Genomic DNA, 44924 nt, shown 5'->3' with positions numbered 1-44924 from the left:
GTGGGCCGGGCGGGAGAGCTGCCCGCACGCCGACACCAGGACGTCCGCCTCGTGCACGTCACCGGTGGCCGTGGTCAGCCGCCAGCGCGCCGTGTCGGCGTCGAAGCGGGCCTCGGTGACCTCGGTGCCGAGCCGCAGGTGCGGCTCCAGGCCGCGCTCGGCCGTGACCCGGCGCAGGTAGCGCAGGATGTCGGGCTGCGGGGCGAACCGGCGGGACCATTCGTGGCCGGGTGCGAAGGAGAAGGAATAGAGGTGCGACGGCACGTCGCAGGCCGCGCCGGGATAGGTGTTGTCCCGCCACACGCCGCCGACGCCGTCGGCCCGGTCGAAGATCGTGAGGTCGCCGGCGTCGTCGAAGCCGGCCTCGCGCACCGCCACCCCCATCCCGATCCCGCCGAACCCGGCGCCGACCACGGCGACCCGGGGCCTGCGGGCGGCGCAGTCCCGGCGCACCGCGGTACCGAGCTCGGCCACCGCCGCGTCGGCCTCGGCGAGCATCCCGGCGAAGATCGGGAAGTCGTGCCACATCCCCGGGGCTCGGCGGTAGGTCACGGCGACCCCGGTCGCCCGGGCCCGGTCGACGAGGGTGTCGGCGTCGCCGACCAGCACCTCGTCCGCGCCCGCCACGACGTGCATCGGCGGCAGTCCGGACAGGTCTGCGTGCAGCGGGGTCAGTTCGGGGCTGTCGGCCGGGGCGCCCGCCCGGTAGGCGCGGGCCGCGACGGCGAGCCAGCGGGGATCGAGCATCGCGTCGCGACCGGCGTTCGCGCGGACGGCCGGGTGGGACAGGTCGAGATCGAGCCACGGGGAGATCAGCCCGAGTGTCGCGGGGAGCGCCTCGCCGGCGGACCGCAGCCGCAGGGCCAGCGCGAGAACAAGTCCGCCGCCGGCGGAATCACCGACGACCGCGATGCGTTGTGCTGTGTGGCCGGCTGCACGCAGGGCCCGGTATGCGGCGTACGCGTCGTCGACCGCGGCGGGGTACGGGTGTTCCGGAGCCCGCCGGTAGTGCAGCAGGTGGACGGGCGCGCCGGACGCCCGGCTCAGGTGACCCGCGAGGGTGCCGTGCGAGCCGGAGGAGCCGGTGACGTACCCGCCACCGTGCAGGAACAGCACGACGTGGGGCCCGGTGGCGCCGGGGGCCACGTACCGGACCGAGGGGACGCCGCCGAGCGTCGACACGGTGCGGCGGACGCCGGAAGGGGCCGGGACTGTTCGACCCGCGAGGTCGAGCAGCCGGCGCTGGACCGGGGCGGGAACGCGCGGAGACAGGATCGGCGCGACAACGGCGCGCACGATCCCACGTACGACAGGTCGGGGCACCCGAATGCTCATTACCGGACGGTAACCACTCGTCCATTCGGGGGGTAGGCCCGGAACGGGGCAGGTCGCCCGGTGTCTGTGGTGCGGCTCACGCCCGGCGCCGACACGGCGCCGGGCGCGACGAGTGGACATCGATGAGCGGCGAGCGGGTGAGTCGGCTTGCGGTGCGGGCGTCCTTAGGGCACCCTCCCGACAACGACTGCGGACCCGTTTTGACCCTTGAACAGCGGGCCGGGTACTCTGTGGTCTTGCGCTCGACCATGGTCGGGCCGATCCGCGTGCCCGATGGTCACCGGCTTCGCGCAGTAGCGTTGAGCGGGTCCGGCAGGCCGCGGGCCATCCGGACTCTCTGAGGGTTCCCCGCCCTGCCAAGAGGGGGTCCGGGTGCGACACGCCCGACCTCGGGGTGCGGGCGGCCGGTGCAGCCGTCCGTCCAGACATCCCGCACCGCACGATCAGAGTTACAGCCGAGCAAGCCGACGGGAAGAAGTAAACGGTCCATGCCCACGATCCAGCAGCTGGTCCGCAAGGGCCGTCAGGACAAGGTCGCCAAGACCAAGACCGCCGCGCTGAAGGGCAGCCCCCAGCGCCGCGGGGTCTGCACGCGCGTGTACACCACGACGCCCAAGAAGCCGAACTCCGCGCTGCGCAAGGTCGCCCGCGTTCGACTGACCAGCCTGATCGAGGTGACCGCCTACATCCCGGGTGAGGGTCACAACCTCCAGGAGCACTCGATCGTGCTCGTCCGCGGTGGCCGGGTGAAGGACCTGCCGGGCGTCCGTTACAAGATCGTCCGGGGTTCGCTGGACACCCAGGGCGTCAAGAACCGCAAGCAGGCGCGCAGCCGCTACGGCGCGAAGAAGGAGAAGAGCTGATGCCCCGCAAGGGTCCCGCCCCGAAGCGGCCGTTGGTCTCCGACCCGGTGTACAGCTCGCCGCTGGTCACCCAGCTGGTGAACAAGGTGCTGCAGGACGGCAAGCGGTCGCTGGCCGAGCGCATCGTCTACGCCGCCCTCGAGGGCACCCGGGAGAAGACAGGTACCGACCCGGTGGTCACGCTCAAGCGTGCCCTGGACAACGTGAAGCCGGCCCTCGAGGTCCGCAGCCGCCGTGTCGGTGGCGCGACCTACCAGGTCCCCGTCGAGGTCCGGGCCAGCCGCCAGACCACCCTGGGCCTGCGCTGGCTGGTGTCCTACGCCGGCCAGCGTCGTGAGAAGACCATGGTCGAGCGGCTGATGAACGAGCTGCTCGACGCGAGCAACGGGCTGGGCGCCAGCGTCAAGCGGCGCGAAGACATGCACAAGATGGCGGAGTCCAACAAGGCCTTCGCCCACTACCGCTGGTGACGGGCCGACCGTCCGCGCCAATCTGCTGAGGGAGCGAGCTACAAGTGGCACGGGACGTGCTGACGGACCTGGGGAAGGTCCGCAACATCGGCATCATGGCGCACATCGACGCCGGCAAGACCACCACCACCGAGCGGATCCTGTACTACACCGGGATCAACTACAAGATCGGTGAGGTCCACGACGGCGCCGCCACCATGGACTGGATGGAGGAGGAGCAGAAGCGCGGCATCACGATCACGTCCGCCGCGACCACCTGCTTCTGGAAAGACCACCAGATCAACATCATCGACACCCCCGGGCACGTCGACTTCACCGTCGAGGTGGAGCGGTCCCTGCGGGTGCTCGACGGCGCCGTCGCGGTCTTCGACGGCAAGGAGGGGGTCGAGCCGCAGTCCGAGCAGGTCTGGCGGCAGGCCACCAAGTACGACGTCCCGCGCATCTGCTTCGTCAACAAGATGGACAAGCTCGGTGCGGACTTCTACTTCACCGTGCGCACCATCGAGGAGCGCCTCGGCGCCCGGCCGCTGCCGCTGCAGCTGCCGATCGGCTCCGAGAGCGACTTCATCGGTGTCGTCGACCTTGTCGAGATGCGCGCGCTGACCTGGCGTGGCGAGGTCGAGAAGGGCGAGGACTACACGGTCGAGGAGATCCCCGCCGACCTGGCCGACCGCGTCGCGGAATACCGCGAGAAGCTGGTCGAGGCCGTCGCGGAGACCGACGACGCCCTGATGGAGGCCTACCTCGGCGGTGAGGAGATCACCACCGCGCAGATCAAGGCCGCCATCCGCCAGATCGTGAAGGACCGGGCGGCCTACCCGGTGCTGTGCGGCTCGGCGTTCAAGAACAAGGGCGTCCAGCCCATGCTCGACGCGGTGATCGACTACCTGCCGTCGCCGCTGGACGTGCCGCCGGTCGAGGGCACGCTGCCGGACGGGGAGACCCCGGCCAGCCGCAAGCCGAGCGTCGACGAGCCGTTCTCGGCGCTGGCGTTCAAGATCGCTGCACACCCGTTCTTCGGCAAGCTCACCTACGTCCGGGTCTACTCGGGCCGGGTCGCCGCGGGCTCCCAGGTCATCAACTCGACCAAGGACCGCAAGGAGCGCATCGGGAAGCTCTTCCAGATGCACGCCAACAAGGAGAACCCGGTCGACGAGGCCCTGGCCGGCCACATCTACGCGGTCATCGGGCTGAAGGACACGACCACGGGCGAGACGCTCTGCGACCCGCAGGCGCCGATCGTGCTGGAGTCGATGACCTTTCCGGACCCGGTCATCCAGGTCGCGGTCGAGCCGAAGACCAAGGCCGACCAGGAGAAGCTCTCGACGGCGATCCAGAAGCTGGCCGAGGAGGACCCCACGTTCCAGGTGTCCCTGGACGAGGAGACCGGCCAGACCATCATCGCCGGCATGGGTGAGCTGCACCTCGAGGTGCTGGTCAACCGCATGAAGAGCGATTTCAAGGTCGAGGCCAACATCGGTAAGCCGCAGGTGGCCTACCGCGAGACGATCCGCCGGACCGTCGACAAGTTCGAGTACACGCACAAGAAGCAGACGGGTGGGTCGGGGCAGTTCGCCCGGGTCATCATCAAGCTCGAGCCGCTCGACACGGCCGACGGTGCGCTGTACGAGTTCGACAACAAGGTCTCCGGTGGCCGCATCCCGCGGGAGTACATCCCGTCGGTCGACGCCGGCGCCCAGGACGCCATGCAGTACGGCGTGCTGGCGGGCTACCCGCTGGTCGGCATCAAGATGACCCTGCTGGACGGGCAGTACCACGAGGTCGACTCGTCCGAGATGGCCTTCAAGGTCGCCGGCTCGATGGCTCTCAAGGAGGCTGCGCGCAAGGCCGACCCGGCCCTGCTCGAGCCGATGATGTCCGTCGAGGTCACCACGCCCGAGGACTACATGGGCGACGTGATCGGCGACCTGAACTCCCGCCGTGGCCAGATCCAGGCCATGGAGGAGCGGGCCGGTGCCCGCGTCGTCAAGGCGCTGGTGCCGCTCTCGGAGATGTTCGGCTACGTCGGTGACCTGCGGTCGCGGACCCAGGGCCGGGCCAACTACACGATGGTCTTCGACTCGTACGCGGAGGTTCCGACCAACGTGGCCAAGGAGATCATCGCCAAGGCGACGGGCGAGTAAGAGGTGCGTGCCGCGGACCGGTAGGGTCCGCGGCTCGCTCCGCTTTTCCCGGAGCACTTTCCAGACCTGCCGTCAGCACGGCGGAACAGAAGAACACAGTCCAGGAGGACCCTGCAGTGGCGAAGGCGAAGTTCGAGCGGACCAAGCCGCACGTCAACATCGGCACGATTGGTCACATCGACCACGGCAAGACCACGCTGACGGCGGCCATCACCAAGGTTCTGCACGACAAGTACCCGAACCTCAACGAGGCGTCGGCGTTCGACCAGATCGACAAGGCGCCGGAAGAGCGCCAGCGCGGTATCACCATCTCGATCGCGCACGTCGAGTACCAGACCGAGAAGCGGCACTACGCGCACGTCGACTGCCCCGGTCACGCCGACTACATCAAGAACATGATCACCGGTGCGGCGCAGATGGACGGCGCGATCCTGGTGGTCGCGGCGACCGACGGCCCGATGCCGCAGACCCGTGAGCACGTGCTGCTCGCGCGTCAGGTCGGTGTGCCCTACATCGTCGTCGCGCTCAACAAGGCCGACATGGTCGACGACGAGGAGATCCTGGAGCTCGTCGAGCTCGAGGTCCGCGAGCTGCTGTCGTCGCAGGACTACCCGGGCGACGACCTGCCGATCGTCCGCGTCTCGGCGCTCAAGGCCCTCGAGGGCGACGCCGAGTGGGGCGAGAAGCTGCTCGAGCTCATGAACGCCGTGGACGAGAGCATCCCGGAGCCCGAGCGCGACATCGAGAAGCCGTTCCTCATGCCCGTCGAGGACGTCTTCACGATCACCGGCCGCGGCACCGTGGTCACCGGTCGTATCGAGCGCGGCATCGTCAAGGTGAACGAGGAGGTCGAGATCGTCGGCATCCGCGAGAAGTCGACCAAGACCACCGTCACCGGTGTCGAGATGTTCCGCAAGATCCTCGACGAGGGCCGCGCGGGTGAGAACGTCGGTCTGCTGCTCCGCGGCATCAAGCGCGAGGATGTCGAGCGCGGCCAGGTCGTCGTGAAGCCGGGCTCGATCACCCCGCACACCGACTTCGAGGGCCAGGTCTACATCCTGTCCAAGGACGAGGGTGGCCGGCACACGCCGTTCTTCAACAACTACCGGCCGCAGTTCTACTTCCGTACCACGGACGTGACCGGTGTGGTGACCCTGCCCAGCGGGACCGAGATGGTCATGCCGGGCGACAACACCTCGATGAGCGTCGCGCTGATCCAGCCGATCGCCATGGAGGAGGGCCTGCAGTTCGCCATCCGCGAGGGTGGTCGGACCGTCGGCGCCGGCCAGGTCACCAAGATCATCAAGTAAGACCCCCCGGTTGAGGGCGCCGCATTCCGATGTGGCATCCTTGACGGGTTGCGCGTAGGGCTGCGGCACGCGGGACAGGAATGTTCCGCGTGCCGCGCCCAGCGCCAGCCCCCGAACACAGCACCCCCCGTGGGTGCACGTGACCCGGGGACCGGTCTGAGGTTCGAGCGCGACACGCCCGACCTCGTGGACCGGAGCCCACGGAGTGAGACCTGAACAGAGCGCGGACCGCGGCTGGAGTCGCCAGCGAGCGGTGCGAGCCCTGCGGGGCTCCTTGCGGGCACGACCCGGAGCACGCGTACGCAGCGGCAGGAAGAAGAGGACGACCGACGACCATGGCGGGACAAAAGATCCGCATCAGGCTGAAGGCCTACGACCACGAGGCAATCGACGCGTCTGCTCGCAAGATCGTGGAGACGGTGACGCGTACCGGTGCCAGGGTCGTCGGGCCGGTGCCGCTGCCGACCGAGAAGAACGTCTACTGCGTCATCCGCTCGCCGCACAAGTACAAGGACTCGCGGGAGCACTTCGAGATGCGCACCCACAAGCGGCTGATCGACATCCTCGACCCGACGCCGAAGACGGTCGACGCGCTCATGCGCATCGACCTGCCGGCCAGCGTCGACGTCAACATTCAGTAGGACTGACGAACCGATGACTGACAGGCAGATCACCGGGATCCTGGGCACCAAGCTCGGGATGACCCAGGTATTCGACGAGAACAACCGGGTGGTCCCGGTCACCGTGGTCCAGGCCGGGCCGAACGTCGTGACCCAGGTCCGCACCCCCGAGAAGGACGGCTATGTCGCCGTCCAGTTCGCGTACGGCGCCGTCGACCCGCGCAAGGTGAACAAGCCGGAGACCGGCCACTTCGCCAAGGCGGGCGTCACTCCGCGCCGCTACACGTTCGAGCTGCGGACGGCCGACGCCGGCGAGTACTCGGTCGGCCAGGAGATCACCGCCGAGGTGTTCGCCGCCGGCGCCGTGGTCGACGTGGTCGGCACCACCAAGGGCAAGGGCTTCGCGGGTGTCATGAAGCGCCACGGCTTCAAGGGCCTCGGCGCCAGCCACGGCACCCAGCGCAAGCACCGGTCGCCGGGCTCCATCGGCGGCTGCGCCACCCCGGGCCGGGTCTTCAAGGGCCTGCGGATGGCCGGGCGCATGGGCAGCGTGCGGGTGACCACACAGAACCTGACCGTGCACCGGGTCGACCCGGAGGCCGGGCTGCTGCTCATCAAGGGTGCGGTCCCCGGTCCGCGCGGCGGCCTGATTCTGGTCAAGACGGCCGCGAAGGGTGGTGCGACGGCATGACGAGCGTCGAGATCAAGACCCCCAGCGGGGGCACCGAGGGCAGCGTCGAGCTCCCCGCCCACGTCTTCGACGTGACGGCCAACATCCCGCTGATGCACCAGGTCGTGGTGGCCCAGCAGGCCGCTGCCCGCCAGGGCACGCACGACACCAAGACCCGCGGCGAGGCCCGCGGCGGTGGCCGTAAGCCGTACCGGCAGAAGGGCACCGGCCGCGCCCGTCAGGGCTCGGTGCGTGCGCCGCAGTTCGCCGGCGGCGGCATCGCGCACGGCCCGACGCCGCGTGACTACACGCAGAAGACGCCCAAGAAGATGAAGGCCGCCGCCCTGCGTGGCGCTCTCTCCGACCGGGCCCGCGCCGGGCTGGTGCACGTGGTCTCCGCGGTCGTCACCGGGGACACCCCGTCGACCAAGGGCGCCCGTACCGCGCTGGCGAGCGTGCTGGACTCCGCGGACACCCGGGTGCTCGCCGTCATCGGCCGCGAGGACGAGGTCAGCTGGCTGAGCCTGCGCAACCTGCAGGCCGTGCATGTGATCGCGCCCGACCAGCTGAACACCTACGACGTGCTCGTCAACGACGTCGTCGTGTTCACCTCGGAGGCGCTGGACGCGTTCCTGGCCGGCGCGGTGGCTCAGCCCCGCTCGCGCAAGGCCGCTGAGGGTGCTGAGGAGGCAGACAAGTGATCCCCGACCCGCGGGACATCCTGCTTGCGCCGGTCGTGTCGGAGAAGAGCTACGGGCTGCTCGAGGAGCGCCAGTACACCTTCATCGTCGCGCCCGACGCGAACAAGACAGAGATCAAGATCGCCGTGGAGAAGGTGTTCGGGGTCAAGGTGCTCAGCGTCAACACGCTGAACCGCCCGGGCAAGCGCAAGCGGTCCCGCACCGGCTACGGCAAGCGCAAGGACACCCGACGCGCGATCGTCACGCTCTCCGAGGAGAGCAAGGCGATCGACGTGTTCGGTGGCCGGGCGAGCTGAGGGAGCGAGCAGACCCATGGGTATCCGCAAGTACAAGCCGACCACCCCCGGCCGCCGCGGCGCCAGCGTCTCCGACTTCGCCGAGATCACCCGGTCCGAGCCGGAGAAGTCGCTGATCCGTCCGCTGCACAGCAAGGGCGGCCGGAACGTGCACGGCAAGGTGACCGCGCGCCACCAGGGCGGCGGGCACAAGCGCGCCTACCGGCTGATCGACTTCCGGCGGGCGGACAAGGACGGCGTGCCGGCCAAGGTCGCGCACATCGAGTACGACCCGAACCGGACGTCGCGGATCGCGCTGCTGCACTACGCCGACGGCGAGAAGCGCTACATCATCGCGCCGGCGAAGATCAAGCAGGGCGACCGGATCGAGAGCGGCCCGAAGGCCGACATCAAGGTCGGCAACAACCTGCCGCTGCGCAACATCCCGACCGGCACCGTGGTGCACGCGATCGAGCTCCGTCCCGGTGGCGGCGCCAAGATCGCCCGCGCGGCCGGCTCCGGCGTGCAGCTGGTCGCCAAGGACGGGCCGTACGCGCAGCTGCGCATGCCGTCCGGCGAGATCCGCAACGTCGACGTGCGCTGCCGCGCCACCGTCGGCGAGGTGGGCAACGCCGAGCAGTCGAACATCAACTGGGGCAAGGCCGGCCGCATGCGGTGGAAGGGCAAGCGCCCGACCGTCCGTGGTGTGGCCATGAACCCGGTCGACCACCCGCACGGTGGTGGTGAGGGCAAGACCTCCGGTGGCCGGCACCCGGTGAACCCGAACGGCAAGCCGGAGGGTCGTACCCGCCGCCGCAAGCCGAGTGACTCGTTGATCGTCCGCCGGCGTCGTACCGGCAAGAAGCGCTGAGCAGGGAGGTAAAAGATGCCGCGCAGCCTGAAGAAGGGCCCGTTCGTGGACGACCACCTGCTCAAGAAGGTGGACGCCCTCAACGAATCCGGCAAGAAGACCGTCATCCGGACCTGGTCCCGTCGGTCCACGATCATCCCGGACATGATCGGCCACACGATTGCGGTGCACGACGGCCGCAAGCACGTGCCGGTCTTCGTCTCGGACTCGATGGTCGGCCACAAGCTGGGGGAGTTCGCCCCCACCCGGACCTTCCGGGGCCACATCAAGGACGACCGCAAAGCGCGTCGGCGCTGAGCGGCCCGAGTAGCGACTAGGAGAGGTGGAAGAACATGGCTGACAGCCAGGACACCGCCGGCGCCGCGCTCGAGCCCGCTCGTGCGCACGCCAAGGCGCGTTTCGTCCACATGTCGCCGACGAAGGTGCGGCGCGTGGTCGAGCTGATCAAGGGCCGGCCGGTGGCCGAGGCCCTGAGCGTCCTGCGGTTCTCGCCGCAGGCCGCGGCCGAGCCGGTGGCCAAGGTCGTGGCGAGCGCCGCGGCCAATGCCGAGAACAACTTCGACATGGATCCGGACACCCTCGTGGTGGCCGTGGCCTATGTCGACGAGGGCCCGACGCTCAAGCGCATCCGGCCACGTGCGCAGGGCCGTGCCTACCGGATCCGCAAGCGGACGAGCCACATCACCATCGAGGTCGAGTCGCGGCCGGCCAAGGCCGGTGCGCGGGGCGCCCGGGGTGCGAAGGGGAGGGCCCGCTGATGGGTCAGAAGATCAACCCGCACGGGTTCCGGCTCGGCATCACCACCGACTGGAAGTCCCGGTGGTACGCCGACAAGCAGTACGCCGAGTACGTCAAGGAGGACGTCGAGATCCGCCGCATGCTCTCCAAGGGCATGGAGCGGGCCGGCATCTCCAAGGTCGAGATCGAGCGGACCCGGGACCGGGTGCGGGTGGACATCCACACCGCCCGTCCGGGCATCGTCATCGGCCGCCGTGGCGCCGAGGCGGACCGCATCCGTGGTCAGCTGGAGAAGCTGACCCGCAAGCAGGTCCAGCTCAACATCCTCGAGGTCAAGAACTCCGAGTCGGACGCCCAGCTCGTCGCGCAGGGCGTGGCCGAGCAGCTGTCCAACCGCGTGGCGTTCCGTCGCGCGATGCGCAAGGCCATCCAGTCGGCCATGCGTTCGCCGCAGGTCAAGGGCATCCGGGTGCAGTGCTCGGGTCGCCTGGGCGGCGCGGAGATGTCGCGGTCGGAGTTCTACCGCGAGGGTCGGGTCCCGCTGCACACGCTGCGCGCGGACATCGACTACGGCCTGTTCGAGGCCCGCACGACCTTCGGCCGGATCGGCGTGAAGGTCTGGATCTACAAGGGCGACGTGGTCGGGGGCCGCCGTGAGGGCGCGCCCGCCGCCGAGCCGAGCCGTGGCCCGCGCCGCGAGCGTCCCGCCCGCCGCCGTTCCGGTTCCTCCGGCACGACCGCGACCAGCACCGACGCCGGCCGGGCTGCCGCCGAGCAGGCTGGTGGCGGGGTCGCCACCGCCGAGAGCCCGGCCGAGAACACCGGTGGGGAGGCCTGAGTCATGCTGATCCCGCGCAGGGTCAAGCACCGCAAGCAGCACCGTCCGCACCGGACCGGTACCGCGTCGGGCGGCACCCGGGTCACCTTCGGTGACCTCGGGATCCAGGCCCTCGAGCCGGCGTACGTGACCAACCGGCAGATCGAGTCCGCCCGTATCGCCATCAACCGGCACATCCGCCGTGGTGGCAAGGTGTGGATCAACGTGTTCCCGGACCGGCCGCTGACCAAGAAGCCGGCGGAGACCCGAATGGGTTCCGGTAAGGGTTCTCCGGAGAAGTGGGTGACCAACGTCAAGCCCGGCCGGGTGCTCTTCGAGATGAGCTACCCGAACGAGCAGACCGCTCGCGAGGCGCTGCGTCGCGCCATCCACAAGCTGCCGATGAAGTGCCGGATCGTGACCCGTGAGGGTGGTGACATCTGATGGCACGCACTGCGACGGGTACCACCGCCGCTGAGCTGCGCGAGCTCACCGATGAGGAGCTCGTGCTGCGGGTGCGGGAGCTGAAGGAGGAGCTGTTCAACCTCCGCTTCCAGATGGCGACCGGGCAGCTGGACAACAACAGGCGGCTGCGGACCGTCCGCCACGAGATCGCGCGGATCTACACCGTGATGCGCGAGCGTGAGCTGGGTCTGTCCACGGCGCCGACCGACGACGAGGGCGCGGCATGAGCGAGAAGCAGGCCGAGCAGCGCGGTGAGCGGAAGGTCCGCGAGGGACTGGTCGTGTCCGACAAGATGGACAAGACGATCGTGGTCTCCCTCGAGGACCGGGTGAAGCACCCGCTGTACGGCAAGGTCATTCGGCGGACCAGCAAGGTCAAGGCGCACGACGAGGCCAACACGGCCGGCGTCGGCGACCGGGTCCGGCTGATGGAGACCCGGCCGCTGTCGGCGACGAAGCGCTGGCGGCTGGTCGAGATCCTGGAGAAGGCGAAGTGATCCAGCAGGAGTCGCGACTGCGCGTCGCCGACAACACCGGTGCCAAGGAGATCCTGTGCATCCGGGTGCTGGGCGGTTCGGCGCGGCGCTATGCGGGGATCGGCGACATCATCGTTGCGACGGTGAAGGACGCCATCCCGGGTGCCGGGGTGAAGCGCGGTGACGTGGTCAAGGCCGTCGTCGTGCGCACCGTGAAGGAGAAGCGTCGGCCGGACGGCTCGTACATCCGGTTCGACGAGAACGCCGCCGTCCTGATCAAGCCGGACGGCGAGCCGCGAGGGACCCGCATCTTCGGCCCCGTCGGTCGCGAGCTGCGCGACAAGCGGTTCATGAAGATCATCTCCCTCGCGCCGGAGGTGTTGTGAGCATGAAGGTCAAGAAGGGCGACACCGTGCTGGTGATCGCCGGCAAGGACAAGGGCGCGAAGGGCAAGGTCATCCAGGCCTACCCGCAGCGCGAGCGGGTCCTGGTCGAGGGCGTGAACCGGATCAAGAAGCACACCCGGGTCAGCCAGAACCAGCGGGGCGCGCAGTCCGGCGGGATCGTCACCCAGGAGGCGCCGATCCACGTCTCCGACGTGATGGTGATCGACGCGGACGGCAAGCCGACCCGCGTGGGCTACAAGATCACCGAGGACGGCAAGAAGGTCCGGATCTCCAAGCGTTCCGGGAAGGAGATCTGATGAGCACCCCGACGCTGGAGACCGCCGTGCCGCGGCTCAAGCAGCGCTACCGCGACGAGATCCGCGACGGGCTCCGCAAGGAGTTCGGCTACGGCAACGTCATGCAGATCCCCGGCGTGGTCAAGGTCGCGGTGAACATGGGCGTGGGCGAGGCGGCTCGGGACGCGAAGCTGATCGACGGCGCCGTCCGCGACCTGGCCACGATCACCGGCCAGCGGCCGCAGGTCCGCCGGGCGACCAAGTCCATCGCGCAGTTCAAGCTGCGTGAGGGCATGCCCATCGGTGTGCGGGTCACGCTGCGCAACGATCGGATGTGGGAGTTCCTGGACCGGCTGCTGACGATCGCGCTGCCGCGTATCCGTGACTTCCGCGGTCTGTCTCCGAACCAGTTCGACGGCCGGGGTAACTACACCTTCGGCCTGAACGAGCAGTCGATGTTCCACGAGATCGACCCGGACAGCATCGACCGGCCGCGTGGCATGGACATCACGATCGTGACCACCGCGACCACCGACGATGAAGGCCGGGCGCTGCTGCGCCAGCTCGGCTTCCCCTTCAGAGAGAGCTGATCCGCAATGGCCAAGAAGGCGTTGATCATCAAGGCCGCCAGCAAGCCGAAGTTCGCCGTCCGCGGCTACACCCGTTGCCAGAAGTGCGGGCGTCCCCGCGCCGTGCTGCGCAAGTTCGGGCTGTGCCGCATCTGCGTGCGCGAGATGGCGCACGCCGGCGAGCTGCCCGGTGTGAGCAAGTCCAGCTGGTAGAGCGCGAGCTCTGTCCAGTTCTCTGATCGCCATAGGCCCCTACGGGGGAACCAGGGTGGGAAAGTGATGACGTCACCATGACGATGACCGATCCGATCGCAGACATGCTCACCCGTCTGCGCAACGCGAACTCGGCCTATCACGACCGTGTCGTGATGCCGCACTCCAAGCTGAAGGTCTCGATCGCCGAGATCCTTCAGAAGGAGGGCTACATCGCGTCGCACCACACCGAGGACGCCGAGGTCGGCAAGTCCCTGGTGATCGAGCTGAAGTACGGCCGCAACCGGGAGCGCAGCATCGCGGGCCTGCGCCGGGTCTCCAAGCCCGGCCTGCGGGTGTACGCGAAGTCCACCAACCTGCCGCGCGTGCTCGGTGGCCTCGGCGTCGCGATCATCTCGACGTCCACCGGGCTGCTGACCGACAGGCAGGCCAACCGGAACGGCGTGGGCGGGGAAGTCCTCGCCTACGTCTGGTGAGAGGGGAGTAGACGATGTCCCGCATCGGGAAACTGCCGATCCCCGTTCCCCCGGGTGTCGACGTCACCATCGAGGGCCGCACGGTCACGGTGAAGGGGCCCAAGGGCGCCCTGTCGCACACCGTCATCGACCCGATCACCGTCGAGCGTGAGGACGGCGTCATCGTCGTCCGGCGCCCGGACGACGAGCGCAAGACCAAGGCCTTCCACGGCCTGTCCCGCACGCTCGTCAACAACCTGGTCGTCGGTGTGACCGCCGGTTATGAGAAGAAGCTCGAGATCCACGGCGTCGGTTACCGCGTCGCGCTGAAGGGCTCCTCGCTCGAGTTCGCCCTCGGCTACAGCCACCCGGTGGTGGTCGAGGCCCCCGCGGGGATCACCTTCACGGTGGAGACCCCGACCCGCTTCTCCATCTCCGGTATCGACAAGCAGTTGGTCGGCGAGGTCGCTGCCAACATCCGCAAGCTGCGCAAGCCCGACCCGTACAAGGGCAAGGGTGTGCGCTACGCCGGCGAGGTCATCCGGCGCAAGGTCGGGAAGACGGGTAAGTGATGGCCGAGACGACAACCTCCGCGAACGCCAAGAAGCGCATGGGCTCGCAGGTGTCGGCCCAGCGCCGCACCTCGCGGGCGCGCCGGCACTTCCGGCTGCGCAAGAAGCTCAGCGGCAGCCCGCAGCGGCCGCGGCTGGCCGTGAACCGCAGCTCGCGGCACCTGTTCGTCCAGGTGATCGACGACCTGGCCGGCCACACGCTGGTCTCGGCGTCGACGATGGAGGCGGACGTCCGCGCGCTGGACGGCGACAAGAAGGCCAAGGCGGCGAAGGTCGGCGAGCTCCTCGCCGCCCGGGCCCGCGAGGCCGGCGTCACGACCGTCGTCTTCGACCGGGGTGGCTACGACTACCACGGCCGGGTGGCGGCACTGGCCGACGCCGCCCGCGAGGGTGGTCTGGAGTTCTGATGATGATTGAGAAGATGGAAGGGAACGTCTGATGCCGGGACGTACACGGCGTGACGGCGGAGGGCCCGGTGGCGAGCGCAGCGGCGACCGCCGGGACCGCCGGGACGGAGGCCGTGGCGGGGCGGCCCAGGACAAGACCCCGTACATCGAGCGACTGGTCACCATCAACCGGGTGGCGAAGGTCGTCAAGGGTGGTCGGCGCTTCAGCTTCACCGCGCTGATGATCGTGGGTGACGGCGACGGTCTCGTCGGCGTCGGCTACGGCAAGGCCAAGGAGGTGCCCGCCGCGATCGCCAAGGGTGTGGAGGAGGCGAAGAAGAACTTCTTCCGCGTCCCCCGCATCGGCGGCACGATCGTGCACCGGGTGCAGGGCGAGGCGGCCGCCGGTGTGGTGCTGCTGCGTCCGGCCAGCCCGGGTACCGGTGTCATCGCCGGCGGCCCGGTGCGTGCGGTGCTGGAGTGCGCCGGCATCCACGACGTGCTCTCGAAGTCGCTGGGTAGCGACAACGCGATCAACGTCGTGCACGCGACGATCGCGGCGCTGAAGGAGATTCAGCGCCCCGAGGAGGTGGCCGCTCGGCGCGGCCTGCCGCTCGAGGACGTCGCGTCGGCGCAGATGATGCGGGCCCGTGCGGCCGCCGCCCAGGGCGCGAGGGCGTGAGTGCAGTGGCGGAGAAGCTGAAGATCACCCAGGTGCGCAGCACCATCGGTCGTAAGCAGAACCAGCGGGCGACTCTGCAGTCGCTCGGGCTGCGCAAGATCCGTCAGTCCGTGGAGCGGGAGGACACTCCCCAGGTCCGCGGCATGATCAACACCGTTCGGCACCTCGTGACGGTGGAGGAGGTCGGCTCCTGATGAGCGCTATCAAGATCCACCACCTGCGTCCGGCACCCGGCGCCAAGACTGCGAAGACCCGGGTCGGCCGCGGTGAGGGCAGCAAGGGCAAGACCGCCGGTCGCGGTACCAAGGGCACGAAGGCCCGGAAGAACGTCTCGCCGGCGTTCGAGGGCGGGCAGATGCCGCTGCACATGCGGCTGCCCAAGCTCAAGGGCTTCAAGAACCGGTTCCGGGTGGAGTTCCAGGTCGTGAACGTCGGCGACCTGGCCCAGCTCTTCCCCCAGGGCGGCACGGTCGGCGTGGACGAGCTGGTCGCGGCCGGCGCCGTCCGGCGCAACCAGCCCGTCAAGGTGCTCGGCAACGGCGACATCGACGGGGTCAGCCTGACGGTGAGCGCGCACGCGTTCTCCGCCAGCGCCCGCGAGAAGATCACCGCCGCCGGCGGTTCCGTCTCCGAGCTCTGAGTCCGACACGCCGCTCGTACCTCGCCCCCGTGGTAGCACTGCCGGGGCGGGCGTACGGGCGGCGTCGTCGCTGTTAGAGTCTTTTCCGCGCTCGGTTCCTCCCGGAACCCTGCGCGTGGCGCCGGGCGGGCGCCGGCGGTTCGGACACCGCTGCACCCGTCCCGCGGGGGCCGGGCAGTGCCGGTCCCCGTCGGTTCTCCAACCGGACGACGCCTCTCAGTACAGGAGGATCACCGAGTGCTCAGCGCTTTACGGTCGGCACTGACCACGCCCGACCTCCGGAAGAAGATCCTCTTCACGCTCGGCATCGTCGCGATCTACCGCCTCGGCGCCAACATCCCGGCGCCCGGTGTCTCCTATCCGAACGTCCAGGAGTGCATCCGGCAGGTCGAGGGCGGCAACAACTCCAGCGTCTACGCGCTGATCAACCTGTTCTCCGGCGGCGCGCTGCTCCAGCTGTCGATCCTGGCGCTGGGCATCATGCCCTACATCACGGCCAGCATCATCATCCAGTTGCTCACCGTCGTCATCCCGCGGTTCGAGCTGCTGAAGAAGGAAGGGCAGTCGGGTCAGAACAAGCTGACCCAGTACACCCGATACCTGACCATCGCGCTGGCCATCCTGCAGTCCACGGGCATCGTTGCGCTGGCCGATCGTGGTCAGCTGTTCGGCAACTGCTCGCTGCCGGTCATCCCGGACTCCAGCGTCTACGCGCTGTCGATCATCGTCATCACGATGACCGCGGGGACCGCCGTCGTCATGTGGCTCGGCGAGCAGGTCACCGAGCGCGGCGTCGGCAACGGCATGTCGCTGCTGATCTTCGCCTCGATCGCGCACCGGATCCCGGCCGAGGGCACGAACATCCTCAACAACGGCGGCGGGCTGGTGTTCGCCGGTGTCTGCTTCTTCGGCCTGGCCATCATCGCGAGCGTGGTGTTCGTCGAGCAGGGGCAGCGCCGGATCCCGGTGCAGTACGCCAAGCGCATGGTGGGCCGGCGGATGTACGGGGGCACCTCGACCTACCTGCCGCTCAAGGTGAACCAGGCCGGCGTCATCCCGGTGATCTTCGGTAGTTCGCTGCTCTACCTGCCCGACCTCATCGCACGGCTGGCCGGGACCCAGAGCGGCTGGTTCTACCAGTTCGTGCAGACCTATCTGGTCGATCAGTCGAACTGGCTGCACATCCTGCTGTACATCGCGCTGATCATCTTCTTCACGTACTTCTACGTCGGCATCACGTTCAACCCGGACGAGCGTGCCGACGAGATGAAGAAGTTCGGCGGGTTCATCCCGGGCATCCGGCCCGGCCGGCCCACCGCCGAGTACCTGAACTACGTGCTCTCGCGCATCACGCTGCCCGGTTCCCTGTATCTGGGCATCATCGCCGTGCTGCCGAACTTCTTCCTCGGCGTGACCGGGTCCGGCCAGAACCAGAACTTCCCGTTCGGCGGTACCGCCGTGCTGATCATGGTCGGTGTGGGTCTGGACACCGTGAAGCAGATCAACAGCCAGCTCATGCAGCGCAACTACGAAGGCTTCCTGCGTTAGTCTGGAAGCCGGATCTCCGTCACGGCGTCGCCACCCCCGGTTCGCGCGAGCCGACGACAGGATCTCGACTCCCGCCCAGGCCCTCCACTGACGGAGGCCGTGGGCAGCGTTGCTGGCAACAGCAGGGCAAGCACCAACAGCAGAGAGGGTGGGTCCGCGTGCGACTCGTTCTGGTCGGCCCGCCGGGCGCGGGCAAGGGCACCCAGGCGGAGCGTTTGGCCGAGCGCCTGGACGTTCCGCACATCTCCACCGGCGACCTGTTCCGCGCCAACCTGCGCGACGAGACGCCGCTGGGCGTCGAGGCGAAGCGCTACATGGACGCGGGCAACCTGGTCCCCGACGAGGTGACGGTCGGCATGGTTCGTGACCGGCTCGCGGAGCCGGATGCCGCCAAGGGCTTCATCCTCGACGGCTTCCCCCGGACCGTGCCGCAGGCCGAGGCGCTCGCCGGCCTGCTCAGCGAGCAGGGGACCGCGCTCGATGCGGTGGTCGAGTTCGCGGTCTCCGACGAGGTCGTCGTCGCGCGGCTGCTGGGCCGCGGCCGATCGGACGACACCGAGGACGTCATCCGGAACCGGCAGCGGGTCTACCGCGAGGAGACCGCACCGCTGCTGGACTTCTACAGCGACCGGCTGGTCAGCGTCGACGCGGTCGGCTCCATCGAGGAGATCACCGACCGGGTGGCGGACGCGCTGCGCGACAAACGATGACGGGAGCGCTGCGGTGAACCGTGGTCGGCGGGGTGTGCGCGGGGCGCTGGCCCGGCTGCGCGGCCGCGACATCGAGATCAAGTCCCGCGGTGAGCTGGAGGCGATGCGGGCCGCCGGTGCGCTGGTGGCCACCACGCTGGCGGCGGTGCAGCAGCTGGCCCGCCCCGGCGTCAGTACCGCCGAGCTCGACGCGCTGGCGGAACAGACCATCCGCGAGGGCGGCGGGGTGCCCTCCTTCCTGGGCTACCACGGATACCCGGCGAGCATCTGCGCGTCGGTGAACGAGCAGATCGTGCACGGCATCCCGTCGGCGTCGCAGGTGCTGACCGAGGGCGACCTGATCTCGGTCGACTGCGGCGCGATCGTGGACGGCTGGCACGGCGACGCCGCCGTCACCATCCCGATCGGGGCGGTCTCGGAGGCGGATCTGGCGCTGTCGGCCGCCTGCGAAGCCGCGATGCACGCCGGCATCGCCGCCGTGCGGGCGGGCGGGCGGCTCTCCGACATCTCGCACGCGGTGCAGGTGGCCACCGAGCAGGCCGCGCTGCGCGACCGCGCCGACTACGGGATCGTCGCCGAGTACGGCGGGCACGGCATCGGCACCTCCATGCACATGGACCCGTTCCTGCCCAACTTCGGCGACCCGGGCCAGGGCCCGCGGCTGCGGCCCGGAATGGCGCTGGCCGTGGAGCCGATGCTGACCGCCGGTGAGCCGGAGACCCGCGAGCTCGCCGACGGCTGGACGGTGGTCACCGCCGACGGCAGCCGGGCCGTGCACTGGGAGCACAGTGTGGCGGTCACCGAGGACGGTCCCTGGCTGCTGACCGCGCCGGCTGACTGAGGCCGACGGGCCTGCTACACTGTCACAGACAGTACGCACGTACTGTCTAATAGTGACGAAGCCCTGGGGAAAAGAACGGTCCCCCAGGGCGTTCGCTGGTCTAAGTTCTGCGCATGAGTGCAGAAGTCGCAGCGCCGCGCCCCACCACGGTGGGTGTGCCCCGCGAGACCGGTGAGGGTGAACGCCGGGTCGCGCTGGTTCCGAAGGTCGTCGAAAAGCTGGTCGGACGCGGCGTCCGCGTCGTCGTCGAGTCCGGGGCCGGTCTGGGCGCATTGATGCCCGACGAGCTGTACACCGCAGCGGGCGCGAGTATCGGAGACCCGTGGGACGCCGACGTCGTGGTGAAGGTGGCGCCGCCGTCGAGCGAGGAGATCTCCCGGCTGCGCCGCGACGCCACGCTGATCGGGTTCCTGGCGCCGCTGACGTCCCCGGAGACGATCGAGGCGTTGCGCTCGGCCGGGGTGCAGGCGTTCGCGATGGAGTCGATCCCGCGGATCTCCCGGGCGCAGTCGATGGACGCGTTGTCCTCGCAGGCCAACGTGGCGGGCTACAAGTCGGTACTGCTCGCAGCGGAGCGCTCGACGCGATTCTTCCCGATGCTGACCACGGCGGCGGGCACGGTGAAGCCGGCGACGGCGCTGGTCCTGGGCGTGGGGGTGGCCGGCCTGCAGGCGCTGGCCACCGCGAAGCGGCTCGGCGCCCGGACCACCGGATATGACGTGCGGCCCGAGGTGGCCGACCAGGTGCGCTCGCTGGGTGCGCAGTGGCTGGACCTGGGGATCGATGCCGCCGGCGAGGGCGGCTACGCGCGTGAGCTGACCGAGGCCGAGCGCGCCGAGCAGCAGAAGCGGCTCGAGGAGGCGATCACCGGGTTCGATGTGGTCATCACCACCGCACTGGTGCCCGGTCGCACGGCCCCCACCCTCGTGACGGCCGAGGCCGTGAAGGGCATGCGCCCCGGCAGCGTGGTCGTCGACCTGGCCGGGGAATCGGGTGGCAACTGCGAGTTGACCGAGCCCGGTGAGGTCGTCGTCAAACACGACGTGACGATCGCGTCGCCGCTGAACCTGCCGGCGACCATGCCCGAGCACGCGAGCGAGCTGTACGCACGCAACATCTCGGCGCTGCTGGAACTCATGCTCGACGAGCACGGGGCGCTGACCCCGAACTTCGACGACGAGGTGCTGGCGAAGTCCTGTGTGACCCGTTCGGCCCCGCAGGCGAGCGCGAGCGAGCCGACTCAGACGACGCAGGAGGGCAACTGATGGAGACCGGGCTGCTGGCGAACATCGCGATCCTGGTGCTGGCCGGGTTCGTGGGATTCGCGGTCATTTCGAAGGTGCCGAACACGCTGCACACACCGCTGATGTCGGGCACGAACGCGATTCACGGCATCGTGCTGCTGGGTGGGTTGATCGTGCTCGGGCACGCGGAGAACCCGTCGATCGTGGACCAGATCATCCTGGTCATCGCGATCACGTTCGGCATGATCAACGTGGTCGGCGGGTTCCTGGTCACCGACCGGATGCTGGGAATGTTCAAGTCGAAGCCCGAGGCGCCCGCGGCGGACAAGGTCTCGGCCAACGGGAAGGTCCAGGGCTGATGACCACGCTGATCCCGCTGCTCTACATCGTCGCGTTCTCGCTGTTCATCTACGGCCTGATGGGCCTGACCGGCCCGAAGACCGCGGTTCGGGGCAACCACATCGCCGCGGTCGGCATGGTCATCGCAGTAGTGGCGACGCTGCTGATGCCGGGCATGCACAACTGGCTGCTGATCATCCTCGGGCTGATCCTGGGCACGCTGCTGGGCGTGCCGTCGGCGCGGCAGGTCAAGATGACCGCGATGCCGCAGATGGTGGCGCTGTTCAACGGCGTCGGCGGCGGTGCCGTCGCGCTCATCGCGTGGTCGGAGTTCCGCACCAGCGCCGGGTTCGCCGACGAGCCCGGCTACGTGGTCGTCGCGTCGCTGTTCGCGGCGATCATCGGCTCGGTCTCGTTCTGGGGTTCGCTGATCGCGTTCGGCAAGCTGCAGGAGATCCTGCCCGGCCGCCCGATGGGGCTGGGGAGGGCGCAGCAGGTGGTGAACGGCGCGCTGCTGATCGGCGCCGTCGCGTGCGCGGTGATGGCCGGGATGGGCGGCGCGTCGCAGCTGTGGATCATCGGGCTGCTGGTGCTGGCCGCGATCCTGGGCGTCATGGTGGTGCTGCCCATCGGCGGCGCGGACATGCCCGTGGTCATCTCACTGCTCAACGCGCTCACCGGGCTGTCGGCGGCCGCCGCCGGTCTCGCGCTGAACAACACGGCGATGATCGTCGCCGGCATGATCGTCGGGGCGTCCGGTTCCATCCTGACCAACCTGATGGCCAAGGCCATGAACCGCTCCATCCCGGCGATCGTCGCGGGTGGCTTCGGCGGCGGCGGCGCGCTGCCCGGCGCGGCGGACGGCGTCGAGCGCACTGTGAAGTCGACCAGCGCCGCGGACGCCGCGATCCAGATGGCCTACGCCTCGCAGGTGATCGTGGTACCCGGCTACGGGATGGCCGTCGCGCAGGCCCAGCATGCGGTCAAGGACATGGCCAAGCTGCTCGAGGCCAAGGGTGTGGAGGTCAAGTACGCCATCCACCCGGTGGCCGGCCGGATGCCCGGGCACATGAACGTGCTGCTCGCCGAGGCCGACGTTCCCTACGACGCGCTCAAGGAGATGGACGACGTCAACGACGAGTTCTCCCGCACCGACGTGACGCTGGTGATCGGGGCGAACGACGTCACGAACCCGGCCGCGCGCAACGACCCGAGTTCACCCATCCACGGGATGCCGATCCTCAACGTCGACGAGTCCAAGTCGGTCATCGTGCTCAAGCGCTCGATGAACAGCGGCTTCGCCGGCATCGACAACCCGCTGTTCTACGCCGAGCAGACCTCGATGCTGTTCGGGGACGCGAAGAAGTCGGTGGTCGAGGTGACCGAGGAACTCAAGGCGCTCTAGTCCTGCCGTGCCGCGGTCCCGGGGACGACGAGGTCCCCGGGGCCGCGGGGGTCAGCAGCAGCGGCTGCCCGGGCGCGCGTCGGCGCGGTCGATGCGCCTGCGCTCGAACTCCCGCCGGCTCATCGGCGGGTGGCCGGGATGCTCTCGGGCGTGCCGGGCGAGGTAGTGGTCGTACTGCGCCTCCCCGGTGAGCTCGCGCAGGTACCAGCGCACCGCTCGCCAGAGGGATCTCATCGGCGGCCGGCCGGCGTCGCCTCGGCCATCGCCCGCCGCTCCGCCGCCGTGGGAATCAGCCCGGCGGGCGCCACGAGCGTCGACTCGACGGCCGGTGCCTCACTGCTGGGCAGCGGCACCGATGAGGTGAGCGCCCGGTACCAGACCAGCATCGCGTTACCGACCACGATGATGATCAGGGTGGCGAACAGGGCGGCGAGCACACCGTCGACCGTGGAGTTCAGGATGACCGCCCGCATCTCGTCCAGGTTCTTGGCCGGGGCGAGCACCTCACCACGGGCCAGCGCCGCGGCGAACCGCTCCCGCTGCGCGAAGAAGCCCATCTTCGGATCGGCGGAGAACACCTTCTGGTAGCTCGCGGTGAGGGTGACGGCGACATCCCAGGCCAGTGGGATCCCGGTGACCCAGGCGTAGCGCGCGCGGCCGGATTTGATCAGCAGCGTCGTGCACACGGTCAGCGCGATCGCCGCGAGCAGCTGGTTCGCGATGCCGAACAGCGGGAAGAGCTGGTTGATCCCGCCCAGCGGGTCGGTGACGCCGGCGTAGAGGAAGTAGCCCCACGCCCCAACGACGGCCGCGCTGGTGACCCACAGGCCCGGCTTCCAGTTGACGTTCGCCATCGGCTTGTACACGTTGCCCAGGGTGTCCTGGAGCATGTAGCGCCCCACCCGGGTGCCCGCGTCCACCGTGGTGAGGATGAACAGGGCCTCGAACATGATCGCGAAGTGGTACCAGAACGCCTTGAGCGCGTCGCCGCCGATGGCGCCGGAGAAGATCTCCGACATCCCGACGGCCAGCGTCGGCGCTCCGCCGGTGCGGGCGACCAGCGTGCTCTCCTGGACCGCCGCCGCGGCCGCGGTCAGCGCCTCCGGCGTGATGGTGAACCCCAGCTGGTTGACAGCGGCGGCGGCGGACTGGGCAGTGCTGCCGAGCAGGCCCGCCGGGGCGTTCATCGCGAAGTAGAGCCCCGGGTCGAGCACCGACGCCGCGATCAGGGCCATGATCGCGACGAACGACTCGGCGAGCATCGCCCCGTAGCCGATGAGCCGGACCTGCGACTCCTTCTGGATGAGCTTCGGTGTGGTGCCCGACGCGATGAGCGCGTGGAACCCGGACAGCGCGCCGCAGGCGATCGTGATGAAGACGAACGGGAACAGCGACCCGGCGAACACCGGCCCGTCCCCGCTGAAGGCGAACCGGGTGAACGCCTCGGTGTTCAGCACCGGCGCGGAGACCAGCACGCCGACCGCGAGCAGCGCGATGGTGCCGATCTTCATGAACGTCGACAGGTAGTCCCGCGGCGCCAGCAGCATCCACACCGGCAGCACCGACGCGGCGAAGCCGTAGACGATCAGGCAGATCACCAGGGTCCGCGGGTCGAGGGTGAACACCCCGGCCCAGCTCGACTCCTGGACCCAGCCCCCACCGGCGATCGCGAGCAGCAGCAACGCGACGCCGATCAGGCTGGTCTCCACCACCCGGCCGGGCCGCAGCACGCGCATGTAGAGGCCCATGAACAGCGCGATGGGGATGGTCATGGCGATGGAGAAGGTGCCCCACGGCGACTTCGCGAGCGCGTTCACCACGACCAACGCCAGCACCGCGAGCAGGATGATCATGATCGCGAAGACGGCGACCAGCGCCGCGACGCCGCCGACCGGGCCGATCTCGTCGCGGGCCATCTGGCCCAGGCTCTTGCCGTCGCGGCGCATGGAGAAGAACAGGGTCACCATGTCCTGCACGGCGCCGGCGAAGATGACGCCCACGATGATCCAGATGGTGCCGGGCAGATAACCCATCTGCGCGGCCAGCACCGGCCCGACCAGCGGCCCCGCGCCCGCGATCGCGGCGAAGTGGTGGCCGAACAGCACGCGGCGGTCGGTGGGCTGGAAGTCGGTGCCGTTGTCCAGGCGCTCGGCGGGCGTCGCCCGGGTGTCGTCCACCTGCAGCACGCGGCGGGCGATGAACCGCGCGTAGAAGCGGTAGGCGATCGCGTACGAGCCGAGCGCCGCCGCCACCAGCCAGATCGCCGAGACGTTCTCGCCGCGGGCCAGGGCGAGCACGGCCCAGGCCACCGCGCCGACGACCGAGACGGCCCCCCAGATCAGCACCGAGCGCGGGCTCACCCGGCGCCGGACCTCGCCGGGCGCGCTCATGTGCCGGTCCCCATGACCGTGGCCGGCGGTGTCGCCGGGCCACCGTGGCCGAGCCGGCGCCCCACGGCGCCGGCCTCTGCGATCCTCGCGGGCATCTGCGTCCCCTCCGTCCTCGGCGTCGTCGCCGTGGCGTCGATGCATCGGTCGGGTGACCGTACTGCCGAGTTGACCCGTTTGGGGAGTTGTCCGGTGCTGGTCCGTTATGAGGGACACGTCGGCCGGTCGTGAGCTCGCGGACGGCCTGAGGATCTGCGCGGCGGGGCGTGACGGTGCCGCGCCGGGTCTGCGCTTCGCGCGCGTCTACCCGATTTTGAGCCTGTCCCGCAACACACGTACACTGGTGTTTCGGCGCGCATGTTTGCGCCGGTTCCGTCGTGCCTCCCGCACCTCCGGTCCCGGTGTCGACGCGTGCCCGGGAAGTACCGACCAGCACGATTCGTACCAGAACCTGTCACGGAACGCGGAGGACATGGCCAAGAAAGACGGGGCGATCGAGGTCGAGGGCCGGGTCGTCGAACCCCTGCCGAACGCGATGTTCCGCGTCGAGCTGGAGAACGGGCACCGGGTCCTGGCTCACATCAGCGGGAAGATGCGGCAGCACTACATCCGGATCCTTCCCGAGGACCGGGTGGTGGTGGAGCTGTCGCCGTACGACCTGACCCGCGGCCGCATCGTCTACCGCTACAAGTGACCGCCACAGGTTGACCGAGGAAAGCAGAAGGCAGCAGACGTGAAGGTCCAGCCGAGCGTCAAGAAGATCTGCGACAAGTGCAAGGTGATCCGCCGTCACGGCAGGGTCATGGTGATCTGCGAGAACCTGCGCCACAAGCAGCGCCAGGGCTGATCACCCGCACGTCCGTCGCGAGCTTCGAGCACGCAGCACCACCGAGGAACTCCTCGCACCTGCCGGGCCACACGGGCGCGGCTCACCCCCGGAGCCAGGCCGGGGCCCGGATGACGAGTCCGTCCGGGACGGGCGAAGAGCAGACCTGGACGGAACAGAACAAGGAGAACACCGCCGCATGGCACGACTCGCCGGCGTCGACCTCCCCCGCGAGAAGCGGATGGAGATCGCGCTCACCTACATCTACGGGATCGGGCGTTCCCGCTCCAAGGAGATCCTGGACGCGACCGGCATCAGCCCGGACCTGCGTTCCCGCGACCTGAGCGACGAGGACATCGCGCGGCTGCGCGAGTACATCGAGAACGCCTACCGGGTCGAGGGCGACCTGCGCCGTGAGGTGCAGGCCGACATCCGTCGCAAGATCGAGATCGGCTGCTACCAGGGGATCCGGCACCGCCGGGGCCTGCCGGTGCGCGGCCAGCGCACCAAGACCAACGCCCGCGGCCGCAAGGGACCGAAGAAGACGGTCGCCGGCAAGAAGAAGGCAGGTAAGAAGTAATGCCGCCCCGCACTCGCGCCGGCGCCGGCCCCAAGAAGGTCCGGCGCAAGGAGAAGAAGAACGTCGCGCACGGCCACGCGCACATCAAGAGCACCTTCAACAACACCATCGTGTCGATCACCGACCCGAACGGTGCCGTGATCGCGTGGGCCTCCGCCGGCCACGTCGGTTTCAAGGGCTCGCGCAAGTCGACGCCGTTCGCCGCGCAGATGGCCGCCGAGAACGCCGCCCGCAAGGCCGCCGAGCACGGCATGAAGAAGGTCGACGTGTTCGTGAAGGGCCCCGGCTCCGGCCGGGAGACCGCGATCCGTTCGCTGCAGGCCGCCGGCCTCGAGGTCGGCACGATCTCCGACGTCACCCCGCAGCCGCACAACGGCTGCCGTCCGCCCAAGCGGCGCCGGGTCTAGGGGAGGGAGAACCAGAGATGGCTCGTTACACCGGACCCATGACCCGCAAGTCCCGCCGGCTGAAGGTCGACCTCGTCGGCGGCGACAAGGCGTTCGAGCGTCGTCCGTACCCGCCCGGCCAGCACGGCCGGATCCGGATCAAGGAGACCGAGTACCTCCTGCAGATGCAGGAGAAGCAGAAGGCCCGCTTCGCCTACGGCGTGCTGGAGAAGCAGTTCCGCCGCTACTACGAAGAGGCCAACCGTCGCCAGGGCAAGACCGGCGACAACCTGCTGCAGATCCTCGAGTCGCGGCTGGACAACGTCGTCTACCGGGCGGGTCTCGCCCGCACCCGGCGGATGGCCCGGCAGCTGGTGAACCACGGCCACTTCCTCGTCAACGGCGAGAAGGTCAACATCCCCAGCTTCCGCGTGTCCCGGTACGACATCATCGACGTCAAGCCGAAGTCGCTGAACACGGATCCGTTCATCATCGCCAAGGAGCTCCTCGGCGACCGTCCGGTTCCGGCGTGGCTGCAGGTCGTCCCCTCGACCCTGCGCATCCTGGTCCACCAGCTGCCCGAGCGGGCTCAGATCGACACCCAGGTCACCGAGCAGCTGATCGTCGAGCTCTACTCCAAGTAGTGGCTCGACACCCCCGGCGCCGCAGGGAGGCGCCGGGGGTTTTTACCCCGCGGCGTCAAATAGCGGTCGCCGCAGGCGGAGAAGGAGACACATCCCATGCTGATTTCTCAGCGCCCCACCCTGACCGAGGACTCGGTCACCGACACCCGGTCGCGGTTCGTCATCGAGCCGCTCGAGCCGGGCTTCGGCTACACGCTCGGTAACTCGCTGCGCCGGACCCTGCTGTCCTCGATCCCCGGGGCGGCGGTGACCAGCATCCGCATCGACGGCGTGCTGCACGAGTTCACCACCGTGCCGGGCGTCAAGGAGGACGTCACCGACATCATCCTCAACCTCAAGGAGCTGGTCGTCAGCTCCGAGGAGGACGAGCCGGTGACCATGTACCTGCGCAAGCAGGGCCCCGGCCCGGTCACCGCGGGCGACATCGTTCCGCCGGCCGGTGTCACCGTGCACAACCCGGACCTGCACATCGCCACCCTCAACGACAAGGGCCGGCTCGAGGTCGAGCTCGTCGTCGAGCGGGGCCGTGGCTACGTGCCGGCCATGCAGAACAAGGCCACCGGCGCCGAGATCGGCCGCATCCCGGTCGACTCGATCTACTCGCCGGTGCTCAAGGTGACCTACAAGGTGGAGGCCACCCGCGTCGAGCAGCGCACCGACTTCGACAAGCTGGTGCTCGACGTGGAGACCAAGCCCTCGATCACCCCGCGGGACGCGCTGGCCTCGGCCGGCAAGACCCTGGTCGAGCTGTTCGGCCTGGCCCGCGAGCTGAACGTGGACGCCGAGGGCATCGAGATCGGCCCGTCGCCGCAGGAGGCCGACACCATCGCGGCCTTCGCGATGCCGATCGAGGAGCTGGACCTCACCGTCCGCTCCTACAACTGCCTCAAGCGTGAGGGCATCCACACGGTGGGTGAGCTGGTGGGCCGCAGTGAGGCCGACCTGCTCGACATCCGCAACTTCGGCGCCAAGTCGATCGACGAGGTCAAGATGAAGCTCGTCGGCCTCGGCCTGGCCCTCAAGGACAGCCCGCCCGGATTCGACCCGTCGGCCGCGGCCGCCGAGTACGGCTCCGACGGGTTCGACCCCGACACCTTCGGGGACGACGGCCAGGACTACGCAGAAACGGAGCAGCTGTAGCCATGCCACAGCCCACCAAGGGGCCCCGCCTCGGCGGCTCGCCCGCGCACCAGCGGCTGATGCTGGCGAACCTGGCGACCTCGCTGTTCCAGCACGGTCGGATCACCACGACCGAGGCCAAGGCGCGCCGGCTCCGGCCGTACGCCGAGCGCCTGATCACCAAGGCGAAGCGCGGCGACCTGCACAACCGCCGCGAGATCCAGAGGGTGATCCGGGACAAGGAGGTCGTGCACCGGCTCATCGCCGACATCGGCCCGTTCTTCGCCGACCGCGACGGCGGTTACACGCGGATCACCAAGACGCTGCCGCGCAAGGGCGACAACGCCCCCATGGCCGTGATCGAGCTGATCTCGCAGAAGACGGTCACCGACGAGGCCGACCGGGCGCGCCGGGTCGCCGCCTCGCAGGCCGCCGCAACGCCGGCTCCGGCGGAGACCGCCGTCGCAGACGAGCCCGCCGCCGAGGAGACCGCGGAGGCCACCGAGGTCTCCGAGGCGGTCGAGGAGAGCACCTCCACCGAGGACGCGCCGTACGGCGAGGGCAGCCACGCCCCGCTGGCCGACGCCTCCGAGGCCCCCGAGGGCTTCCCGATCAAGGGCAACGAGGACTCGAAGCTGTACCACGTCCCCGGTTCGGCGCACTACGACCGCACCGTGGCCGAGGTCTGGTTCGCCTCGCCGGAGGCCGCCGAGGCCGCCGGGTTCCAGCTGCCCCCGTCGCAGCGTGAGGACGCCTCCGCGGAGGAGCAGTCCTGATCCACCCGCACGACACCCGCGAGCCCGTCGTCCAGCCGGACGGCGGGCTCGCGGGCGTTCCGGGGCTGCTCCCGGAACTGCCGACTCGCGCTCCCGATAACGACGACTCGCCCTCCCGGAACTGCCGACTCGCGCGGTTCCGGCTCGACCTGGGCTACGACGGGACGGACTACTCCGGGTGGGCGATGCAGCCCGGGCGCCGCACGGTGTGCGGGGTGCTCACCGACGCGTTGTCGACGGTGCTGCGCAGGCCGGTCGCGCTGACCGTGGCCGGGCGGACCGACGCGGGGGTGCACGCCATCGGGCAGGTCGCGCACGCCGATCTCCCCGCCGACGCCGACACCGCGTGGGTGGTGCGCCGGCTCGCCAGGCTGCTGCCACCCGATGTCCGGGTGCGGGCCGTGACGCAGGTCCCCGACGCGTTCGACGCCCGCTTCTCCGCGCTGCGCCGGCACTACCGCTACCGGGTCGCCACCGCCGCGCACGGCGCCGAGCCGCTGCGTGCCCGCGACACCCTGTCCTGGCCGCACCCGGTCGACCTCGACGCCGTCAACGCCGCGTCGGCCGGGCTGCTCGGTGAGCACGACTTCGCCGCGTTCTGCAAGCGCCGCGAGGGGGCGACCACCGTGCGCGCCCTGCAGCGGCTGTCCTGGACCCGGGGGCCGGACGGCGTCGTCGTCGCGGAAGTGTCGGCCGACGCGTTCTGCCACTCCATGGTCCGCAGCCTCGTCGGGGCGTTGCTCGACGTCGGACGCGGGCGCCGGGCCGTCGACTGGCCGGCCGGGCTGCTGCAGCGCACCGAGCGGGCCAGCGACGTGGCGGTCGCGCCGGCGCACGGGCTCACCCTGGTCGCCGTCGACTACCCACCGGACGACGAGTTGGCCGTGCGTGCCGAGGTGACCCGCCGGGTGCGGGTCCCGGACGCCGGCACCGCGTGACCCGCACCGGGCGACACCGCGCCGTGTTCTCCGGCTCACTCAACGGACACAGGGTGCAGTTGCCGCGTATCAGGCGCCCCGGTGGGTATGGCGGTGGCGGACGGCCACTGCGCCGAAGCCCTGATCGGAGCGTCACCTGTCCCGCGGGCCCTCCCCGCCGCCGACCGTCGGCGACGCGGCCGCCCACCTGGTGAGACCGTCCCTGGCACGCTCACCCATGCCCAGGTCGCGCACGCCGTCACGCAGCTCCGCGGGCGCCGGCGCCAGCCCGCCGCCGAACGGGTGCCTACCGTGCTGCGAGCGCTGGACCTGACCATCGTCCCGACCCCGAGGTCTGCACGTCGCCGGAGACCGGCCGGGCCTGACCGGCCGGCGACTTCTTCCGAACCGCCCCCACGGGCCCTCCCGCGCGGCTAGCGTCCAGCGGGTGCCCCGCGCCCCGGCCACCCGCGACCAGGTCGACGCCTATCGGTACGGGTTGCGCCGGCTGGAGGCCGCGCTGGTCCGCGGGGACCCGGTGCCGCTGCACGAGCAGATCCGGTCACAGCGCCGGGCCGCGCTGGCCGGCGTCCTGCTCGGCCTGGTCGGGCTCGGTGCGGTCGCCGTCTACGCCCTGGTGGTGCCGCGCCCGGACTGGACCCGGCAGGTGCTGGTCGTCGGCCGTGCCTCCGGCGCGATGTACGTCGTGGCGCACGACCCCGACCGGCTCGTCCCGGTCGCCAACCTGGCCGCAGGCCGGCTCGTGCTGGCCGGGCTGAACAGCGGGCCCGGGATGGAGACGGCGGTACCCGTCGTGGTCGACGACGACGACCTCGCGGCCGCGCCCCGCACCGCGACGGCCGCGGTGCCGGGCGCGGTCGCCGTGCGCCCGGAGGGTCCGGGTATCGCCCCGCGCTGGGCCGTCTGCGACGAGGTGGACACCACGGCGCGCACCCGGCTGATCGGCACCACGGTGGTCGCAGGCGCCTCCGGGACGCCCCCCGAGGCCGCTCCCGGTGGGGACACCGGCGTGCTGCTGGCGGTGCCCGGCGGCGGTACCTACGCCGTCGTCGACGGGCGGCGGCACCGCGTGGACCTCGAGGACCGGCCGGTGCTCGCCGCGCTCGGGCTGGCCGGCCGGATCCCGCGGCCGGCCAGCCCCGGCCTGGTCTCCGGCATCCCGGAGGGGCCGGCGCTGGTCACCCCGGCGGTCCCGCCCGGACGGGCCCCGGCAGGGGTACCGGGCCGGGTCGGCGACGTGCTCACGACCACCGTGGCCGGCGGCGCGAGCCGTTCCTACGTGGTGCTGCCCGGTGGGCTGCAGGAGGTGCCGCCCCTCGCCGGGCAGGTGCTCGCGGCCGCCGCGGGGGTGGCGCCGGCCGAGGTCGGGGCGGGTGTCGTCGCCGCCGCCCCGCTGGTCGACGAGCTGGACCTCGCCGGTTGGCCGTCCGGACCGGCCCGGTGGTCGGAGCCCGCGGACGCCCCCGTCGTGTGCTGGACCTGGGCGGCCGACGCCGGGTCCGCCCCCGTCACCGCGGTGCGGGCCGGGACGCGGGTGCCGGCGCCCGCCGAGGCCGTGACCGTTGCCCTCGCCCAGGCCGACGGTCCCGGCGCCGGGACCGACGCCGTCGTGCTCCCGCCCGGCGGTGGCGGCGCGGTCCGCGCCGTCGGCAGCGGCCGGCCGGTGGGCGGCGGGACGTTGTGGCTGGTCTCGGCGACCGGGGTCGGTTACGGCGTGGCGGACGCGGCCTCGGCCGGCGCGCTCGGGATCACCCGCGCCGACCCGGCCCCGGAGGCGGCCCTGCGGCTGCTCCCGACCGGACCGGCACTGGACCTGGCGCAGGCGGCGCTGGCGGTCGACGTGGTGCAGGCCCCGGAACCCGGCGGGGGCTGACCCGCAGCCGCCCGGCGGCGGCCGCCACCGCGCCGAGTAGCACCGCGACCCCGAGCAGGCCGACGGCCCCGCCCGGGGTGGTCGTGCCGGCCGGCGCCGGCTCCGCTCCGGGCAGCGTGGCGGTCGGCCGTGCGATCAGCCCGTCCGGGGACAACCGCAGCGGCTCGGCGGTGAGCGCGGCGAGCGGATCGATCACGCCGTGACCGACGGCGGGGTCCACGCCGGCGGGCCGGCGCGCCGTGGCGGTGATCCGGTCGGCGACCTCCCGCGCCGTGAGCTGCGGGAACCGTTCGCGCACCAGCGCGGCCAGGCCGGCCACCCAGGGGGCCGCGAAGCTGGTTCCCTGCACGTCCGGCCCGGTGAGCCCGCGCCCGACGGCCAGCGAGCGCAGCCCGGTGCCGGGGGCGGCCACATCGACCCACGGGCCCGGGACGCTGAACGGGGCCGGGGTGCCGTCGGGATCGGTGGCGCCCACGGTGAGCAGGCCCTCGCCGTACCAGCCGGGCAGCGACACCTGCCGGTCGTCGCCGGGATTCGCGCATCCCCCGGAGCCCGCGTTCCCGGCCGCCGCGACCACGACGACGTCGGACTCGGCGGCGTAGCTCAGCGCGGCCTGCAGCGACCGGCCGGCGCGGGCGGCCGTCGCAGCAGGCAGGCACGCCGCCTCCGAGATGTTGATGACGGTGGCCTGCTGCCGGACGGCGCGCACGATCGCTGCGGCGAGGGTGTCGGTATCGCCGGCCGGGACCAGGGTGCCAGCCGGACCGGGCACCTGGAGCAGCGCGCTGGACTGCCGGATGGACAGCAGCTCCGCGCCGGGGGCGATCCCGACGAACGTGTCGTCCGGGCCGGGCGCGGCGGCGAGGAGACCGGCGACCGCGGTGCCGTGTCCGTCGCAGTCGTCGAGGCCGTCGGAGCCCTGCAGGTAGTCCCCGCCGCCGAGCAACCGCCCGGCCAGCCGCGGGTGCGGTGCCACCCCGGTGTCGATCACGGCGATGCGCTGGCCGGCGCCGGAGGCCAGCGTGTGTACGGCGTCGAGTTGCAGGACGTCCGCGGCGACGCTGCCGGCCGTGTCGACGGCGGAATCCGTGGGATCCGTGCCGGGGACGGGAGTGGGACAGCTGTCCGGCAGCCGCAGTCCGGGCACCGGACCGGGGATGCCGCCCGCGGGCACGGACACCTGGACCGGGGGCGGCTGCGGGACCGGGCTCGGCGCGGCCGGGACGAGCACGAGCGACAGCGCGAGCGCGACCGCCGCCTCGGCCCTCACAGCCCGCGCACCAGCCCGTACAGCCCCATCACGCCCAGCGCGAGGGGGATCGCCAGCGCCACCAGCACCATCTCCAGCATGTCGACCGCGCGCCGCGACACCGGTGAACCGGCGTGCTCACCGGCCCGGACCACCGCCGCCCCGGCTGCCGCCGCGGCCAGCAGCGCCGATGCCAGGCCCAGCCGGCCGGCCGGGGCGGCAGCGCTCGCGGCGGGTACCAGCGCGGCGACGCCCGCCGCGAGCCCGGTGACCACCAGTGTCCGCGCCGGGACCGGGTCGGCGAAGCCGCGGGCGCGCAACAGCAACACACAGACCGTGACGCCCGCGAACGCCGGCCCGGCCCACCCCGGCGCGCCCGCGGCCAGCACGGCTGCGGCGGCGGCCACGACCGCACCGCCGCCGACGGCCCCCGCCAGGTAGCCACGCGCGAGATCGGCCCGTTCGGCGAGCTCCGCCGGCGGCAGCAGGTCGGCCGCGGTGTCCGCGGCGACGAGTTCACCCGCGTCCGTCGGGACCTGCGGGCGAGGCAGCCCGGCCAGCCGCAGGGCGAGGCGCGGCAGCAGCGGCCCGCCGGCCAGCACGACCGTGCCCCACCCGGCCGCCAGCGCGGCGACGGGGACGCCGAACCAGAGCCGCAGCAGCGCCGCGGTACCCGCGGCGACGGCGACGACGGCGGCCGCGATCAGGGCCGGGGCCACCACCCGCAGCGCGATCTGACCGGCCGCGGCGACCGTCCCGCCCGCCGCCGCGGCCAGCAGCAGGTGCGCGGCTCCAGGGGGACCGGGCAGCGCGGCCCAGCCGGCGGCCGCGGCCGGCGGGACCGCGGCCGGCGGGACCGCGGCCAGCGCGGCGGTCAGCCCGGCGATCCGGCCGGTACCCGGCAGCGCCTCGTGCTCCGCCCCGCTCGCCGGCTGCGCGGCACGCAGCACGCCTGCCGCGGCGGCCACCGAACCGAGCGCCACGGCCAGCCCGACGACCGGCGATCCCGTCCCCGCATCCGCGCGCACCCCGGCGATCAGCCAGGCGGCGGCCCCGGCGAGCGCCAGCACCGCGCCCGGTCCGAGCCAGCGGCCCAGCACGTCGCCCCCGCCGGTGTGCGTGCTGATCGCGGCCAGCGCGTCGACCGGGTCGTCGAAGACCGGCGCGGGTGGCGGCGCGGCGGCGGGTCCGATCCGCAGCAACTCGCCGTCGAGCACCCCGAGGGCGGTCAGCGTCGCCTCCGGCGGCAGCAGGCCGCCGGCCGCACCGCTCAGCCGCCACGGCACGGGGCGTCCCTCGCCGGTGCGGGCCGGCTCACCGAGCAGCTCGAGCACCATCGGCGTCAGCTCGCCGACCGGGACGTCGGTGGGCAACGCGAGGTCCACCCGGCGGCGCGGCGCGAGCACGGTGAGCCGGCAGTACGTCGTCCCCGGACCGCTCCGGACTCCCTGCATCCCGGGCTCCTCTCCGTCGGGCGGCTTTGTGTCAAACGGCCCCGGCAGGCCGGAACGGCTGCCTAGTATTCCCCCGCCCACGCCGCCGAATGGGCCGTTTCGGGTAATTCCCGGCTCGTCCGGGACGACCGGGGAGGGGAGCGACCGGTGAGTACCGTCGAGGTCCCGCGACCGCGCCGCACGCTGCCTCGGACACCGGGGGGAGAGCTCACCCTCGAGCCGCCGCCGGAGCCGGAGCGGATCATCCCCACCGGGGTGCTGCCCCGGCTGCTGCCGGTGGTCATGCTGCTCGGCTCGGTCGGTTTCATCGCCGTGCTGGGCCCGGACAAGCCGACGTCGTGGCTGTTCGGCGGCATGTTCGCGCTCTCGACGCTGGGCATGGTGCTGACCGGCTCGGCCGGGCGCGGCGGCGGCAGCCGGCAGGCCTGCCTCGACGAGGACCGGCGCGACTACCTGCGCTATCTCGGACAGCTGCGCCGCCAGGTGCGCGGGATCGCCGCCGAGCAGCGCGCGGCGCTGGAGACGGTGCATCCCGAACCCGCGGCCTGGCCCGCGGTACTCGCCGCGGGCCGGCTCTGGGAACGGCGCAGTGCCGACGCCGACTTCGGTCAGCTGCGCGTCGGCTGCGGCGCGCAGCGGCTGGCGACCCGGCTCACCGCGCCGCAGACCGGGCCGGTCGAGGGCATCGAGCCGATCACCGCGCTGGCCCTGCGCCGGTTCCTGCTGGGCCACGCCGTGGTGCCGGACCTGCCCGTGGCGGTGTCGCTGAGGTCGAGTTCGACCGTGTGGCTGGAGCCGGTGGACACCGATCTCGGGCCCGCCCGGGCGCTGGCCCGGGCGATGGTGGCGCAGTACGTGCTGTGGCACAGCCCGTCCGACGCGCTGCTCGCGGTGGTGGCACCGAGCCGGCTCGCGGCCGAGTGGGAGTGGGTGAAATGGCTGCCGCACGCCGCGCACCCGCGCCGCCGGGACGCCGTCGGCGCCCTCCGGATGATCACCGCAGACGCTGATGACGTGCGTCGCTGGTGGATCGCCGAGCTGGCCGGCCGGTCCGCCGGGACCGGGATCGGGGAACCGCACCTGCTCGTCGTGGTCGACGGCGTCGCCGAGGGGCCCGGGCCGTGGGCGGGCGTCGCCGGGGTGACGGTGCTGCGCGTCGGGGCCCCGCCGGGCCGGCGGCCGGCGCCGTCGGTGGTGCGGCTGTGCGTCGGCGCCGACCGGCTGGGCCGGGCCGAGGCCGTGGCCGAGCCGGAGAACGGCCCCGGGAACGGCCCCGGAGACGCAGCGAACGGCACGGATGGCGCGGTCGGCTGGATCGGCCGGCCCGACGCGCTGCCGGTCGCCGAGGCGCGGGCACTGGCCCGCCGGCTCGCCCGCTACCGGCCCGCCGGGGCGGCCGATCCCGCCGCCGGCGGCGGGCCCCGGGGGCCGGCCGGGCTGCCGGGCCTGCTGGGTGCCGACGTGACCGGCCCCGACCAGATGGAGGCGCTGCGTGCCCGGTGGCGGCGCGCGGACACCGACCGGCTGCGGGTCCCGATCGGGGTCGACGAACGCGGGCAGCCGGTCGTGCTCGACCTCAAGGAGTCCGCGCAGGGTGGCAGCGGGCCGCACGGGCTCTGTATCGGCGCGACCGGTTCGGGCAAGAGCGAACTGCTGCGCACGCTGGTGCTCGGGCTGGCCGCCACGCACTCGCCCGCCGACCTGAATCTGGTCCTCGTCGACTTCAAGGGTGGCGCGACATTCCTCGGCTTCGCCGGGTTGCCGCACGTCTCCGCGGTGATCACCAACCTGGCCGACGAGCTGACCCTGGTCGACCGGATGGCCGACGCGCTCGCCGGGGAGATCACCCGCCGGCAGGAGTTGCTGCGCGCGGCGGGCAACCTGGCCGGGATCGCCGACTACACCGCCGCCCGCCGGACCCGCCCGCAACTGCCGCCGTTGCCGGCCCTGTTCGTCGTCGTCGACGAGTTCTCCGAGCTGCTCGCCCAGCGTCCCGAGCTGATCGACCTGCTGGTCACCATCGGCCGCCTCGGCCGCTCGCTCGGACTGCACCTGCTGCTCACGTCGCAGCGCCTCGACGAGGGACGGCTGCGCGGGCTGGAGTCGCACCTGTCCTACCGGATCGCGCTGCGCACGTTCTCCGCCGCGGAGTCCCGCGCCGTGCTCGGCGTGCCCGACGCCCACCAGCTGCCGCCGGCCCCCGGCTCGGCGTTCCTCGCCGCCGGTACCGACGAACTGGTGCGGTTCCGCGCCGCCTACGTCTCCGGGCCACCGGTGACCGGGGCGCCGGCCGTGGTGACGGGGGCCCGGCGGGTCCACCCGTTCCGCGCCGGGCCCGTCCACGAGCCGGCGGCCGTCCGGTCCGAGGCGCCCGGCGGCGCCGAACCGGACGGGGAGACCGTGCTCGACGCGATGCTCGCCGGGCTGGCCGGGCTGGGCCCGCCCGCGCACCGGGTCTGGCTGCCGCCGCTGGACGCCCCGCCTCCGCTGGACGAGCTGCTCGGCCCCGTCCGTCCGGTGCCCGGCCGCGGGCTGGCCGCCGACGGCGGGGCGCTCGGCGAGCTGCGGGCGCCGATCGGCCTGGTGGACCGGCCCTACCAGCAGCGCCGCGACCCGCTCGTCGTCGACCTGTCCGGTGCCGCCGGGCACGTCGCCGTCACAGGCGGGCCGCGGTCGGGCAAGTCGACGGCGCTGCGCACCCTGGTGCTCGGGCTCGCGCTCACCCACACCCCGGTCGAGCTGGGCGTGCACGTGCTCGACTTCGGCGGCGGCGGGCTGGCCACGCTGGCCGGGCTGCCGCACGTCGGCACGGTCGCCGACCGCCAGCAGCCCGATCTGGTGCGGCGCACGGTGGCCGAGCTGGCCGGGGTGCTGGCCCGGCGGGAGCGCTCGTTCCGCGCGGCCGGCCTGTCCTCGGTCGAGGAGTTCCGGGCCCGCCGGGCCGCGGGCGAGTTCGCCGACGAGCCCGCCACCGACCTGCTGCTGGTCCTCGACGGCTACCTCACGCTGCGCAGCGACTTCGACGACCTGGAGGCCCGGCTGCTGCCGCTGGCCGCGCAGGGCCTCGCCTACGGGCTGCACCTGGTGCTGTCGGCGACCCGCTGGACCGAGCTGCGCCCGGCGGTGAAGGACCTGCTGGGCACGCGCATCGAGCTGCGCCTGGGCGAACCGTCGGAGTCCGAGGTGGACCGGCGCCGGGCGGCTGCGGTACCCGCCCGCCCCGGGCACGGGCTGGCCCCGGACGGCGCGCCGATGGTCCTGGCCGCGCCGCGGCTGTCCACCGCGGACACCGCGTCGCTGCAGCGGGCGGTGGCCGGCGCGTGGGGTGGGCCGGCGGTCGAGCCCGTCCGGTTGCTGCCCGACCGGCTCGACCACGACGCGTTGCCGGCCGCAGAGCCCGCCGATCCGGGCCGGCCGGTGGTGCCGGTCGGGGTCGACGAGGACCGGCTCGGGCTCGTCGAGCTCGACTTCGCCGCGGAGCCGCACCTGATCTGCTTCGCCGACGCGGAGAGCGGCAAGACCACGCTGCTGCGGGTGATCGCCCGCGGGCTCACCGACCGGCTCGCACCCGACCAGGCGCGGCTGATCGTGATCGACTACCGGCGCGGGTTGCTCGACGCGGTCGGTGAACCGCACCTCATCGGCTACGCCAGCACCCCGGACGCCGCCGCCGAGGCCGCCCGTGAGCTCGCCGGTTCGCTGCGCCGGCGGCTGCCCGGACCGGACGTGACGCCCCGGCAGCTGCGCGAGCGCAGCTGGTGGTCCGGCCCCGACGTCTGGCTGCTCGTCGACGACTACGACCTGGTCGCGCCGGTCGGTGGGAGCGGCGCGAACCCGCTGCTGGCGCTGCTGGAGTTCCTGCCGCAGGCCAAGGACGTCGGCCTGCACGTCGTGCTCACCCGGCGCAGCGGCGGTGCCGGACGGGCGCTGTTCGACCCGCTGCTGGGCCGGCTCCGCGAGCTCGCCGCACCCGGCCTGGTGATGAACGGCAGCCCGGACGAGGGGCCGCTGATCGAGTCGGTGAAGCCGGCGCCGCTGCCGCCCGGGCGGGGCACGCTGGTCGACCGCAGGCGAGGGGCCCGGCGGGTACAGCTGGCGTGGCTGGCGCCGGACGGTGCGGACGGCCCCGGGACCGGGGCGAGCGGGCCCGCGTCGTGACCGGGTGCCCGCGGCGGATCGCGGTACAGCCCGGCGCGTCGGGCGTCCGGCTGGCCGGTGCCGGGCCGGACGATCCGCCGCGGGTGCTGGCCGAACTGCCGGCCGGGGATCCCGGTGGGCTGCTGACCGAACTGCTCGAGGAACGACCGGTCGAGTTGACCGTGCTGCACCCGTCGTCGTGGCCACCTGCGCGGGCCACGGCCTGGGCACGGGGGGCGGCCGGGCTCGCCGAGCGGGTGCGGGCGGTCCCCTTGGCCCTGATGGTCGGTGCCGCCGTGCCGCGAGTGGTGGTCGACGCCGGGCACGGCGGCGTCGAGATCACCCTGCTGGGGCCGGACGGGGTCCGCGCCACCCGGACCTGCGACGCCGGTGGCGCCCGGCTCGACGCGATCACCCTCGACCTGCTGCGGTCGGCGGTGCCGGATGCGGCCGACCGGGCGACCCTGCTGCACGTCGCCCGTCGGGTGCGGGAGCGGTTGTCGCTGCTGCCCACCGCCTCGGCCGCGCTCGCCGGCGAGCGGGTGCGCGTGGACGCCGGGGAACTGCGCCGGGTGCTGGCCGCACCGTTCGGCGACGTCGTCGACGCCGTGGGCGGGCTGCTCGGGAACACCCGGCCGGCGGAGATCGTGCTGGTCGGCGGGGTGGCGCGGACCCCGCTGCTCGCCGAGCTGATGGACGCCGCGGAGCTCGGGCCGGTCCGGGTGCCGGCCCGCCCGGAGGCCGAGGCGCTGCTCGGGGCGCTGCGGGAGCCCGCACCCGCAGTCGCCGCGGCGGGTGCTGGCGGAGGGTGGATCACCGCCCAGGCGCGCCCCGGTGCGCCGGGCGTCCCGGTGGGCCTCGAGCCGGGGCGGGGCGCCCGAGCGACCGGCCGCCGCGCCGCTGCCGAACGGGCTCCCGGACGCGCCGCTGCGGAACCGGCTTGCGGCCGGGCCGCTGCTGAACCGGCTTTCCGCTGGCTGCCGCCGGTCCCGCCCCGCCCCCGCCGCCCGCTGCGCATCGCCGTGGCCGCCGCCGCGGGTGTTGCCGTGGCCGGAGCGCTGCTCGCCGGGGTTCTGCCGGGCCCGCCCACCGCGGCGAGCGGAGACGCTCCGCCGGCCGGGGTGCTCGTACAGTACGGCTACCGGATCGACCTGCCCGCGGGCTGGGAGCACACCGGCGGACTGCCCGAGCGGCGGCGCACGCTCATCACCCCGGTCACCGCCCCGGACGGCAGCGATCTGATCTCCGTCGAGCGGTCCGACCTGGGCTACGACGCGAACGCCGAGCCGGACCGGGCGCTGCGCGAGCTGCGCGCGGAGTTCGACGCCGCGGTGGCCGGCGGCGCGCCGCTGACCGGCTTCGACTCCGCGGCGCGCGTCGCCGGGCGGCCGGGGGCCGGGTACCAGCAGGTCATGGGGGGCGGGGCGGTCGTCGACTGGTTCGTCGTCCTCGACCGTGGCGCCCAGCTCAGTGTGGGCTGCCAGCACACCGCAGCCGGGGCGGCAGCGGTCGAGCGGGCCTGCGCCGCCGTCGTCGGCTCGCTGCGTCTGCAGTAGGCCCCCGCGGGAGCGGTCCCGCCCCGCGATGCCGCCCACCGGCCCCAGGGATGATCGAAGCGCGACATCCCGACGGACCAGGAGGGCAGGGCCCGGTGACCAGCGACGTACTCGACATCCGGCTGCATCGCTACGACGAGCCGATCGTGCAGGAGCTGATCGCCGAGCTGCAGGCCGAGTACGTCGTCCGCTACGGAGACGAGGACCGGTCCCCGGTCGGGCCGGACGACTTCACCCCACCTCGCGGCTTCTTCCTCGTCGCCTGGCGTGGCCAGGACGCCGTCGCCTCGGTGGCGATGCGGGCCGTCGACGACCAACCGGGCACCGTGGAGGTCAAGCGGCTCTACGTGCGGCCGGCACATCGTCGCCAGGGGCTGGCCCGGATGATGCTGCGCGGTGCCGAGGAGCGGGCCCGGGGGGCCGGCTACCGGCGGGTGGTCCTGGAGACCGGGACCGAGCAGCCCGAGTCGCTGAAGCTGTACGCCGGCGAGGGCTATGACGAGATCCCCGGATACGGCTACTACGCGGGTCTGGCGCACAGCGTCTGCTTCGCCAAGCCGCTCTGATCAGCGTTCGCAGTCGCGAACCATCCGGCCGGACCACCCCGGCGAGGCGGGCCGCCCTGCGAGCGTGGGCGTCCGAGCATCGAGACGACACGAGGAGTGAACCGGCATGGCGGGTGGATTCGGTACCACCACCGAGGAGATGGCCCGGGCGGGCCAGCACGTACTGACGGTCAACGACACGGTGCAGTCCGACCTGGCCACGCTGCGCGGGCAGCTCGCGCCGCTGGCCGGTGCGTGGCGGGGAGAGGCGTCCACGGCGTTCGCCGGGCTGATGGCGCGCTGGGACGCCGACGCGCGGGCGCTCAACGACGCGTTGCGCGCGATCGGCGAGGCGATCCAGGGGTCCGGGCTGGCCTACCAGCAGCAGGAGAGCGAGCAGGCCGGCGGCCTGTCCGCGATCCGGTCGGCGCTGGGCTGAGGGGGCCGGGGATGTCCGAGATCAAGGTCACCTTCGCCGAGCTCGCCGTCGCCCAGCACAACGTCGCTGGCACCGCGCAGCGGATCGCGGCCCGGCTCGACGAGCTGAAGCGGTTCCTGGCGCCGCTGGCCGCGACCTGGGAGGGCCAGGCGGCCACCGATTACCAGGCCCGGCAGCGACAATGGGACACCGCGGCGGCCGACCTGGCCTCGGTGCTCGCCCGGATCGGGGTCGCGCTGGGCACGGCGAACGACAGTTACCAGCAGGTCGAGCAGGCGAACGCCCGTCGATGGCAGTGATACCCCCGATGGTCGGGGGCCTGACGGGGCCGTAGTAGGGGGCCGTTTTGACCCCGCTTCGTCGCGGCAGGTACCCTCGACCATCGATGTGCGGCGGGTGGAGACCCGCGGCCGCTTCAGGGCGGCCCGCTAGCCCCCTCGGAAGTATCTCCTGGGGCCTGGCGCCCACCGCACCGCGCGACAGAGGCAGCTCCCGAGCCCGAGAACGACGAGGTAGATCCGTGCCCACGTACAGCCCCAAGCCCGGCGAGATCAACCGCGCCTGGCACGTGATCGACGCCACCGACGTGGTGCTCGGCCGGCTGGCCACGCACGCCGCGACCCTGCTGCGCGGCAAGCACAAGCCCACCTACGCCCCGCACATCGACACCGGCGACTTCGTCGTGATCGTGAACGCCGAGAAGATCGCGGTCTCCGGTAACAAGCGCGACGACAAGTTCGTCTACCGGCACAGCGGTTACCCGGGTGGTCTCCGCCAGCGCTCGGTCGGCGAGATGATCGAGAAGCACCCGGACCGTCTGGTCGAGAAGGCGATCAAGGGCATGTTGCCCAAGAACCGCCTCGGCCGTGCGATGGCCAAGAAGCTGAAGGTCTACGCCGGGCCGTCGCACCCGCACGCCGCGCAGAAGCCGGCCCCGTTCGAGATCACCCAGGTCGCGCAGTGAGCAGCACAGAGCCAGTGGAAGAGGGACAGCCCGTGACCACCCCTGAGCACGAGGCCGTCGAGGCCGAGGCCACCGAGGCCACCGAGGTCGAGGCCCCTGAGGCCTACGACGCCGAGTACCCGGCCGACGACAGCGCCGACGACAGCTACGTGGCCGAAACCCCGGCCGTCCTGAGCGACCGGCCCATCCAGACCGTCGGGCGTCGCAAGGAGGCCGTGGTCCGGGTTCGCCTGGTTCCCGGCTCCGGTAACTTCACGCTCAACGGCAAGTCCCTCGAGACCTACTTCCCGAACAAGCTGCACCAGCAGCTCATCCGGGAGCCGCTGGTCACCGTCGAGAAGACCGAGCGCTTCGACATCTTCGCCAACCTCACCGGTGGCGGGACGTCGGGCCAGGCCGGTGCGCTGCGCCTGGCCATCGCCCGCGCCCTCGTCGAGGTCGACCCGGACGACCGCCCGCCGCTCAAGCGCGCCGGGTTCCTCACCCGTGACGCCCGCGCCACCGAGCGCAAGAAGTACGGCCTGAAGAAGGCGCGCAAGGCGCCTCAGTACAGCAAGCGCTGACACCCGCTCCGGATGCGTCGCCTCTTCGGAACCGACGGAGTCCGGGGCCTTGCCAACGGCGAGCTCCTCACACCGGAGCTCGCCGTGGCTGTGTCGGCCTCGGCTGCACGGGTGCTGGCGGAACAGAATCAGTCGCGCCGGCCGCTCGCGGTCGTCGGGCGTGACCCGCGGGCCAGCGGCGAGATGCTCGAGGCTGCCGTCGTCGCGGGCCTGGCGTCCGCCGGTGCGGACGCGGTCCGTGTCGGGGTGCTGCCCACCCCGGCCGTCGCCTATCTGGTGGCCGAGTTGGGCGCCGATCTCGGCGTGATGATCTCGGCTTCGCACAACCCGATGCCGGACAACGGGATCAAGCTGTTCGCCGCGGGCGGGCACAAACTGCCCGACGCGATCGAGTTGGCCGTCGAACAGGGTGTCGATGCGCCCCGGGTCCGTCCGACCGGGGCCGACGTCGGCCGGGTCCGGGACCTGCCCGACGCGCTCGACCGCTACATCGCGCACCTGCTCGTGAGCACCCCGCAGTCGCTGGCCGGGCTGCGCGTGGTTGTCGACTGCGCGCACGGCGCCGCGTCGGTGGCCGCACCCGACTGCTACGCGAAGGCCGGCGCCGAGGTCATCGCCCTCAACGCCGCCCCGGACGGGCTGAACATCAACGACGGGGTCGGCTCGACCCACCTCGGTCCGCTGTGCAGGGCCGTCGTCGAGCACCGGGCCGATCTGGGCATCGCGCACGACGGCGACGCCGACCGCTGCCTCGCCGTGGACGCGGCCGGGAACATCGTCGACGGCGACCAGATCATGGCGATCCTCGCGGTGGCCATGCGCGACGCCGGCGAGCTTGCCGCCGACACGCTGGTCGCCACCGTGATGAGCAATCTCGGCCTGCACCTGGCGATGCGCGACGCGGGCATCGCGGTGCGCACCACGCAGGTCGGCGACCGCTACGTGCTCGAGGAACTGCGCGCCGGGGGTTACACCCTGGGTGGCGAGCAGTCGGGCCACGTCGTGCTCCCCGGCCACGCCACCACCGGCGACGGTCTGCTCACCGCGCTACGGCTGATGGCCCGCGTGGCGCAGACCGGATCGTCACTGGCCGAGCTGGCCGGCATCCTCACCCCGCTGCCGCAGGTGCTGCACAACGTCGCGGTTGTCGACAAGGCCGCTGTCGCGGCGTCGGCGGCGGTCCAGGAGGCGGTCGCCGCTGCGGAGGCCGAGCTGGGCGAGACCGGCCGGGTGCTGCTGCGCCCGTCAGGCACCGAGCAGCTGGTCCGGGTGATGGTCGAGGCGCCGACGGCCGAGCAGGCCACGGCGACCGCCGTCCGGTTGGCCGAGGTCGTCGCCACCGCCCACTGACTGCGAGAGCGGCGGCGTCGGCCCGGTGACGGTGGCACTCCCGATCCCGCGAGTCGGCGTTTTCGGGAGGGTGAGTCGGCACTTGCGGTATGTCGGCGCCCGAGTCCGGTTGTGGCGGCGCAGGGCCGGGGCGGTGCGGGTCCGGCGAGTTCGGCGATTCCGCTCCGTGCGCAACTCGGTTGCGCGACGATCGGACCATGCCGCCGGATGTGCATCTCGACCCCCATCGGCTACGCGTGCACGCCGGACGGCTGGCCGAGGCGCTCGACGCGCTGCGGCCGGTCACCGAGCCCGACGCGGTCCTGGGCTGCCTGCGGGCGCCCGCTGCATCGGGCCTGCACGCGGAGCTGGACCGGCTCGTCACGGTGCTGATACGGGCCGGGAACGAGCTCGCGGAGCTGTCCGGCACCTTGTGGGCCGTGGCGGCGGAGGCAGAGGACGCCGATCGCGGAGTCGGAGGCTCGCTCACCCGTCTCGTGGCGGACCTGCGGTGACCCAGGACGTGCCACCGCCCGATCCGCAGGCGCTCGACCGCGCGGCTCGTTGGGTCGAGGTGCTGGCGCAGCGGTTGTCCGAAGTGGTGCCGGAGGTGGGCCGGCTGGTGGGGCAGGTCGCGCGGGACTGGCCGGACCACCGCGGCCGGGAATGGACGGAACGCGCAAGTCTGGTGCACCGTGAGCTGCTCCGGGAACTCGACGCCGCGACGGAACTCGCGCGGTCCACCGCCCGGCTGGCGGCTGAGTCCAGCACGATGCAGGTTCCCGCCGGTGCAGAACAGGACGTGGGGCGCTCCGTGCCCTCGTGGACGATTCCGCGGCCGGTGGGACGGGCCTCGGGCCCGCGGCTCGGCGGAACGGATGCCGAGCGCGTCGAGGACGAGCGGGGTGTGCGGATCCCGCTGCTACCCGACCCGCCGGAGCCGTCCGGATGAGCGGCGCAGGAATTCCGCGTCTCGCAGGACGAGAAGTGCCGACCTGCGGGACCAACGGTGCCGACTCACCCCCGGAAACCGCCGACTCGCGGGACCGAAACCGCCGACTCGCGGGACCGGAAGTGCCGACTCGCGCAACCGAAAGTGCCGACTCGCGGGTGGGTGGG

At 71.9% G+C, this 44924-nt stretch carries 54 protein-coding genes and 1 pseudogene; 50 read left to right on the top strand and 5 right to left on the bottom strand.

Annotation, left to right across the window (positions count from 1 at the left end; all coding sequences use genetic code 11):
• A partial coding sequence (locus tag HF526_RS24565) for an alpha/beta hydrolase fold domain-containing protein (RefSeq protein ID WP_169383931.1) occupies positions 1-1335 on the bottom strand: 1335 nt, incomplete at its 3' end.
• Between the two features lie 488 nt (positions 1336-1823).
• Here HF526_RS24565 and rpsL point away from each other — a divergent pair.
• The 31 genes from rpsL to HF526_RS24410 all read left to right on the top strand — a co-directional run bounded on the left by rpsL (position 1824) and on the right by HF526_RS24410 (position 22040).
• Positions 1824-2198, top strand: a complete 375-nt coding sequence (rpsL, locus tag HF526_RS24560; RefSeq protein ID WP_169383930.1) for a 30S ribosomal protein S12 — start codon at positions 1824-1826, stop codon at positions 2196-2198.
• Positions 2198-2668, top strand: a complete 471-nt coding sequence (gene rpsG / locus HF526_RS24555; protein ID WP_169383929.1) for a 30S ribosomal protein S7 — start codon at positions 2198-2200, stop codon at positions 2666-2668. The genes rpsL and rpsG overlap by 1 nt, the downstream gene beginning before the upstream one ends.
• A gap of 44 nt (positions 2669-2712) precedes the next feature.
• Positions 2713-4812, top strand: a complete 2100-nt coding sequence (gene fusA, locus HF526_RS24550) for an elongation factor G (protein ID WP_169383928.1) — start codon at positions 2713-2715, stop codon at positions 4810-4812.
• A 116-nt stretch (positions 4813-4928) separates the two neighbouring features.
• Positions 4929-6122: an elongation factor Tu gene (gene tuf, locus HF526_RS24545; RefSeq protein WP_169383927.1), complete on the top strand. Its 1194-nt coding sequence runs from the start codon at positions 4929-4931 to the stop codon at positions 6120-6122.
• A 335-nt stretch (positions 6123-6457) separates the two neighbouring features.
• Positions 6458-6763 (top strand): 30S ribosomal protein S10, encoded by a 306-nt coding sequence (gene rpsJ, locus HF526_RS24540; RefSeq protein WP_003938093.1) that lies wholly within the window; start codon positions 6458-6460, stop codon positions 6761-6763.
• 13 nt (positions 6764-6776) lie between these two features.
• Complete coding sequence (gene rplC, locus HF526_RS24535) at positions 6777-7433, top strand: 50S ribosomal protein L3 (RefSeq protein ID WP_169383926.1); 657 nt, start codon at positions 6777-6779, stop codon at positions 7431-7433.
• The gene (gene rplD / locus HF526_RS24530; RefSeq protein WP_169383925.1) at positions 7430-8113 is read left to right on the top strand and encodes a 50S ribosomal protein L4; all 684 of its coding nucleotides are present in this window, start codon (positions 7430-7432) and stop codon (positions 8111-8113) included. The genes rplC and rplD overlap by 4 nt, the downstream gene beginning before the upstream one ends.
• Positions 8110-8409, top strand: a complete 300-nt coding sequence (rplW, locus tag HF526_RS24525; RefSeq protein ID WP_169383924.1) for a 50S ribosomal protein L23 — start codon at positions 8110-8112, stop codon at positions 8407-8409. Before rplD ends, rplW begins: the two co-directional genes overlap by 4 nt.
• A 16-nt stretch (positions 8410-8425) precedes the next feature.
• A complete protein-coding gene (rplB, locus tag HF526_RS24520; protein ID WP_169383923.1) occupies positions 8426-9259 on the top strand; it encodes a 50S ribosomal protein L2 in 834 nt (277 codons plus the stop codon).
• A gap of 15 nt (positions 9260-9274) precedes the next feature.
• On the top strand, positions 9275-9556 hold the full coding sequence (gene rpsS, locus HF526_RS24515) for a 30S ribosomal protein S19 (protein WP_020622935.1): 282 nt from the start codon (positions 9275-9277) through the stop codon (positions 9554-9556).
• Positions 9557-9591: 35 nt separating this feature from the next.
• Entirely contained in the window at positions 9592-10017 is a 426-nt protein-coding gene (rplV, locus tag HF526_RS24510; RefSeq protein WP_169383922.1) for a 50S ribosomal protein L22, read from the top strand.
• A complete protein-coding gene (gene rpsC / locus HF526_RS24505; protein WP_169383921.1) occupies positions 10017-10835 on the top strand; it encodes a 30S ribosomal protein S3 in 819 nt (272 codons plus the stop codon). The genes rplV and rpsC overlap by 1 nt, the downstream gene beginning before the upstream one ends.
• A gap of 3 nt (positions 10836-10838) precedes the next feature.
• Entirely contained in the window at positions 10839-11258 is a 420-nt protein-coding gene (gene rplP, locus HF526_RS24500) for a 50S ribosomal protein L16 (RefSeq protein WP_169383920.1), read from the top strand.
• The gene (rpmC, locus tag HF526_RS24495) at positions 11258-11506 is read left to right on the top strand and encodes a 50S ribosomal protein L29 (protein WP_169383919.1); all 249 of its coding nucleotides are present in this window, start codon (positions 11258-11260) and stop codon (positions 11504-11506) included. Before rplP ends, rpmC begins: the two co-directional genes overlap by 1 nt.
• Positions 11503-11775 carry a 30S ribosomal protein S17 gene (gene rpsQ / locus HF526_RS24490; protein ID WP_169383918.1) on the top strand — a complete coding sequence of 91 codons (273 nt, stop codon included), beginning with the start codon at positions 11503-11505 and terminating at the stop codon, positions 11773-11775. Before rpmC ends, rpsQ begins: the two co-directional genes overlap by 4 nt.
• Positions 11772-12140, top strand: a complete 369-nt coding sequence (rplN, locus tag HF526_RS24485) for a 50S ribosomal protein L14 (protein WP_169383917.1) — start codon at positions 11772-11774, stop codon at positions 12138-12140. Before rpsQ ends, rplN begins: the two co-directional genes overlap by 4 nt.
• 2 nt (positions 12141-12142) lie before the next feature.
• On the top strand, positions 12143-12457 hold the full coding sequence (gene rplX, locus HF526_RS24480; RefSeq protein ID WP_169383916.1) for a 50S ribosomal protein L24: 315 nt from the start codon (positions 12143-12145) through the stop codon (positions 12455-12457).
• The gene (gene rplE, locus HF526_RS24475) at positions 12457-13026 is read left to right on the top strand and encodes a 50S ribosomal protein L5 (protein ID WP_169383915.1); all 570 of its coding nucleotides are present in this window, start codon (positions 12457-12459) and stop codon (positions 13024-13026) included. Before rplX ends, rplE begins: the two co-directional genes overlap by 1 nt.
• A 6-nt stretch (positions 13027-13032) precedes the next feature.
• Positions 13033-13218: a type Z 30S ribosomal protein S14 gene (locus HF526_RS24470; RefSeq protein ID WP_169383914.1), complete on the top strand. Its 186-nt coding sequence runs from the start codon at positions 13033-13035 to the stop codon at positions 13216-13218.
• 77 nt (positions 13219-13295) lie between these two features.
• Positions 13296-13694 carry a 30S ribosomal protein S8 gene (gene rpsH / locus HF526_RS24465; protein ID WP_169383913.1) on the top strand — a complete coding sequence of 133 codons (399 nt, stop codon included), beginning with the start codon at positions 13296-13298 and terminating at the stop codon, positions 13692-13694.
• A 14-nt stretch (positions 13695-13708) separates the two neighbouring features.
• The gene (rplF, locus tag HF526_RS24460; RefSeq protein WP_169383912.1) at positions 13709-14245 is read left to right on the top strand and encodes a 50S ribosomal protein L6; all 537 of its coding nucleotides are present in this window, start codon (positions 13709-13711) and stop codon (positions 14243-14245) included.
• Positions 14245-14652 (top strand): 50S ribosomal protein L18, encoded by a 408-nt coding sequence (gene rplR, locus HF526_RS24455; protein WP_169383911.1) that lies wholly within the window; start codon positions 14245-14247, stop codon positions 14650-14652. Before rplF ends, rplR begins: the two co-directional genes overlap by 1 nt.
• Positions 14653-14683: 31 nt before the next feature.
• Complete coding sequence (gene rpsE, locus HF526_RS24450; protein WP_169383910.1) at positions 14684-15313, top strand: 30S ribosomal protein S5; 630 nt, start codon at positions 14684-14686, stop codon at positions 15311-15313.
• A 5-nt stretch (positions 15314-15318) separates the two neighbouring features.
• On the top strand, positions 15319-15507 hold the full coding sequence (gene rpmD, locus HF526_RS24445) for a 50S ribosomal protein L30 (RefSeq protein WP_169383933.1): 189 nt from the start codon (positions 15319-15321) through the stop codon (positions 15505-15507).
• Positions 15507-15953, top strand: a complete 447-nt coding sequence (rplO, locus tag HF526_RS24440) for a 50S ribosomal protein L15 (RefSeq protein ID WP_169383909.1) — start codon at positions 15507-15509, stop codon at positions 15951-15953. Before rpmD ends, rplO begins: the two co-directional genes overlap by 1 nt.
• Before the next feature lie 237 nt (positions 15954-16190).
• Complete coding sequence (gene secY / locus HF526_RS24435; RefSeq protein WP_169383908.1) at positions 16191-17501, top strand: preprotein translocase subunit SecY; 1311 nt, start codon at positions 16191-16193, stop codon at positions 17499-17501.
• A gap of 158 nt (positions 17502-17659) precedes the next feature.
• Positions 17660-18211: an adenylate kinase gene (locus tag HF526_RS24430; RefSeq protein ID WP_169383907.1), complete on the top strand. Its 552-nt coding sequence runs from the start codon at positions 17660-17662 to the stop codon at positions 18209-18211.
• Positions 18212-18224: 13 nt separating this feature from the next.
• A complete protein-coding gene (map, locus tag HF526_RS24425; RefSeq protein WP_169383906.1) occupies positions 18225-19052 on the top strand; it encodes a type I methionyl aminopeptidase in 828 nt (275 codons plus the stop codon).
• Between the two features lie 113 nt (positions 19053-19165).
• Entirely contained in the window at positions 19166-20317 is a 1152-nt protein-coding gene (locus HF526_RS24420; protein WP_169383905.1) for a Re/Si-specific NAD(P)(+) transhydrogenase subunit alpha, read from the top strand.
• Positions 20317-20655: an NAD(P) transhydrogenase subunit alpha part 2 gene (locus HF526_RS24415; protein WP_169383904.1), complete on the top strand. Its 339-nt coding sequence runs from the start codon at positions 20317-20319 to the stop codon at positions 20653-20655. Before HF526_RS24420 ends, HF526_RS24415 begins: the two co-directional genes overlap by 1 nt.
• Positions 20655-22040 (top strand): NAD(P)(+) transhydrogenase (Re/Si-specific) subunit beta, encoded by a 1386-nt coding sequence (locus tag HF526_RS24410; RefSeq protein ID WP_169383903.1) that lies wholly within the window; start codon positions 20655-20657, stop codon positions 22038-22040. Before HF526_RS24415 ends, HF526_RS24410 begins: the two co-directional genes overlap by 1 nt.
• Positions 22041-22091: 51 nt before the next feature.
• Here the strand turns inward: HF526_RS24410 and HF526_RS24405 are convergent, their stop codons facing one another.
• Complete coding sequence (locus HF526_RS24405) at positions 22092-22274, bottom strand: YbdD/YjiX family protein (protein WP_169383902.1); 183 nt, start codon at positions 22272-22274, stop codon at positions 22092-22094.
• Positions 22271-24430 carry a carbon starvation CstA family protein gene (locus HF526_RS24400; RefSeq protein WP_169383901.1) on the bottom strand — a complete coding sequence of 720 codons (2160 nt, stop codon included), beginning with the start codon at positions 24428-24430 and terminating at the stop codon, positions 22271-22273. Before HF526_RS24400 ends, HF526_RS24405 begins: the two co-directional genes overlap by 4 nt.
• A 469-nt stretch (positions 24431-24899) precedes the next feature.
• Here HF526_RS24400 and infA point away from each other — a divergent pair, with 469 nt between their 5' ends.
• The 9 genes from infA (at position 24900) to eccB (ending at position 31569) form a co-directional block, all read left to right on the top strand.
• Positions 24900-25121: a translation initiation factor IF-1 gene (gene infA, locus HF526_RS24395; RefSeq protein ID WP_028929190.1), complete on the top strand. Its 222-nt coding sequence runs from the start codon at positions 24900-24902 to the stop codon at positions 25119-25121.
• Between the two features lie 39 nt (positions 25122-25160).
• Positions 25161-25274, top strand: a complete 114-nt coding sequence (gene rpmJ / locus HF526_RS24390; RefSeq protein WP_010148647.1) for a 50S ribosomal protein L36 — start codon at positions 25161-25163, stop codon at positions 25272-25274.
• Between the two features lie 178 nt (positions 25275-25452).
• On the top strand, positions 25453-25833 hold the full coding sequence (gene rpsM, locus HF526_RS24385) for a 30S ribosomal protein S13 (protein WP_169383900.1): 381 nt from the start codon (positions 25453-25455) through the stop codon (positions 25831-25833).
• Complete coding sequence (gene rpsK / locus HF526_RS24380) at positions 25833-26240, top strand: 30S ribosomal protein S11 (RefSeq protein WP_169383899.1); 408 nt, start codon at positions 25833-25835, stop codon at positions 26238-26240. Before rpsM ends, rpsK begins: the two co-directional genes overlap by 1 nt.
• Before the next feature lie 17 nt (positions 26241-26257).
• The gene (gene rpsD, locus HF526_RS24375; RefSeq protein WP_169383898.1) at positions 26258-26863 is read left to right on the top strand and encodes a 30S ribosomal protein S4; all 606 of its coding nucleotides are present in this window, start codon (positions 26258-26260) and stop codon (positions 26861-26863) included.
• Positions 26864-26959: 96 nt separating this feature from the next.
• Positions 26960-28003: a DNA-directed RNA polymerase subunit alpha gene (locus HF526_RS24370; protein WP_169383897.1), complete on the top strand. Its 1044-nt coding sequence runs from the start codon at positions 26960-26962 to the stop codon at positions 28001-28003.
• Positions 28004-28005: 2 nt separating this feature from the next.
• Entirely contained in the window at positions 28006-28758 is a 753-nt protein-coding gene (gene rplQ / locus HF526_RS24365) for a 50S ribosomal protein L17, sunset domain variant (protein WP_169383896.1), read from the top strand.
• A gap of 149 nt (positions 28759-28907) precedes the next feature.
• Positions 28908-29696, top strand: a complete 789-nt coding sequence (truA, locus tag HF526_RS24360; protein ID WP_275404179.1) for a tRNA pseudouridine(38-40) synthase TruA — start codon at positions 28908-28910, stop codon at positions 29694-29696.
• Between the two features lie 427 nt (positions 29697-30123).
• Positions 30124-31569, top strand: a complete 1446-nt coding sequence (gene eccB / locus HF526_RS34740) for a type VII secretion protein EccB (RefSeq protein ID WP_211177739.1) — start codon at positions 30124-30126, stop codon at positions 31567-31569.
• Between the two features lie 10 nt (positions 31570-31579).
• Here eccB and mycP read toward each other — a convergent pair.
• Positions 31580-32716 (bottom strand): annotated as a pseudogene (gene mycP, locus HF526_RS35705) (type VII secretion-associated serine protease mycosin); the annotation flags it as partial.
• A 119-nt stretch (positions 32717-32835) separates the two neighbouring features.
• A complete protein-coding gene (gene eccD, locus HF526_RS24350) occupies positions 32836-34272 on the bottom strand; it encodes a type VII secretion integral membrane protein EccD (protein ID WP_169383894.1) in 1437 nt (478 codons plus the stop codon).
• A gap of 147 nt (positions 34273-34419) precedes the next feature.
• Here eccD and eccCa point away from each other — a divergent pair, with 147 nt between their 5' ends.
• The 10 genes from eccCa (at position 34420) to HF526_RS24300 (ending at position 44757) form a co-directional block, all read left to right on the top strand.
• Positions 34420-38430 (top strand): type VII secretion protein EccCa, encoded by a 4011-nt coding sequence (eccCa, locus tag HF526_RS24345; protein WP_169383893.1) that lies wholly within the window; start codon positions 34420-34422, stop codon positions 38428-38430.
• Positions 38427-39965, top strand: a complete 1539-nt coding sequence (locus HF526_RS37075; protein WP_169383892.1) for a type VII secretion-associated protein — start codon at positions 38427-38429, stop codon at positions 39963-39965. Before eccCa ends, HF526_RS37075 begins: the two co-directional genes overlap by 4 nt.
• 95 nt (positions 39966-40060) lie before the next feature.
• Positions 40061-40531, top strand: coding sequence for a GNAT family N-acetyltransferase (locus tag HF526_RS24335; protein ID WP_338051710.1), 471 nt, complete (start codon positions 40061-40063; stop codon positions 40529-40531).
• 106 nt (positions 40532-40637) lie between these two features.
• On the top strand, positions 40638-40949 hold the full coding sequence (locus HF526_RS24330) for a WXG100 family type VII secretion target (RefSeq protein WP_169383890.1): 312 nt from the start codon (positions 40638-40640) through the stop codon (positions 40947-40949).
• Between the two features lie 11 nt (positions 40950-40960).
• Positions 40961-41248: a WXG100 family type VII secretion target gene (locus HF526_RS24325; RefSeq protein ID WP_169383889.1), complete on the top strand. Its 288-nt coding sequence runs from the start codon at positions 40961-40963 to the stop codon at positions 41246-41248.
• A 221-nt stretch (positions 41249-41469) separates the two neighbouring features.
• Positions 41470-41913, top strand: a complete 444-nt coding sequence (gene rplM / locus HF526_RS24320; protein ID WP_169383888.1) for a 50S ribosomal protein L13 — start codon at positions 41470-41472, stop codon at positions 41911-41913.
• A 32-nt stretch (positions 41914-41945) separates the two neighbouring features.
• On the top strand, positions 41946-42476 hold the full coding sequence (gene rpsI, locus HF526_RS24315; RefSeq protein ID WP_169383887.1) for a 30S ribosomal protein S9: 531 nt from the start codon (positions 41946-41948) through the stop codon (positions 42474-42476).
• Positions 42477-42488: 12 nt separating this feature from the next.
• The gene (gene glmM / locus HF526_RS24310) at positions 42489-43826 is read left to right on the top strand and encodes a phosphoglucosamine mutase (protein ID WP_169383886.1); all 1338 of its coding nucleotides are present in this window, start codon (positions 42489-42491) and stop codon (positions 43824-43826) included.
• A gap of 197 nt (positions 43827-44023) precedes the next feature.
• A complete protein-coding gene (locus HF526_RS24305; RefSeq protein ID WP_169383885.1) occupies positions 44024-44320 on the top strand; it encodes a hypothetical protein in 297 nt (98 codons plus the stop codon).
• The gene (locus tag HF526_RS24300) at positions 44317-44757 is read left to right on the top strand and encodes a hypothetical protein (protein WP_169383884.1); all 441 of its coding nucleotides are present in this window, start codon (positions 44317-44319) and stop codon (positions 44755-44757) included. Before HF526_RS24305 ends, HF526_RS24300 begins: the two co-directional genes overlap by 4 nt.
• The last annotated feature ends 167 nt before the right edge of the window (positions 44758-44924 follow it).

It is taken from the genome of Pseudonocardia acidicola (assembly GCF_012911935.1).
Taxonomy (GTDB): Bacteria; Actinomycetota; Actinomycetes; order Mycobacteriales; family Pseudonocardiaceae; genus Pseudonocardia; species Pseudonocardia acidicola.
Note: the sequence above shows the minus strand (reverse complement) of the source record. Positions and strands in the feature narration are given on the sequence as shown.

Bases quoted from the DNA above. Each gene is read 5' to 3' on its own strand.
- rpsL (WP_169383930.1), top strand. From the start codon at position 1,824: ATGCCCACGATCCAGCAGCTGGTCCGCAAGGGCCGTCAGGACAAGGTC.
- rpsG (WP_169383929.1), top strand. From the start codon at position 2,198: ATGCCCCGCAAGGGTCCCGCCCCGAAGCGGCCGTTGGTCTCCGACCCG.
- rpsJ (WP_003938093.1), top strand. From the start codon at position 6,458: ATGGCGGGACAAAAGATCCGCATCAGGCTGAAGGCCTACGACCACGAG.
- rplC (WP_169383926.1), top strand. From the start codon at position 6,777: ATGACTGACAGGCAGATCACCGGGATCCTGGGCACCAAGCTCGGGATG.
- rplD (WP_169383925.1), top strand. From the start codon at position 7,430: ATGACGAGCGTCGAGATCAAGACCCCCAGCGGGGGCACCGAGGGCAGC.
- rplB (WP_169383923.1), top strand. From the start codon at position 8,426: ATGGGTATCCGCAAGTACAAGCCGACCACCCCCGGCCGCCGCGGCGCC.
- rpsS (WP_020622935.1), top strand. From the start codon at position 9,275: ATGCCGCGCAGCCTGAAGAAGGGCCCGTTCGTGGACGACCACCTGCTC.
- rplV (WP_169383922.1), top strand. From the start codon at position 9,592: ATGGCTGACAGCCAGGACACCGCCGGCGCCGCGCTCGAGCCCGCTCGT.
- rpsC (WP_169383921.1), top strand. From the start codon at position 10,017: ATGGGTCAGAAGATCAACCCGCACGGGTTCCGGCTCGGCATCACCACC.
- rplP (WP_169383920.1), top strand. From the start codon at position 10,839: ATGCTGATCCCGCGCAGGGTCAAGCACCGCAAGCAGCACCGTCCGCAC.
- rpmC (WP_169383919.1), top strand. From the start codon at position 11,258: ATGGCACGCACTGCGACGGGTACCACCGCCGCTGAGCTGCGCGAGCTC.
- rpsQ (WP_169383918.1), top strand. From the start codon at position 11,503: ATGAGCGAGAAGCAGGCCGAGCAGCGCGGTGAGCGGAAGGTCCGCGAG.
- rplX (WP_169383916.1), top strand. From the start codon at position 12,143: ATGAAGGTCAAGAAGGGCGACACCGTGCTGGTGATCGCCGGCAAGGAC.
- rplE (WP_169383915.1), top strand. From the start codon at position 12,457: ATGAGCACCCCGACGCTGGAGACCGCCGTGCCGCGGCTCAAGCAGCGC.
- HF526_RS24470 (WP_169383914.1), top strand. From the start codon at position 13,033: ATGGCCAAGAAGGCGTTGATCATCAAGGCCGCCAGCAAGCCGAAGTTC.
- rpsH (WP_169383913.1), top strand. From the start codon at position 13,296: ATGACGATGACCGATCCGATCGCAGACATGCTCACCCGTCTGCGCAAC.
- rplF (WP_169383912.1), top strand. From the start codon at position 13,709: ATGTCCCGCATCGGGAAACTGCCGATCCCCGTTCCCCCGGGTGTCGAC.
- rplR (WP_169383911.1), top strand. From the start codon at position 14,245: ATGGCCGAGACGACAACCTCCGCGAACGCCAAGAAGCGCATGGGCTCG.
- rpsE (WP_169383910.1), top strand. From the start codon at position 14,684: ATGCCGGGACGTACACGGCGTGACGGCGGAGGGCCCGGTGGCGAGCGC.
- rplO (WP_169383909.1), top strand. From the start codon at position 15,507: ATGAGCGCTATCAAGATCCACCACCTGCGTCCGGCACCCGGCGCCAAG.
- HF526_RS24420 (WP_169383905.1), top strand. From the start codon at position 19,166: ATGAGTGCAGAAGTCGCAGCGCCGCGCCCCACCACGGTGGGTGTGCCC.
- HF526_RS24415 (WP_169383904.1), top strand. From the start codon at position 20,317: ATGGAGACCGGGCTGCTGGCGAACATCGCGATCCTGGTGCTGGCCGGG.
- HF526_RS24410 (WP_169383903.1), top strand. From the start codon at position 20,655: ATGACCACGCTGATCCCGCTGCTCTACATCGTCGCGTTCTCGCTGTTC.
- HF526_RS24405 (WP_169383902.1), bottom strand. From the start codon at position 22,274: ATGAGATCCCTCTGGCGAGCGGTGCGCTGGTACCTGCGCGAGCTCACC.
- HF526_RS24400 (WP_169383901.1), bottom strand. From the start codon at position 24,430: ATGAGCGCGCCCGGCGAGGTCCGGCGCCGGGTGAGCCCGCGCTCGGTG.
- infA (WP_028929190.1), top strand. From the start codon at position 24,900: ATGGCCAAGAAAGACGGGGCGATCGAGGTCGAGGGCCGGGTCGTCGAA.
- rpsM (WP_169383900.1), top strand. From the start codon at position 25,453: ATGGCACGACTCGCCGGCGTCGACCTCCCCCGCGAGAAGCGGATGGAG.
- rpsK (WP_169383899.1), top strand. From the start codon at position 25,833: ATGCCGCCCCGCACTCGCGCCGGCGCCGGCCCCAAGAAGGTCCGGCGC.
- rpsD (WP_169383898.1), top strand. From the start codon at position 26,258: ATGGCTCGTTACACCGGACCCATGACCCGCAAGTCCCGCCGGCTGAAG.
- HF526_RS24370 (WP_169383897.1), top strand. From the start codon at position 26,960: ATGCTGATTTCTCAGCGCCCCACCCTGACCGAGGACTCGGTCACCGAC.
- rplQ (WP_169383896.1), top strand. From the start codon at position 28,006: ATGCCACAGCCCACCAAGGGGCCCCGCCTCGGCGGCTCGCCCGCGCAC.
- eccD (WP_169383894.1), bottom strand. From the start codon at position 34,272: ATGCAGGGAGTCCGGAGCGGTCCGGGGACGACGTACTGCCGGCTCACC.
- HF526_RS24330 (WP_169383890.1), top strand. From the start codon at position 40,638: ATGGCGGGTGGATTCGGTACCACCACCGAGGAGATGGCCCGGGCGGGC.
- HF526_RS24325 (WP_169383889.1), top strand. From the start codon at position 40,961: ATGTCCGAGATCAAGGTCACCTTCGCCGAGCTCGCCGTCGCCCAGCAC.
- glmM (WP_169383886.1), top strand. From the start codon at position 42,489: ATGCGTCGCCTCTTCGGAACCGACGGAGTCCGGGGCCTTGCCAACGGC.
- HF526_RS24305 (WP_169383885.1), top strand. From the start codon at position 44,024: ATGCCGCCGGATGTGCATCTCGACCCCCATCGGCTACGCGTGCACGCC.